The sequence below is a fragment of the Sphingomonas brevis genome (assembly GCF_023516505.1).
GTDB lineage: Bacteria > Pseudomonadota > Alphaproteobacteria > Sphingomonadales > Sphingomonadaceae > Sphingomicrobium > Sphingomicrobium breve.
In genome coordinates this window covers 1727417-1782456 of record NZ_JAMGBB010000001.1, presented here as the reverse complement: position 1 = coordinate 1782456, position 55040 = coordinate 1727417, and the positions used below count along the sequence as shown (strand labels likewise).

Below are 55040 nucleotides of genomic sequence, written 5' to 3'. Positions count from 1 at the left end.
GTCTCCCGTGAACGACCAGGTATTTGCCGGCCCGGTGAACAGGCTTCCAAGCGACGAGCTGGCAAAGCCGAACAACCCGGTGAGGTTGATGCGGGGAAAGAAGAGGGCGCGCGCGGCGCCGATCAGCGCGTTTGAGGCGATCAGCTGCTGCTCGGCCTGGCGAATGTCCGGCCGGCGGGCCAGCAATTCCGATGGGAGTCCGGCGGGAACGGCTGGCGCGCGCAGCGCGTCCTGGCTGTTGGCACGCTCGATCGGACCCGGATTGCGGCCGACCAGAACCGACAATGCATTTTCCTGGACAGCGATCGCCTGTCTGATGAGCGGCAATTGGGCTTTTGCCGCTTCATATTCGCCGCGGACCTGCGACACTTCAAATTCGGAAACCCAGCCGCCATCCAGCCGCGTCTCGAAAATCTCGAGGGAGCGTTTGCGGCCCGCGACGGTCGATTCCGTCACCCTTAGCTGTTGGTCGAGATCAAGCAGGGTCACATAGCTGGCAACGACGGATGCGATGAGGGTGAGCGTCACACCCTGTCGCGCTTCTTCCGTGGCCAGGAGGTTGGCGCGCGCGGCTTCCGTCTCGCGGCGGATCCTTCCCCACAGGTCCACTTCCCAGCTGGCTGACAACAGGGCGCTGAAGCTGGTGCTCAGCGGGTCGACGAAGGCAGGAATTTTCTCCCTACTTGCCCGCGACCGGTTGCCGCTCAGCGCGTAACCGATCTGCGGCTGGCCCTGGGACCGCACGCCGGCGAGGATGGCGGCAAACTCGTCGACCCGGCCAGTCGCGATCATCAGGTTGCGATTGTTGGCGAGCGACTCTTGCACCAGCGCATCGAGATGGCTGTCACCGAATTGGTGCCACCAGATGGAGTCGGTTGCGGGCAAATCCTGCGAGCTTTGATTGTTGAACCGGTAGGTTTCGGGGACTGCAACCGTCGGCTTGGCGTAGTCCGGGCCCTGCACGCACGCGCCGAGGCCGAGCGACAGCAGTAAGCCGATCCGTCCCGCGCAATGCACCCAATTCGCTCCTTCCGCCGCGCGCGCACGCCAGACTGGGTCGTGACAAGGCAGTGCGCCGGCGGTTCGGATAATTGCGGAGGACAGGCGGCGGTGAACTAGGTGATTCCTCCTAGGGGGTCAGGAAAATCCACTAGGCTGCCGGTCATCGGGCGCTTTGTCGCCGCGCTACCCAGTTTCCCCAATTTGCTGGCCGTCTCCGATCGCGGAGAAGCAACTGTGCAACGTGGGACGACGCAAGTTGGCGACTAGCAACAAGATACGGCGCCCGATCCGTGAAACTCGCATGTGGCGGTCATACGATTCGTCGCGCTACGCAATCCTGTTCTCTTCGCTGCTTATAATGCTGGTTCTGCTGCCGGCCTCAAGCGCGTTCGGCTTGCCTCAGTTCTTGATTAAAATGCTCGTCGCAGCTTGCCTCGTGGCTGCGGTAATGCCGAACGCATCAAAGAGTCAGAGGTGGATCTTCCTGGCTGCCATTCTGGCGCTTGTCGTGCTCCGCTTCGTTGCCGAGCGAGACGATGTCCCGATCAACTTTGGGCCGATCCTGGCACTCTATGGGCTGACCGGCCTGATCGCGGCCGCGGGCACGCTCAGGTTCGTTGTGCAATCGCGTCAGGTTGACAGCGAGACGATATTCGCCGCGCTCAGCACCTATCTCCTGGCCGGGCTGTTCTTCGGCGTCATTTATTCGGCCATTGAATTTATGGCGCCGGGGAGTTTCACGGGACCCGACCCGTTCGACGAGGCTACTGCCGTCTATTACAGCTTTGTCACCCTCGCGACGTTGGGCTACGGCGACTTCCTGCCGCGAACCGAGCTGGCGCGTGGCGTTGCCACCTTCGAAGTCATCGGTGGCCAGCTTTATCTGGCGGTTATGGTCGCTCGCCTGATCGGTGCCTTCGGCAACAAGCCGCGAAACGGCTAGCCGATCATTCGGCGGCATTGACCGCCGGCAGCTCCTTGTCGTTTGCCGGTACAGGCACGTCGAGCCACTCCCGGAACAGCACATAGCCAACGGCCAGCAGCACCGCCCCGATGAACAGGCCAACCAGGCCGTAGGCCATGACGCCGCCGATGACTCCCAGCAGGATGATGGGCATGGGGACTTCGAGCCCGTGACCGATCATCAGCGGTTTGAGGGCTGCGTCACTGAGGCCGGCGATGATCGACCAGACGGTGAAGACGATGGCCACGGTGGTCGATTTGGCGGTGAACGCCCAGACGATTGCCGGCAGTGTGACCAGGACGACCGGAACCTGGACCACTCCCAGTGCCATGCAGATGATCGACAGCAGCCCGGCACCCGGCACTCCGATCACGAAGAATCCGATGCCGCAGAGCAGGGCTTGAACGAAGGCGACGCCAATAACGCCATTGGCTACGGAGCGGACGGTGGCGCCGATCACCGACATATAATGTTCGCCGTGATGGGTATCGCCGGTAATTCGAGAAAGGACCAACAGGGTGAATGCACGGGCCTTGTCCGAATAGGCCAAGGTGATCGCGGCAAAGACCACCGCGAGGACGAGCAGCAGTACGGCAACGAACAATCCGGCCGCGGCACCGAGCAGCCATTTGGTGAAGGACGCCAGCTGGGGCCCGAACTTCTTGGTGAATGCCGGGAGGTCGGTCGCCGCCTCGGACCATGCCGCACTGGCCTTTCCACCGACGACCGGAATGCCGGCGAGTCCCGCGGGCGGTGGCGGGATCGCCTGCTCGCCGGTCTGGATGGCGGCGACGACCTTGGGGACGCTGCTGGCCGCGCTGACCGCGGCGATTGCCGTTGGCACCAGGATCAGCGCTGCCAAGCCTGTTCCAATCACGGTGGCCGACCGCCGTGCGCTCCAGCCGCGGCCGAGCAGCCGTCGATGAAGCGGATAAAAGCAAATGGCGAGAATGAGCGTCCACAATAGCAGCCCGACAAAGGGGATCAGCAGTTGCACGTTCAAGGCGATCAGAACGGCAACCAATAGCAATGGCAAAAGCACGTCCATGATCTTGGAAACGGTTGCCTTGGCGGTGAGATTGTCAGCCATGGTTGCCTTGACGGGCTGCCCCCGGCAGCGCGCCCCCTTCTTAGATGAGTGTTGCGATCGAACTCAGTGCTCGGTCTTCGCGCCGCGGAACAGCATCAGGCAAAGTGCGGCACAAATGACGAAAGTAAGGAGGCTCGCGGTTTGACCGACTTCCGCGCCTCCGATTGAAATCGGGAACCAGAACAGCAGGCGGTAAAGCGCGACGGCCGCCACCGCCAAAAGCAAGATAGCGACGGCAGTTGTTGCTAACTTCGACATAACTTCTCCCTTCCCAGTTTAAGGCTTGATCGGCGATCGCGACTTGAGTTCGGCCAGGCCCCGAACGCTTGTGTCGGCCCAGGACCGGACAAGATCGCGGAAATCGTCACGGTTGCTGACACTGGTCCGCCACGCGTGGGAATATTCTCCGGCAAATTCTGAGTCGACCGCTCGCCCCAGGATCGCACCTGTCATCGAATCCCGTGCTTCCAGGAAAAAGGTCGCCGAGCCGGCCTCTGAAGAAAAGCTCTCGACCCGGCCGGCGCGCGGCAGGTCGGGCGCGCTCACCCTGACGTTCAATATGCCGGTTCGTATCTGCAACACGTCGGGGCCCGGCGCATCGACGATGGCATAGCCACCCTTGGTCCAGGCCTCTGTGAACAGGTCGCGGGCGGCGGTTACACCCTTGCTGATGGCCTGCTGGACGTCACGATCCGATATCCGCGACGACAGGCTTCTGGACGAGTTATTGTAGTTGCGAGCCCAGTTCTTCTCGAAGGCGACCTCGGGCTCGTCGATCATTACCTTGGTGTAACCGGTGAAGTCGGCCCCGGGCTGCAAATAGACATGGTCAAGGCGCTTGGATTTGACCTGCACCAATCCGTCCCAGGTGGTGGGCGGCTTGGCCGCGGCGGCGGGAAAGCCAACCAATATCAGGCCTGCTAGCGCAACCTTGATGAGCCGGCGTTCCACGGGAACCTCCATTGCGATTTCGGAAGGCCGTGTTCTCTCCCAACCGATGGTTAGGTCCATCGGCGGAAACCCTGACTCGAATGGCGGAAATTCTGAAAACCAAGCCCAGCAGGCTTCGTGTCGATTATTGGTTTGCGCGAAGCAATTCCGACAGTTCCTCGGTGATGCTGAAGCCGCGCCGCGCAGCGGTCAGGGCATCGGCGATCCTGGACTGGGCGTCGCCGTCGGGGCTCGAACCTTTCTCCAGCTGGTGGTCGAACATTGCAATCAGTTTGGCAAAGTCTTCCTGCAGCGAGTGAGCCAATGAAACGGCATCGACCTGTTCGAGATCTGCCGCCGCGCCCACACTACGCTTTCTGCTCATCGTCCCTCACCTGGTACGCAACGACCGCCGACCGCAGCGCTGACAGCAATCAAAGCGCTCCGACCAGTCGGTGCTAGTGGGTCAACACTGAACCTAGGTTAAACGGCACTTCACGGCGGAAGGGTGACCAACACGACAACCGCGTCCAAATTTGAAGGCCCGCCCCGGGGTCCTGGGGAGGGGGAGGCGGGCCTTCGTGCCGGCGTTGCCCCTTTTGCATTGCCTTGCGCCATCAAAACAAGCTGCTGATACTCCCTACGGACAAATCCGGCGGCGGGGCGATGATCGGGGATGCGCACCCCGCGCTCGGGAATGGTCGGTAGTGACCCCGATATTCGCGGTGCCGGCTTCGCCTAGCCTTCGGCCATGAGCAACGCCCCGTTCGACGCGGCCTATCTTCGCGAGCTGGCCGAGAAATGCCGGCAGCTGGCTTCCGGCCTGCCCGCCGAAGATGGCGTCGAGTTGCTTCGCATGGCGGCGGAATATGACGCCAGGGCCAAGCGGATCGATCGGGAACAGTCGGCGGGGACGGGCTAATCCGACCGATCTGCCAGGGCCTTGGCGCAGCCAAGGAGTAAGGCGGCTTTCGCGTACCTCCATAGTGCACCGACGGGTTCTAAGGATTATCACCGATATCTCCATTTCCACCCCAATCTTAGCAGTTCGCTGACGACGACATGCCTGGGAGGAGTTTCGAGATGGCAAAGTATAAATATGGGGTCGCGCTTCTTACGGGCGCGCTTTTGGTATCGGCAGCCGCCCTGGCCGAAGAGGTCAAGCGCGAGGCGGTCATCGTCTCCCGCGATGGCGGCAACATCAACGCCCAAACGCGCGAGGGGCCGGTGACGGTCGTGGTGTCGCCAAGTACCAAGATCACGGAAACAAGCGGCCTCGCCAAAAGGAAGGGGCGCGACATCAAGAGCCTGATTCCCGGCCTGATTTTCACCGTCGAGGGTGACCAGCAGGGCAACGCCGTGTCGGCCCAGGAAATCACCTTCAAGGAACGCGACTGGAAGACCGCGATTGCCACCAAGGCCGGCACGAAGGTCGAGCTCGCCGAACTCCGCAAGGCGATTATCGAGGGTCAGGAATATGTGATCCAGCAGGAGGTGACCGTCTATTTCGCATCTGGAAGCGCCGCCATTTCCGCTCAGGCCAAGTCGGAGCTCAAGGCGCTTGCCCAGGCGGCGCCGGGCTATGGCAACTATCGGCTATCGATCCTTGGATTTGCCGACCCAAGGGGTAATGCCGCCGCCAATGAGCGCCTCAGTCTGAAGCGCGCCGGAGCCGTCAGCAATTACCTGCGGCAGACCGGCCACATCGAGCCGGGCAGGGTATTGTCGCCGTCGGCGATGGGCGAGGGCACTACGGCGCCAGGCGAGGCAGCGCCGGCAGGGAATGACCAGGCACGCCGTGTCGTGGTTCGAGTGGTCACGCCCAAGACGCAATTGACCCAGTAAGACCGTTCAGATCGGAAGCGGGCGGGGGGTATCCTCCGCCCGCAGCTGCTTCTCTGCCGTTAGGGCCAACGACTTCGCTGGAGTTATGGTGCCCAGGGGCGGGATCGAACCACCGACACTGCGATTTTCAGTCGCATGCTCTACCAACTGAGCTACCTGGGCCCACGGACGGGACCGGTCGGTCCCTCGGGCGACGGCGTCCCTAGCGGTCGTCCCCGTCGCTGTCCAGCCCGTCTTGCTGGGCCGGCGGGCCGGCAATGCGATAGCCTTCGCCCAGCCACTTGAGCAGGTCGCGATCCTTGCAGCCGCGGCTGCAGAAAGGTGCGTGGTCGGCGGACGTGGGCTTGCCGCACAAGGGGCAGCCATTGATCTTCATTTTAGGCGGGTTCGGCATGGCCACCCGAGATGGCGAGCGACGCGTCGCTGCGCAAGGTGACGGCGCCGCCGACCTGGCACGAAAGCCGGTCGAGCCAATCGCGGTGAGTGCTGAGCACGGCAATGACGGCGGGATGCGCGGCGAGGCATGTCGCGCCGATCTCCCGGGCTGCCTGGCGAAGCAAGGCCCGCGCTTCGAACGTGGCTCGGTCGGCGGCGAGTTCGACCAATGAGGCACGGCGGCGCGGCCGAACCAGCTGCAGGAAACCGAAGCCGTTGACCGCGGTGCGTTCAAACGGCCGGGGCAATATTGCATCGAGTGCCGAAGCGGCGGCTTGACGAGCAGCCTTGCCCTTGGCCGTCGGCAGGTCGATGCCGATCGAACCCCCGATGTCGAGCCGAAGGATGGTCATCGCCGCTGCCCTGGCGCCGGCGAGCGCCAGTTCGTCGGGCGGCATGCTGCCGTCGACATCGATCAGTGTCATTGCCGGCGTCGGGGAGATGCAAAGTTCACCGCCGGGGAAGCGCACGATGCCGCTGCGGGCCTCTTCGATCAAATCTGGCCAGCCAGCCTCGTCGAATTCGCCGGTCGCCGCGTCGCGTCCGCTGAGGTCGGGCGTCGAGCCTGTTGGTTGTTCGGTCATTCGCGCCAATGGCCGCTTCCATGGCTCGGCGCCGCCAAGGTCCTCGCGCGTCACTTCAATGTTCAGGGTGGCGCCCTCGGTCACGCCCGCCGCGCCCCTGGGAAGCAGATATTCCCGGCCGTCGGCCACGGCGACCGGATTGCGTCCAACCGATTTCAGTTTCGCCTGCAAGACGGTTCCTGCGGCAATCACTCCGTCCCGAACGATCCGGGCTTCGATGATGCGTTGATTTTCCATCAGCGCCGCCCGCGTTTCCCCGATGCCGCGCTCGATCAGCCACTCAGGCAAGATCGTATCCGGCGGATTTCAGCAGCAAGCGCGTCTCGGCCAGCGGCAGGCCGACGACGTTGGAATAGCTGCCCGCAATGTGACGGACATAGACTTCGCCATAGCCCTGCAACGCATAGCCGCCGGCCTTGCCGTGCCATTCTCCATGGCCCGCGTAATAGTCGATTTCTTGCGGAGACAGGCGCTTCATGGCGATAATCGTTTCCACCAGCCGGCTGCGGGTCGGCTGGCCGGGGATGGCCAGGGCAACGCCGGTCAGCACGCGGTGCCGCCGGCCGGACAGCAGCTTCATGCAGGCCCTCAGTGTTGCCTCATCCTCGACCTTGGGCAGGATCCGGCGCCCGACGGCAACCACCGTATCGGCGGCCAGCACCAGCGCTTCGGGATGGCGCGCCGCAACCGCGTCGGCCTTCTCGATCGCAAGGCGCAGCGCATGGTCGCGTGGGCCTTCGCCAGACGGCACGCTCTCGTCGATATGGGCAGGATCGACCGCGTCCGGAACGACTCCGATGCGGGCGAGCAGGTCGAGACGGCGCGGGCTCGCCGAAGCGAGGATCAACCGCATCAGTAGCCGGGCGGGCGCTCGCGGCCAGGCATGAAGCGATAGGTGATGCGGCCCTTGGTCAGGTCGTACGGGGTCAGCTCGACCAGCACTTCGTCACCGGTCAGCACGCGGATGCGGTTCTTGCGCATCTTGCCCGCGGTGTGGCCGAGGATCTCATGGCCATTCTCCAGCTCGACGCGGAACATCGCATTGGGCAGCAGCTCCAGCACCCGTCCGCGCATCTCGAGAAGTTCTTCCTTGGCCATTCAAATCCTTCGTCTCTGAAAATTGGGTTCGCGGCTCATAGCTGCGAAGAAACGCAAAGGGAAGCGGCGCTGCCTAGACCGTCAAAACCGACGATCCGGTGGTTTGGCGGGCCTCAAGCGCGCGGTGTGCCTCGGCCGCATCCTTGAGCGGAAAGCGTTGCTTGACCTCGACCCTGATCTTGCCGGTCGCCACCATCTCGAACAGCTCGTTGGCGGCGGTATCGAGTTCGGCCCGGGTGGCGACGTAATGGAACAAGGTCGGCCGGGTCAGGAACAGCGAGCCTTTCTGCGCCAGTAGCAGCGGCGAAATCGGATCTACCGGCCCGGATGCATTGCCGAAACTGACCATCATTCCACGCGGCGCCAAGCAATCGAGCGAGCCCATGAACGTGTCGCGCCCGACGGAGTCATAAACCACCGGCAGCTTGGCTCCGCCCGTGATCCGATCGACCTCTGCGACGAAATCCTGGCGGGACGTCACGATCGGATGAGCGCAGCCATGGGCCTGCGCGATCTCCGCTTTCGCATCGGTCGACACCGTGCCGATCACCATTGCGCCAAGCGCCGCCGCCCATTGGCACATGATCAGCCCAACGCCTCCTGCGGCGGCGTGGACCAGGATCGTGTCGCCAGCCTGGACCGGGTAGACCCTCCGCAAGAGCATGTGCGCGGTCATGCCTTGCAGCAGCATCGCCGCGGCCTGTTCGTCGCTGACTTCATCGGGAAGACTGACCAGCCGGTCGGCATCGATCAGCCGTTCCTCGGCATAGGCCCCGATCGGGCCGGAATATGCGACGCGATCGCCTGTTCGCAGCCAATCGACGCCCGGGCCGACGGCCTCGACCACGCCGGCTCCCTCGACACCGGGAATGAACGGGGCCGGCTGGGGGTAAAGGCCGGTGCGGTGATAGACGTCGATGAAGTTGAGCCCGATCGCCGTCTGGCGTAGCCGCACCTGGCCTGGACCAGGCTCGCCGACCTCAATGTCATCCCAGCTAAGCACTTCTGGGCCACCAGTTTGGTGGACTTGGATCGCTTTTGTCATAGTGGGGAGATGGGCGTGGGGCCGTGTAAAGAAAAGCCCCGCCACAGCAGTGCCGGGCGGGGCCAGTTTCCTTTGCGCAATGCGCCGGTTTAGATGCCGGCGCCCCGTGCCGCCAGCGCGGCCAGCAGCAGCAGCGCGACGATGTTGGTGATCTTGATCATCGGGTTGACCGCCGGGCCGGCCGTATCCTTGTACGGGTCGCCCACCGTGTCGCCGGTGACCGCGGCCTTATGGGCTTCTGAGCCCTTGCCGCCGTAATTGCCGTCCTCGATATATTTCTTGGCATTGTCCCAGGCGCCGCCGCCCGAGGTCATCGAGATGGCGACGAACAGGCCGGAGACGATCACGCCGAGCAGCAGTGCGCCGAGCGCGGCAAAGCCCTGGGCCTGGCCCGCCACCGCGGTGATGACGAAATAGACCAGGATCGGGACCAGCACCGGCAGCAGCGACGGGATGATCATTTCCTTGATCGCCGCCTTGGTGACCAGGTCGACGGTGCGCGCATAATTGGGGCGCGACGAGCCATCCATGATGCCGGGATTGCTGCGGAACTGCTCGCGGACGTCCTTGACGACGTCGCCCGCGGCGCGGCCGACGGCGGTCATGCCCAAGGCTCCGAACAGGTAGGGCAGCAGCGCGCCGAGCAGCAGGCCGACAATGACGAACGGATTTTCCAGGCTGAAGTTGACCTCCAAGCCAGGGAAGAATTCGCGCAGGTCGGTGGTGTAGGCCGCGAACAGGACCAGGGCGGCAAGCCCCGCCGACCCGATCGCATAGCCCTTTGTCACCGCCTTGGTGGTGTTGCCGACCGCGTCCAGCGCGTCGGTGCGATTCCGAACGCTGTCGTCCAGTCCCGACATTTCCGCGATGCCGCCGGCATTGTCGGTGACCGGGCCATAGGCATCGAGCGCGACGACCATGCCGGCCAGGGCAAGCATCGAGGTGGCGGCGAAGGCGATCCCCATCAGCCCTGCAAGCGCATGGGCGGTGATGATCCCGGCGCAAATCACCAGCGTCGGCAGGGCAGTCGATTCAAGGCTGATCGCCAGGCCCTGGATGACGTTGGTGCCGTGGCCGGTTTCCGAAGCGCGGGCGATCGACTTGACCGGACGGAAATTGGTGCCGGTGTAATATTCGGTAATCCAGATGATGAGGCCGGTGATCACCAGGCCGAGCAGCATGCACCAGTAAAGGGCCATGCCGGTAAAGGTCGCATCGCTGGCGGCGATCGGCGCGTTGAGGTCGCCCAGCGCGTAGCGAGTGGCGAAGAAGATCGCGATCGCCGAGATGACAGCGGTCACCCCGAAGCCCTTGTACATCGCGCCCATGATGCTCTGGCCCTTGCCGAGGCGCACGAAATAGGTGCCGATGATCGATGCGATGACGCAAACGCCGCCGATCAGCAGCGGCAGGCTCATCAGCGCGAGCAGGCCGTCGCCGGCCGTCTTCACCAGCAGCGCGGTAAGCACCATGGTGGCGCCGACGGTGACGACGTAGGTTTCGAACAGGTCGGCGGCCATGCCGGCGCAATCGCCGACATTGTCGCCGACGTTATCGGCGATGACCGCCGGGTTGCGGGGGTCGTCCTCGGGGATACCGGCCTCGACCTTGCCGACCAGGTCGGCGCCGACGTCGGCGGCCTTGGTGAAAATGCCGCCGCCCAGCCGGGCGAAGATGGAAATCAGCGAGGCGCCGAACGCCAGCGCGATCAGGCCGTTGACGACCGTGCGGTCTTCGCCGCCGATGCCGTGGCCGGCGACGAACACGAGGTAATAGAAGAAGACTGAGATCGCGAGCAGCGCGAGACCGGCCACCAGCATGCCGGTGATGGCACCGGCCCGGAAGGCCATGGTGAGGCCCTGCTGAAGGCCCTGGCTGGCGGCCTCGGCAGTACGGACGTTGGCGCGGACCGAAATGTTCATGCCGACGAAGCCGGTCGCCCCCGACAGGATCGAGCCAAGCACGAAGCCGGCGGCCGACACCGGCCCAAGGAAGGCGAATACGATTGCCGCAACCACGACGCCGACGATCGTGATCGTCGTATATTGGCGGCGCAGATAGGCCGATGCGCCCTCCTGGATCGCGCCGGCCACTTCGACCATGCGCTGGTTACCGGGCGAGGCGCGAAGCACCTGCTGGCTGGTGAGAATGCCATAGAGCAGCGCGATGACGCCGCAGGCAATCGCGATAAGGACCAGATTCATGAAGTGAGATTCCCCTATTTGACCCTAAGCACGGCGGCCCGGGTTTCCAGGAGCCGCCAGAAATTGGAACGGAACCTGTAACGGGGAATATGGCGGAGGCAACCCGCCTGTTTCGTCAATCGGTTAAACTATTAGTTGAGCAGCAGCGCGGTCACCATGCCGGAGGCCAGCCCGACCAGGGCAATGAACCACTGGCGGGCGCCAAATTCAGCAATCCTGGGTGCGATGTTCATAACCAAGCTGCTCCGGCAACGGCACTTGTCCGGCGGCGTCGAAGAGCCTGAGTTCCTCGCCTGTCGTCAGCGTGCCGATGCGGGCAAGGATGGTCCGCGCTGGTAAAGAAAGGCTTAAGGGGTCGAAATCGGGCGGCAGGGCGGCGAGGAGCGCATAATCGTCGCCGCCGGTCGCCGCCGTCAGTTTGGCGCGGCGGTCGCTGCCTAGCTCGGCAATGAAGGCGCGCGACAGGGGCAAGGCATCGAGATCGATTTCGGCACCGCATTTGCTGGCCGCGATGAGGCGGCTCGAATCAAGCAGCAGGCCATCCGACAGGTCCATCATCGCGGTTGCGTAAGGCGCCAGCAACTTGCCTACCGCAAGCTGCGGAACCGGCCGCCGATAGGCCTCGACCAGCGGGCCTTCCGATTCGCTGTCGTCGCGCAACGTCTTCAGGCCTAGCGCGGCATCTCCCAGCGTCCCGGCAAGCCACAGCGCATCGCCCGGCGCGCCCCCCGATCGCGACGGGATAGCGTTGCCGCCGCGCCCGACGGCCGTCAGACTGAGCACGCGCGGTGCCTCGGGCGGCAGCGCGATCGTGTCGCCGCCGACCAGCGACAGCCCATAAGTCTCGCATGCCGCCGCCACTCCGGCCAGGAACCGGTCGTCCCATTCGCTGTCGCCGCTCAGCGTCATTCCCATCAGCGCGGCGAGAGGCTCGGCGCCCTTGCCGGCGAGATCGCTCAAATTGACCGCGACCAGCTTCCAGCCGACCGAGGCCGGAGGGTCCGTGGGGAGGAAGTGTACGCCTTCGGCGATCATGTCGTGCGTCAGCACCAAATCGCCAAGTACGGCGACATCGTCATCAAGCCCGCGTGCCGCGGGGTCGGTGGCAAGCAGCCGCAACCTGTCGATAAATGCGAACTCGCTGCTCATGGGTCGCTTATAGACCCGTCATGGGCGGTCGAGGAAAGCCCTAAGCGGCGGGCCGCGCCGCCTTGGCGATGGCGTCGAGCAGGCCGTTGACGAAGCCCTTCTCGCGCTGGTCGTAAAAGGCGTCCGCGACATCGACATATTCGCTGATGACGCTGGCCATCGGAACGTCAGGCCGGGCAATCAACTCATAGGCCCCCACGCGCAGGATCGCCTTCATCGGCTTGTCCAGCCGCTCGAGGCTCCAGCCCTTGGCCAGCCGCTCTGTAATCAGCTCATCGATTTCGCCGCGGCGGGCCAGCGTACCTTCGACCAGATCATCGAAGAAGCTGATCTCGGCATCGGCATAGGTTTCGCCTTCGATCGTCGCGCCGAGGCGGTGATGATGGAATTCATGGAGCAGGCGCGCGGTTGGCGTACCTTCCATTTCCTGCTGGTAGAGCGCCTGCACGGCGGCGAGCCGGGCGGCGGAACGCGAGATTGAACGAGTCATGACGGCCGCGGCCTGTAGACGCTCATCGTGCCAACAGGAAGGGCTTGAGCGCCGCCGCCACTTTCCCGGGCGCTTCCCACGGCGCGAAATGGCCGACTCCGGGCAACGGGAAAACCTCCACGTCGTCGCCGATCTCGCCGATCCCTTCGAGCTGGATCGGGAGCAGCGCCTTGTCTTCCAGTCCCCAGACGACCCGGACCGGAATCTTCAGCTTCGGCACACCCCGCTCAACCCATCCCGGCATCGCCGCATTTTCACCGACCGCCGGAACCACGACCTGGCTCGACCGGTACCAGTTGAGCATCGCGGTCAGCGCGCCCGGCCGGCTCCATTGGCCGATGTAGAGCTGCCGCTCGTCCGCCGGGATCAGGGACAGGTCGGCGTGCTTGGCGAAACTCTTGTCGAAGAATGCATCGAACCCCATCGCCTGGATACTCGCCTCCATGCCGGGATTGCGAAAGGCGCGCATATATTGCGACGCGGCACGCTGCGGGGCGTCCTCGATCAGGCTTTTCTGGAAGATCAGCGGGTGGGGCGAATTGACGATCGCCAACCGCTCGATCCTCGGATTGCCGCGTAGCGCCGCGGCCCAGGCAATCGCTCCGCCCCAATCATGTCCGACAAGCGCGAAGCGATCGACATTGAGCGCGTCCGCCAAGGCGAAAATGTCGGCGATAAGCGTTTCGGTGGCATAGTCGGCGACGTCCTGCGGCCGGTCGCTCTCACCATATCCGCGCAGGTCGGGCATGATCAGCCGCAGCCGGTCCGACATCAATGGGACCAGGTCACGCCAGGTGCGATGCGATTCCGGAAATCCATGGACCAGTATCACCGGCGGAGCGTCACGCGGGCCTGCCTGCGCCACGTTCATGGCGATGCCGGTCGACAGCTCGACCATTCCCTGCTCGATCACGGATAGGTGACCGTCAACGGCACTTCGGGCAGCGGGATGAATTCCTGATCGTCGCCAGGCACAAGCGGGAAGCGGCGCGCTTTCCAATCCTCCTTTGCCTGGTTGATCCGGTCGCGCGACGAGGAGACGAAGTTCCAGAATACGTGGCGCTGGGTCGCGAAGGCCTCGCCGCCCAGCAGCATGATCCGCGACGGCGTTTCGGCGCGCAGCGTCATCGCTTCGCCCGGCTTCAAGACATAAAGTGTGAATTGCTCCAGCCGATCGCCATCGAGGCTGGCATCGCCTTCGGCCACCATCACCGCGCGTTCGTCGGTCATGGCATCGATCGGGATGCTCGATCCGCCGCCCAGCAGAATGTCGGCATAAATTGTCTCGCTATGCTGGGTCACTCCCGCGGTCTTGCCCCACAGCGTTCCCATCAGCACCCGGGCCGAGACGCCCTTGTCCTCGACCAGCGGCAGTGCGGCGCCGTCGACATGCTCGAAGGCCGGATCAATCTCTTCCTTGCCGTCAGGGAGCGCCAGCCAGGTTTGCATGCCATATAATGACGGGCCATCGGCACGCAGGGCCGCGGGCGAGCGCTCCGAATGAACGATTCCGCTGCCCGCGGTCATCAGGTTGATCGCGCCCGGTTCGATCACCGCATGGCTGCCGATGCTGTCGCGATGCTCGATGGCGCCGTCGAACAAATAGGTGACGGTGGCAAGGTTGATGTGCGGGTGAGGGCGGACATCCATGCCATGGCCGGCGGGCAGTCGGGCAGGCCCGAACTGGTCGACGAAGATGAAGGGCCCGACCATCCGCCTTGGCTTGGACGGCAGCGTCCGGCGAACGGTGAAGTCGCCAAGGTCGTGTGTCGTGGGAGTAATCGTGTCCATCGGTGCGACTCCTCTGCTTGACCCATGCACCACAATCGACTTCCAGGCAAAAGCCTCACTTAATAGTGGAACTTAAATTCTCAATAATTCAATAGTTTACTTAGAAGTTGGAGTGAAATCGACGAACGGTGCTAGTCGAATCCCGCTTCAAGTTGCTAGGGGGCCGCCCCGGTGATTCCATTTCGCCGAGTCAACGTTCGTTAAGGTTCCCGTTTTCAGAAAGCTGCGCGGGCCATCCCGGTTCGCGTGCCTGCATTCAGAATATCCAACCCCTGCGCTCTGCCTCCCCGGGCTGATGCGCAACAGCCCTGAGGTCCCCTGATGCGCAAGCTGTTAGCCGCCACTTGTTTGACGCCCTTGTCGTTCACCCTCCTTCCGGCGAATGCCCATGCGGAAACTGTCATTAGCACGGCGATCACCACTCCCGTCCTCACCGGCACGGGTAACGACGACGTCCGAATCTCCTCGACCGGGTCGGTCAAGCCGACCAGCGGCAACGCCGTCACCATCAACAGCAACGACAGCGTCAAGAACGAGGGCGCGATCCAGATAACGGGATCGAACGGCTCGACCGGCATCCTCGCCAACACCAACCTCACCGGAAACATCACCAACACCGGCTCGATCGTCATCGATGAGAATTTCACGCCCACCGACGGCGACAGTGACGGCGATCTTGACGGACCCTTTGCCCAGGGCAGCAACCGGTTTGGCATCCATGTCCTCGGCGGCGGAACCTTCACCGGCAACATCAACAACAGCGGCACGATCACCGTCGAAGGCAACCAGTCCGCCGGCATTGCGATCGACAGCACGCTGGTCGGCAATGTTTCGCTGACCGGTGGCGTCATCAACGTTATTGGCGACAATGCGGTTGGCGTTCGCACCGCCGCGGTCAACGGCAATGTCAGCCTGACTTCCGGCTCGATTGTCACCCAGGGCCTGGGCGCGGTTGGCGTCGAGCTGGGCGGCAACATCAGCGGCGCCCTGGTCATTCAAAACACGATCACCTCGACCGGCTACCGCAGCGTCAATCCCCCGGCGGACACGTCCAAGCTGGACTCGGACGACCTTCTGCAGGGCGGGTCGGCGGTCGTTGTCGGCGGCAATGTGGCCGGCGGCGTCATCTTCGACGTTCGCCCGGCCGATAACAGCACGACCGACACGGACGAGGATGACGACGGCATTCCCGATGCCAATGAGGGCAGCGCATCGATCAGCAGCTTTGGCGCGGCCCCGGCAATCCAGATCGGCACTTCCGCGCAGGCGGTTACGATCGGTCCCGTAAGCTCGTCCAGCGCCGGTCACGGGCTCGTCGTCAAGGGCATCGTCAACGGCGTCGGCATCTACAAGGGGGTCTCCGGCACCGCCATTTCGATCGGTGGCGCAGGCCAGACGGTCAATATCGCCGGCGGCGCAACCATCGCCGGGACGATTACCGCCAGGGCGGTGGAAGCTGATTCGACCGCGATCAAGATCGGTGCGGGTGCGACGGTCCCTGAGGTGGTCATCACCGGGGCCTTGGTCTCCCAGGGCGCCGGGACGGCCTCGACCACCGCTACAGGACTGCTGATCGACGTTGGAGCAACGGTCGGAACCATTCGCAACTCCGGCTCGATTATCGCGACCAGGGCCGGCACGGCGGGCAACGCAGTAGCGATCATCGACAAGTCAGGCGGCGTCGGCCTCATTGAAAACACCGGCAGCATCGGCGTGGCCAATGCATCGGCGCTCGGTACCAACGCCACCGCCATCGATCTCAGCGCCAATGGCAGCGGCGCCACGATCCGCCAGTTGGTTGTCGCGGCAAGCGCAGCGGCCCCGTCGATCGTCGGCCAGATCAAGTTCGGCGCGGGCAGCGACACGCTCGACATTCGCGACGGCAGCCTCCTTGGCGACGTCAGCTTCGGCACCGGCACCAACTCGTTGCTGCTTTCGGGCGACGGGCAGATGGTCGGCAAGGCCGACTTCGGCGGCACCGCTGGCTCGCTCCAGCTCAGCGGGACCTCCGTGTTCACCGGCAATCTGGTCAACAGCGGCGGGGTCAACGCCACGGTCGGTACCGGATCGCAGCTTAACGCCACCAACCTTGGCAGCGTCGGGCTCGCGTCGCTGACTACCGGATCAGGCGCGACGATCGGCGTGACGATCGATTCCGCCAACGGAACCAACACGCTTTACGACGTTAGTGGCGCGGCCAACCTTGGCACCAACAATCTGATCGCGGTCAACCTGCTCGGTGTCGGCGATGTCGAGGGCACCTACAAGATCATCCAGGCCGGCTCGCTGACCGGCGGCACCGGCATGGCCAGTTCGATCGACTCGCTCCCCTTCCTGTTCGACAGCAGCATTGTCACTTCGGTGCCCAATGAGGTGTCGCTGACCATCCGCCTCAAGTCGGATGATGAGCTCGGCATCAATCGCTCGGAAGGCGACATTCTCGATGCGGTGCTGGCGGCGGCGGACTCGGATGCCGGCATCTCGGGCACGTTGCTCGACATCGCGGACAGCGACACGCTCCAGGATACGCTGCAGCAAATGTTGCCCGAACATGCCGGCGGCGCATTCGAAGCGGCGACCAAGGGCTCGCGCCTGATGGGCCGAGTCCTGCTCGACCCCAAGATTCCCGGAGAGCCGGACGGCTTCCGGGTCTGGACGGAGCAGGTGGCCTGGGCGACCAGCAAGTCGATCGGCGCGACGTCCGGCTACAAGCTGGGCGGATGGGGCGCGACTGCCGGATTCGAAGCCGGTCTCGGCAAGGCCGGCGCGGTCGGCCTGACCCTGGCCTATCTGTCGGGCCGCGATTCCAAGGGTGCCAACGAACTGGTCAGCAACCAGTATGAGGGCGGCATCTACTGGCGCGGACAGTTTGGACCGTTGACCGCCTTCGCCCGCGGCACGGCGGCAACGATCAACTTCGACAACACCCGGCGCTTTAGCGGCACGGCCAATGGCCTGCCAGTTGAGCGGCAGGCCGAGGGCGACTGGAACGGCCGCCTCTATTCCGCGTCCGCCGGAGCCGCCTATGACTGGCACATGGGCCGCTTCACGGTTCGCCCGTCGGTGGTGGTCGAACATTATAAGCTGACCGAAAAGTCCTACGACGAGGAAGGCGGCGGCTCCGCTTACGACCTGCATGTGGACAAGCGCAGCAGCGACGAAACCGCGATCTCGGGCATGCTCGCGATTGGCTATGACCTGTTGGGCGAGAAGGAAGATAATAGCTGGATGCGGGTCGAACTCGAAGGCGGCTACCGTTCGATCCTCAGCGGTTCGCTGGGCACGACGACGGCCCACTTCGACGGCGGCGAAGACTTCACCCTGACCCCTGAAAAGCGGGACAGCGGCTGGCTTGCCGGACTTCGCCTGATGGGCGGCGGCGAGAATCTGTCGCTGACCGGCGAAGTCAATGCCGAAGACCAGTTCGGGAAGGTCGGAATCGGCGGCCGCGTCAGCCTGCAGCTGGCGATCTGATCATCCAATCGGCGGCGGCCCGGGTTATTCGCCCGGCGCCGTCGCCCGGATGGTTAGCGCGTGGACGCGCTCGTCCATCAATTCGGCGAGCGCCGCATAGACGCGGCGTTGGCGCTCTACGCGGCCGAGGCCCGCGAAGGCCGGGCTCTCGATCACCAGCGCGAAATGGCTTTCGCCCCTTGGGTCGTGCCCGGCATGACCGACATGCTGTTCGCTCTGATCCTCAAGAGCCAGCCTGGTCGGTTTCAGCGCTGCGTTGAGCCGTTCGATCATTTCCCTCGCAACGGGTCCGGTGGCGGTGTTTGTCATCGCGACTATATAGGGGTGTTTGAGGCTCGAGGGACAAGTGGCGACCAACAGGCAGACCAAATGGCATGGGCGAGTAGAGGGCGCGAAGGCCCGCTGCTCGGTCCGCGGCTGCCGCCAGCCGGGGGAGTTCCGCGCGCCCCTGACCCCCTCCGACTTCGACGGCCCCGGCACCTGGCAGTGGCTGTGCCTCGACCATGTCCGGGAGCACAACGCCAAATATAATTTCTTCGAAGGGATGACGACCGAAGAGATCCAGGCGGCGCAATCGCCGATCGCCGGCTGGGACCGGGCAACTCGCGCCTTCGCCCATGTCGGAACGGACGCGGGCCCGGCGTGGCGCGATTTCGCCGATCCGCTCGATGCCATCGCCGCGCGCTTCCGTCCCGAGGCGCTGCGGCAGGCGGTCGACCGTTTCACCGCCAAGGAACGCCACGCGCTGGGCGTGATGGGCCTTCAGGACGACACCGACCTGCACAAGGTCCGCAAGCGCTATTCGGAACTGGTCCGGCGTTACCATCCGGACCGCAATGGCGGCGATCGCAGCCACGAACAGAAGCTCCGCCAGGTCATCGAGGCGTGGCAATTGCTGAAGGTCGCCAACGCCTTTACCTGAACCCGATTAGTCGCGGTCGGGGGCGCCCAGGGGGAAATAGGGGCGGTAGGGCCGCGCCCCCTCAACCGACTTGCTGACTGCGGGATGTGCCAACAGGCGTGCGCGATAGGCCTTCAGGCGAGGCCGCCCGTCGCCGATCTCGTCGACCCAGTCGGCGTAGAACAGGGCCGGCGCGGCGGCGCAATCCGCCAGCGTGAAGCGGTCGCCCGCCGCCCATTCGCTGTCGGGCAGATTTTCCTCCAGCCAGTCATAGGCAATGCGGAGCGCTTTCAGGCCCTTCTCGGCACCGTAGCTGTCGCCGCATCCTTCGGGACGCAGCGCATGGTTGACCGACGGTTGCATGTTTCCCTGGATGTGCAGATCGAAGAAGCGGTCGAGGAAGCGCACTCGCAACCCGTCCTCGCCGTCCGGAATCCAGACGTTGGGTCCCGGATGGTGGGTCTGCAGATATTCGATGATGCAACTCGTCTCGGCGATCAGCCTGCCATCGTCGACCAGCACCGGAAACTTGCCGATCGGCCAGAGCGACCGGAGCTCGTCCATAACGCCCGGATTGGACGGGTCGATGTTCTTGTAGGTGTAGGGTGTGCCGTCGGCGTCGAGCGGAATCTGCACCTTCCAGCAATAGGAACTGAACGGGTGTCCATAAAGCGTCAGGCTCACCAGGCACCGTCCCTGATCTTCTCGCGCAGCTCGAGCTCGGCCTCGCTCGGCGGCTTGGTTGCAAAGGTCCCGGTTTTGACTTCGCCGGCCGGCTCGTAGCTCGCGAATACGACTCCCGTCCCCGAAATGCTATGGTCGGTCAGCTTGAGCGTTCCGGGCGCTTGCGACCCGTCGAAGATGCGCTTCCCTTCACCCAGCACGACCGGGAATGTCATCAGGATCAGCCGATCGATCAGCCCGGCGGCGAGCAGCGGTACGTAAATGCTGCTGCTGCCCTGGATCAGCAGGTCCCGGCCGTCGCTGCGCTTGAGTTCCGCGACCGCCTCGGCCGTTTCGCCAGACAGCCGATGGCTATTATTCCACTCCAGCGGCTCGTTTGAATGGGTCAGCACATATTTGTCGATGCGCTGGAATTTCTCGCCGATCGGATTGTCTTGGTTGTCCGGCCAGTAGGCAGCGAAGATGTCGTAGGTCCGCTTGCCCAGCAGCAGGTCATACTCACCCATGATGACATCGTCGAACGGGCTGTCATCCCAGAAAGGAAACGCCCAGCCACCGAACCGGAAATTGCTGGTTGGATCCTCTTCCGGTCCCCCGGGCGCCTGCATGACGCCGTCGAGGGACTGGAAAACCGCGCCCGTCAGCTTACGCATCGGCCGGCTCGCCCTTGAGCGCGGCTTCGATCTTGGCGACATCGATTTTCTTCATCGTCATCATCGCTTCGAACGCCCGCTTGGCCGCCGCCTTGTCAGGACTGGTATTGGCTTCAAGCAGGACGCGCGGCGTGATTTGCCAGGAAAAGCCCCATTTGTCCCGGCACCAGCCGCAGGCGCTTTCCTCGCCGCCGTTTCCAGTGATCGCGTTCCAATAGCGATCGGTTTCCGCCTGGTCTTCGGTCACGACCATGAAGCTGACGGCTTCATTGGGCTTGAAGTTGGGGCCGCCATTGAGGCCGACGAAGGACTGGCCGAGAAGGGTAAATTCGACTGTCAGTTCGACGCCTTCCTCGCCGCCCGGGAAATCGCCCGGTGCCTTCATGGCAGAGCCGACGCTGCTGTCGGGGAATGTGGAGGCATAGAATTCAGCTGCCTTCCGTGCTTCGCCATGGTCGTACCACAGGCATGTGATCAGCTTGTTGCCAGCCATCATATTTTCTCCTTACAGCTTGCCGACCAGGGCGAACTCCGCGCCCTGCGGATCCTGGCCGATGATGATATGATCTCCGCCTGGCACTTCATGCGGGCCCATGCCGATCGTGCCGCCATTGCCTTTCACCGCTTCGGCCGCTTTCGAAATGGACGGAACACGGACGTAATATCGCCAGCCCGTGCTTCCGCCCGGCATCGGCTGGCAAAGGGCGCCGATCGTCGTGCCGCGATGAGCGAAGAAGCGATACTCGCCAAATTCGCCCATCGGCATGAACTCGTCGCTGGTCCACCCAAACAGCTCTCCGTAAAATTCCCGCGCGGCGGAAGGATCGGTCGTGGTCAGCTCATTCCAGCTCACGCGCTGTTCCTCGGTCGGCGAGAATACGTCGCTTTGGGCGTCCGGATTCCCCTCGGGCGGGATGGGCTTCATCACATAGAAGGGGCTGCCTTGCGGGTCCGCGACCATTGCGATCCGACCCTGGGGTATGTCGAAGGCCGGCATCAATGCCTGGCCGCCCCGGGTTTCGACCGCCGCAACGGTCGCATCGACGTCGTCGACGCCGATGTAGCCAAGCCAGATCGGCCTTGCGCCATGGCCCTGCATTTCCTCGGTTAGTTTCAATACTCCGCCGGCAAAGCCGCCATCCGAGCGCCCGATCATGCGATAATCCTGGTCGCCGCCGATCGGCTCGCCGATGGTCCAGCCGATGACCGCTCCATAGAATTTGGCGGCCGCGTCGGAGTCCGGGGTCATCAGCTCGTACCAGACATTGCTGCCCTGAAGCGGGCGCGTTTGACCTTGGGCGCGGGGCGGCGCCTCAATCGTATCGGTCATTCTCGTCTCCTCTCCCTGCGGTTCAGGCGTCCGCCGTTTCCCTGGCCTTCGCCGTGTCCAGGATCGGCTCAAATCCGCCCCAGAACATGCGCTGGCCGCTGAAGGGCATGTCGCCTTCGGGCTTCAGACTCTCGTCTTCCATGATCTTTTTCCATGCCTCGTCGCGGGTCGCCTTGTCGGGCCACTCAATGAAGGAGAAGACCACCTTCTCCCCATCCTCGGCCTTCACCGCGCGATAGAAGTCTGTGACTTCACCCTTCGGTACATCGTTGGACAATGCCTCGACGACGCGGTTGGCGCCATGCCGGCGGAAGATCTTGGCCATCTTCGCCGCAAGCTTCTGATAATCGTCCTCCTTGCCCTCGGGCACCGGTACGACGAACCCATCGGTGTAATCGCCGCGGTCGGTACCTTCCTCAACGATCGCTTCGAAGCCGCCCATGATCATGCGCTTGCCGTCGAACGGCATGTTGGCGCTCATCTCCTTCATCCGTGGGTCGCTCATCATTTTTTCGTTGGCCGCATCGCGGGTCGCCTTGTCCGGATATTCGAACCAGGAAAAGACCACCTTCTCGTCGGGCTTGGCGTCGACCGCCTTGCGGAAATCGGTGACCTTGCCTTCGGGGACGTCGCTGTCCCACGCCTCGAAATGGCGGCCGACTCCGAATTCCTTGAAGATCGGCGCGGCGTCCGCGGCGCTCTTGCGATAGGCGTCCTTGTTCGCCTCCGGCACCGGCACGATGAAGCCTTCGAAATAAGTCATGCTGCCTCTCCTTCGGGTTCATGTTGTTTGTATGCGGCCATTTGATCGGCCAGCGCTCGCTGGAACGCCGGCCGGGCTTCGCCGCGCTGCTGATAGGCGGCCAGGTTGGGAAAGCCGGAGACCAGCTCGGTGTGGCGCAGGAAGCGCAGCACCGTGACCATCAACAGGTCGCCAATCGTGAAGCGGTCACCTTCCAGCCATTGCTTGTCGCCGAGCCAGTCGGCCACGCGTTTGAGTTTCAGCTTGGTGAAGTCCTCGGCACCCGGGCGGCGCAGCCTGGCCCATTCCTCGCCGGCATAGAAGATATCGATCAACAGCAGGTTGAGGATCGCCGGCTCGACGCTGTTGAGCGCTGCGTAAGTCCACTGGATCGCTCGATATTTGCCCTGCGGATCGCGCGGAAGCAGCGCCTCGCTCTGCTCGCCGAGATATTGGACGATTGCCCCGGTTTCGAAGATCCGGACTTTGCCGTCGTTAAAGCAGGGCACCTGGTCGAACGGCTGTTCGCGCAGATATTCCGCCGGCCGGACCTGGTCGAGCAGCCGCGCGCGATAGTCGAGGCCGGCTTCCTCCAGCGCCCATCGGACGCGAAGATCGCGAACCACGCCCTGGGCGAATTCGGGCACCAGCTTGAATGCAGTGATTTCGATTTCGGCGTTAGGATCGATCGGCATCGCTCAGGCCTCCTCGAACGCGGACGCGCCCCGCTCGGCGGCGCTTGCGTCCATCCAAACCACTTCCCAATGATGGCCGTCCGGGTCTTCGAAACTGCGTTCGTACATCAGCTTGCCCATCTCCTGTCTTGGCCCAGGGTCGGCCTTGCCTCCTGCAGAAGCGGCCTTCTCGACCGTGGCATCGACGTTGGCGGTGCTGTCGGCCGACAGTGCGAGGATCACCTGGCTGGACCGGTGAGCATCGGCGATCGGCTTGCCGGTGAAGCCCTTATAGAAGTCGTGGGTCAACAGCATGACATTGATCGCATCGGACAGGACGATCATCGCCGCCTGGTCGTTGGAAAACTTCGGTTCCTTGCGGCCGCCGATCGCTTCGTAAAACGCCGTCGACCGCGCCAGGTCGGTTATCGGCAGGTTGATGAAAATCATCTTCGACATCGCCCATTGCCTCCTATCGCGACTCGATTCGCCTTGAACATTGAGCAGGGCAGTTATAAATTGCAACAATGAAGTTACAAAAACTAACTACGACACGACGAACGGACGACAAACGACGATATGACGATGCCTGTGCTGCGGCTCACGGCATGGACCTGATCGGCGAACGCTGGTCGATGCCCTTGATACGCGAGCTGCTGCTTGGACCCCGCCGCTTCTCGGACCTGAAAACGAGTCTCAACGGAATTAGTGCCAACGTCCTCACTCAAAGACTGGAAGGACTTGAAAGCGCGGGCGTGCTGGTCCGGCGCAAGCTTCCGCCGCCGGCTTCGGTCCAGGTCTATGAGCTTACGCCATGGGGTTACGAGGCCGCGCCGATCTTCCAGGCGCTGGGGCGCTGGGCGGTTCGCAGCCCCTACCATGATCCTACAAGGCCGTTCAGCCCGGTCTCGCTGATGCTTTCTCTAAGGACCATGCTCAGTCCGCTGGCAGCCGGCGATCTAAAGGCCAAGATCCAGCTCCACATGAATGGTGAGGCGTTTTTCTGGGCCCGAAACAAAAAGGGCGAAATCCGTATCGGGCGCGGCGAACTCGACGATCCCGACCTGACCGTCCATGGCACGCCCAGCGAGATCGCCAGCTATGTCTATGCCGGCGAGCCCCTCTCTTCGATCCGGGTCGAAGGCGACCTCGCACTCGCTGCCCGGCTGCCCGGCCTGTTCCCGATGCCGGAGAAGGCTCGGTTAGCCGCCGCTTGAGGCGATTTGCCGAAACGCTTAAGGCGCAAAGCCATGACGGAAATTCCCAACGTTACGCTCGACAGCCGCGCCGATACGATCCTCGCCTCGCCCGACAAGATGGTGAAGGTGCGCGAGGCGTTTGGCGTGGACAGCGATCTTGAAGTGCCGGCGTTTACCGAGGCGGACGAGCGGGTTCCCGACCTCGACCCAGCCTATGTGTTCGATCCCGATACGACGATGGCGATCTGCGCCGGCTTCGCCCGCAATCGGCGTGTGATGATCCAGGGCTATCACGGCACCGGCAAGTCGACCCACATCGAACAGGTGGCGGCGCGGCTCAACTGGCCTTGCATCCGCATCAACCTCGATGCGCATATCAGCCGCATCGACCTCATCGGCCGTGACGCGATTGTGCTCCAGGACGGGCAGCAAGTGACGGAATTCCGGGAGGGCCTGCTGCCTTGGGCACTGCAGCATCCCGTGGCGCTGGTATTCGACGAATATGACGCCGGCCGGCCCGACGTGATGTTCGTCATCCAGCGCGTGCTCGAAACCGACGGCAAGCTGACCCTGCTCGATCAAAACCGGGTCATCCGGCCAAACCCCTGGTTCCGGCTGTTCTCAACGACCAACACCATCGGCCTTGGCGATACCAGCGGTCTTTATCACGGTACTCAGGCGCTCAATCAGGGCCAGCTAGACCGTTGGAATATCGTTGCCACGCTCAACTATCTGCCGGCCGAGACCGAGGCCCAGATCGTGCTCGCCAAGTCCGGCGAATATGACCATGACGGCGGCAAGGAAGAGGTCGGCAAGATGGTTCAGGTCGCGAACCTGTCACGGCAAGGGTTCATCAACGGCGACATATCGACTGTGATGAGCCCGCGGACCGTGATCAGCTGGGCGCAGAATGCGATGATCTTCGGCGATATCGGTTTCGCCTTCCGGCTCAGCTTCCTCAACAAATGCGATGAATCCGAACGGCCGTTGATCGCCGAATATTATCAGCGGGTATTCAACAAGGATTTGCCGGAAAGCGTTGCGCACCGGGCCTGAATGAAACCTAGCGGCGGTCGCGGTCCAGTTCGCGCAGGCGCTCGGCAACCCGTTCGTCGAAGCTCAGTTGATCGTCGTAGCTGCGCCCGCGGATAGCCTGACGCTTCCCGCCCCCCGCAACACGGCCGATAAAGCGCATGAATTTTGCAGCGTTGAAGATGAGGCCCAGCAACAGCGGGACTACAAACAGCAATAGAGAGGTCGTATCCATAACAGGGGCTTTCGGCTCGACGGGTGCCATTTTGCGCCATAGACGCTAACTAAATTGCTAACGACCGATCGTTGACCCGCTGCCGACACGGCGGCAGAGCTTGAGCAATTCATGACCCTTCCCACGCCTCTTGACCGATTCCGCTCTGTCATTGCCGGGGCGGCGCGGGCTATTGCCCAGGATGCCGAAGCGGACGTCGTGTTCGCTTCCGACGCGAGCGGCCAGGCGCCCGGCAAGGTCGCGAGAGTCGTGTCGCCCGGGCCCGGACTGGAACCAAAGCTGGTCGCTGAGGCGCGCGGGGCGGCCGACGCAATGGCGGTACGCCTTCGCTATCACGACCCCAAGCTGCACGCAGCGCGGGCACCGATATCGGACGGCGATGCCCGGGCCGTGTTCGACGCGCTGGAAACGGCAAGGGTCGAGGCGCTGGGCGCAAAGGCGATGGATGGCGTGCGAGCAAACCTCGACGATCTGACGGAAGCACGAGTGCGGCTCGACGCGATCACGCGTGCGCGAACGGCCGAGGAAGTACCGCTCGCGACGGCTGTCGGGCTGCTGGCCCGGCAGCGATTGACCGGTGCCGAGCCACCTCGGCCGGCTCGGACAGGCCTGGATCTGGTTGCGCCGTGGATTGAGGAAAAGGCCGGGGCGGAGCTCGACGCATTAGCCCTGACGATCGACGACCAGGCGGCATTCGCGACCTTGTCGCGCCGCCTGCTCGAGGACCTCGAACTGGCCGCCGACGAACCGAGCGAGCATGAGCTCGAGGAGGGGGGCGACGAAGACGAGGGCGAGGATAATGGCCCTGACGACGCTGACGACGCGGATAGCCAAGGCGATTCAAGCGGCGACATGGAGATGCGTTCGGAAGAGACCGAGCGCGACGAGGGAGAGGACGAAAGCGCCGACAGCGAAGCGGATGTCGAGGAAGGCGAGGCGACCAGCGGCCAGGAAGGCGCCGATCAGGCTCGGGCGAACGCTCAGCGCCGCAATTGGCCTGAGGAGCCGATCACCGACTACAAGCCCTTTACCAATCGTTTCGACGAGATAGTCGCCGCGGCCGAGCTGTGCGACGAAGAGGAACTAACCCGGCTTAGGGCGTATCTCGACCAGCAAATGACCAGCCTTGGCGGTGTTGTCACCCGCCTCGCCAACCGGCTGCAGCGGCGGCTGATGGCGCAGCAAGCCCGTAGTTGGGACTTCGACCAGGAAGAGGGATTACTCGATGCGGCCCGGCTCGCGCGTGTCGTCGTCACGCCGGGCCACTCGCTCAGTTACAAGGTAGAGCGAGACACTGAGTTCAAGGATACGGTCGTCAGCCTGCTGATCGACAATAGCGGGTCGATGCGCGGCCGGCCGATCTCGATCGCTGCAACCTGCGCGGACGTTCTGGCGAGGACGCTGGAGCGATGCGGCGTCGCGACTGAGATCCTGGGGTTTACCACGCGCGGCTGGAAGGGTGGTCAGAGCCGCGAACTATGGTTGTCCGAAGGGCGGCCTCCCAACCCCGGCCGGCTCAATGACCTGCGTCACATTATCTACAAACGCGCTGACGAACCCTACCGCCACTCGCGGCGAAGCCTGGGCCTGATGATGCGGGAAGGTCTGCTCAAGGAGAATATCGACGGCGAAGCCCTGCTCTGGGCGCACTCGCGGCTGCTCGCGCGTCCCGAAGAGCGGCGCATTCTGCTGGTCATCAGCGACGGCGCTCCGGTCGACGATTCGACCGCCTCGGCCAATGGCGGCACCTATTTGGAAAAGCATTTACGGCAGATCATCGGGTGGATCGAGGGTCGATCCAATGTCGAACTCGCGGCGATCGGCATCGGCCACGATGTCACGCGCTATTATGCGCGCGCTGTCACGATCATGGATGCCGAACAATTGGGAGGGGCGCTGATCGAGCAGCTCGCGGCGCTGTTCGAAAAGCACTGATGCGATTGGAACGGAAAGAAATTGGGCCCGGAGCAACAACGCACTCCGGGCCCCCCTCGATACGCGACGCGAGGGATTTCGGTCTGCCGTTACCGGCATCGTGGCGAGGAAAAGGGGGAAACCCCGCCAACTCCGATCGATATGCCCGATTCGCCGTTGAACGCGGCTGAACGAACCTTGCAGCAATCATTCAGGAAAATCTTTGCTTTCAACGGCTTGCTTGTGGGGGCGGCGGCACTCATGGCCTATTGGCCAATGCGGGCACTGCCGGACTTCAAGGAGCGGCCGGCCGTACTCGTGCCGCTGCGATTTGAGGCAGTCGAAATGGCCGCGGCGGTTCCGCCTCTTCGGCTGGCTGGCGCCTGGACGATGCAGGTGCACGACCCCCGCTTCCACGGAATATCGGCGCTCGCGATCGATCAGGGACGCTTTCTCGCCGCCACTGACCTTGGCGCGGTTATTCGATTCGACATGCCGGCGGCCAGCCACCCCCGCGCAATGTTGAAAGATTTGCGCTTCGGGCCTGGAAAGTTCGGTCCGAAATGGGCCCGCGACGCCGAATCGATTGCCCGCGATCTGACCGGTCGCGGCTGGTGGATCGGTTTTGAGCAGAATCACTCGCTGTGGCTGTACGACTCAAGCTTTCGAAATGCGCGGGCCAGTGTCGACCTGAATCGGCCGGATTGGTGGTATAATCGCGGCGCCGAGGGCCTGATCCCGGAAGGGGCGGGTTTGCTGGTACTGGCAGAGAATGGCCGGGAAGCGATGCCTGTGCGGCGCAATCGCATTGGCCGTGTCAGCTTGGCGGCCGGGGCCGATGTCGCCGATGCTGCTCGCGCGCCAGATGGGAGCGCTTGGCTGCTGCTTCGCACAAAGGGCCTCAATGGCATTTCGCAAGCCATCGCCAGATTGAATCGAACGCAGGCTGGTTATCGGGCTGGCCCTGCGTGGCCGGTGCCGAAAGGATTGTTCGACAATTATGAGGGCATGGCGATTGAGCGACGGCCAGGCGGAGGCCTGCGGTTTTGGTTGGTGACCGACGATGGTCACAGGATAATGGCACGGAATCTGTTGGTGGCGCTCGACTATCTGCCGTCCGAACATGGCCAAAGCCCGGCGACTAGCGCCGGGCCTTCGAAATTGCAGCCAGTTGAGACGCCTTAGGCGGCGGCCGACTTAGCCTTTTTGGCGATTTCGCGCTTGAGCTTGGCGGCCCGCGGCGAAAGCCGGTCCTCGCTGGTCTTGGTCAGCCAATTGTCGAGGCCGCCGACGTGTTCGACCGAGCGCAAACCATGCGTCGACACGCGCAGCTTGATGCTCTTTTCCAGCGCTTCCGAGATCAGCGTCACGTTCTGCAGGTTGGGCAGGAACGTCCGCTTAGTCTTGTTATTGGCGTGGGAAACATTGTTACCCACCTGCCGGCCCTTGCCGGTCAGCTCGCAAATGCGCGACATCGGTCACATCCAAGTCTGAAGTGAGCGCCTAAGCGCCCGGAAAGCGCCGCCCGATACTCGGGGAGGGGCAATTCGTCAACCTTCACCGCAGCGATAAAGGGTCTTGAGCAACCTATATCAGCAGCGGCGCGTTGGTGGGTCGCTAATCGCTAGGAGAGGGCAATGCGGACCGTCATGCTGATTCTAATCATCGCCGTCGTGGCGCTGATTGGGGCATTTGCGACTGGATACATCGACATCAACCAGACTCGTGGCGCGAAGGCACCATCGGTCGAGGCTGCAGACGGGAAGATTCGCGCAACTGGCGGCCAATCCCCAGCCTTTGACGTGCAAACCGGTTCGGTGGAGGTGGGAACCAGGGACGCCAATGTTGCTGTCCCCAAGGTTGAGGTTAGGCGCGATGAAAAAAGCGTGAAGGTGCCGGTCGTCGCGGTCCGCCCTCCGGACGAGGCGCAGCAAAACGCTGCCCGCTGATATTCTCGTTTGCCGCCCGTCGAACATGACAGGCACGCGCGAGCGCGCTAGCGATCGGCCAGTGATGGCTTTCCCGCTTCCCTCACCCATGCGCAGGGCGCTCGATCTGGCCGCGGTCGCCGCCGATGCCGGCGAAGTGCCGGTCGGCGCAGTGGTGACATTGGGCGATGAGATCATCGCGGAGGCTCGCAATGCGATGCGTGGCAATCTTGATCCAACTGCCCATGCCGAGATGGTCGCCATCCGCCACGCGGCAATGCGCCTCGGCCGGCCGCGGCTGGATGGCTGCACTCTATGGGTCACGCTGGAACCATGCGCGATGTGCGCCGCGGCAATCGCCCTGGCCAGGTTCGAAGCCCTTCGGTTCGGCGCCGAGGATCCCAAGGGGGGAGGAGTCGTCCATGGCGCGAGAATATTCTCGCAGCCCACTTGTCACCATCGGCCGGATGTCCTCGGCGGAATTGGGGAAGACGAAGCTGCGGGCCAGCTGAAGGCTTTCTTTGAGGCGCGCCGGACCTGATCCTTGCTAGTACGCAAATTTGTCGGCAATTAGCCTATTATCGACCATGAGCGACACGCTCCTTCCCTTCCCTTGGCTTGACCTTGTCCTGATCCTTGCCCTCGTTGCGATCAACGGCTTGTTGTCGATGAGCGAACTGGCAATCGTCTCGTCTCGCGAGGCCCGGTTGAAAGCCATGATGAAGGCTGGATCACGCGGTGCCAAATCCGCCCTCGATCTCGCCGCGGAGCCGGGCCGGTTCCTGTCAACGGTGCAAATCGGGATCACGTTGATCGGCATTCTCGCCGGTGCCTATTCAGGTGCCAGCCTTGGCGAGCCAGTTGCCCAGCGCCTCGCTCGCCTGGGACTGGAGCCTGACACGGCGGAAAGCGTGGGTTTTGGTCTTGTGATCATGGTCACGACCTTTGCCTCTCTCGTCATCGGCGAACTCGTTCCCAAGCAATTCGCACTCCGTAACCCGGAGGCCATTGCAGCAATTGTCTCTCGCCCTATGGGCTGGCTCAGCAAGGCTACCGCACCCTTTGTATGGTTGCTCGATCAGACAAGCGCGCTGATCTTCCGCGCCCTCGGCCTCAACCGGGAAAACAAGAATGTCGTCACCGCCGAGGAGCTTCACCTGGTGGTCGCTGAGGCGCAAACGGCCGGCGTGCTTGAGGAAAGCGAGCGCGCCATCATCTCAGGAATTGTCCGGCTGGCCGATCGCCCGGTCCGGGAAGTCATGACCCCGCGAATGGACATTGATTGGATCGATATCGGCGGCGGCCGGGATGAGATTCGTGCCGCGTTGGCCGCGACGACCCACAGCCGATTGCCGGTCGCGGAAGGTTCGGTCGACAATATCGTCGGTGTGGTGTCCTCGCGAGATATGCTGACCGCCCTGCTCGACGGCAAAGAGCTGAATGTTAGGTCACTAACTCGTCTGGCCCCGGTTATTCCCGACCTGATGGATGCGATGGATGCGCTGGCCGTACTGCGTTCGGCCGAGGTGCCTCTGGCGCTGGTCCATGACGAATATGGCCATCTCGATGGAATCGTTACCCCTGGGTCAATTCTCAGCGCGCTCGCCGGCGCATTCGCCCATGACCTCGACGAAGGGGATGAGCCGCCGCTGATTGAACGTGAGGACGGCAGTTGGCTGGTTTCGGGCGCGGCCAGCGCCGATCTATTGGGCGACCGCATTGGCGTGAACATGCCTGGCGAACGCGATTATTCGACCGTGGCCGGATTTGCCTTGTCGGTGCTCAGAAGAATTCCGGAAACAGGCGAGACATTTAAGTTTGATGGCTACAGATTTGAGGTGGTCGACATGGACGGCCGAAAAATCGACAAGCTGTTGGTCAGCCGCCCAAAGCGCCGGCGCAGTGAGGAAGAAACCGCGGATGAAGCGCCGCGAGCTTAGGCAGGCTCAAAGGTTTCCGAACTTCGCCTGATAGCCGTCGATATCGCCTCGAGCGAGATAGTCTGCCTGCTCGACGATCCGGTCCCGCTCAAACCTTCCGCGAAACGCGCCCAAGGACTGGTCAAGGACCTCGACCTGGTCCGGCGACAGTTTGGCGATTTGATCAAAGCGTCGGATGCCACGTTCCACCAGGATGGCAGCCAGCTTGGGACCGACGCCTTTCAATTTGATCAAGTCATCGGGCGGACCGCTGGCCGCCGGCAACTCGGCGTGAACTTCCGCGCCGATGATCGATCCGGCGAGGTCGCTTGCGGCGGCCGCAGTTTCATCGGCAACTCCCCGGCCCTCGTGCGACGATTGCAGGTTCATGTGTGGACGAAGCGGGACGCTGTCGCTTAGCCGGACGTTCTGCTTTGGCCGGAAATACAGGTAGCTGGCGATCAATCCAGCGAGCAGCCCGACGATCAACACGGGCCAATAGATTTCGAAGAATTCCAACGCTTATATCCTTTTCTTCCACCGGTTGGCGCGGCGCCTGAGTTCGAAAATATAGCCGATCACCATTCCCGCCGCGAACCCTGCCAGACCCAGAAGTTGCGCCTCGATTGCGAGCGGGATCATCGGACCAGCCTTCTTTCCTGGGGTAGTGAATTGGGGTCCCACCGCACCTCCAGCACGCCAGGAGTTTCATCCAATATTCGAACAAGCTCGTGCCGCTGAAAGTCGTCGGCCGGCCCGCTAAGTACCAGTCGCCTTGCGAGCGGGCCGCGCTGCATATGAGCCTGGATCATTGGCAGCTCATAATAGTCGAGCGTACGGCGAGCGATGGTTTCCGACTGCGCGGCCAGCTTCTCCCCGGCGCCGAGCGGGCCATGCCACAGCGCGGCGAACCCAACCGTTGCGCCAATTCCAAGCCAGATAATCGTCCGGCGGTTCATGATGCCCGCTCCAGTTCGCGCCAACCAATGTCCCGGCGATGGAATCCGTCGGCAAAATCGATCGCGTCAACCGCGCGGTAGGCGAGTTCACGCGCTTCGCCGAGCGACCTGCCGGAGGCGGTGACAGCAAGCACTCGACCGCCCGATGCGACAAGCTGGTCTCCCTCCAGTACCGTGCCCGCTTGAAAAACGGCGACACCCGGCATTGCCTCGGCTCGGTCCAATCCGCCGATCGCGCCGCCCCTCGCGGGCGTTTCCGGATAGCCTCTTGCCGCCACGATTACTGTCATGGTCGAAACGTTTGAAAGCGAAGGCGCCTCGAACTCGCCGCCTACCGCAACCGAATGAAGAAGAGCGGCGAAATCGCCTTCGATCCGGGGCATGATCGCCTCGCACTCCGGGTCGCCGAAGCGGACATTATATTCGATCAGCTTGGGTCCGTCGGCGGTCAGCATCAGGCCGGCGTAAAGCACTCCGCTGAACGCGGTTCCTGCCTCGGCCATGGCACGTGCCGTGGGCTCGACGATCTCGCGCATGGCCCGCGCTTCCAGCTCCGCGGTCAAGACAGGGGCAGGGGAGTAAGCACCCATGCCTCCGGTGTTTGGACCGGTGTCGCCTTCGCCGACGCGCTTGTGATCCTGGGCCGATGCGAGCACGACGGATCGGGTCCCGTTGACCAGCGCGAACAGGCTGGCCTCCTCTCCCTCCAGATATTCCTCGATCACCATCGGACCGTCGCCGGCGGCGCGAATCGCTGCCTCTGCCTCGTCGCGGGACATGGCGATGGTCACGCCCTTGCCCGCGGCCAGGCCGTCGGCCTTGATTACCACCGGGATCGAGAAGCGGTCCAAAAATGACAAAGCGGATGATACGGAGTCGGCCCGAACATAATCGGCAGTAGGAATGCCAGCCCGGGCGCAGAGGTCCTTGGTGAAACCCTTCGAGCCTTCGAGCTGGGCAGCGGCGGCGCCAGGGCCGAAGGTGGCGATTCCGGCGGTTCGCAGGGAATCGGCAAGTCCGTCAACGAGTGGCGCTTCGGGCCCAACCACAACAAGATCAATTGAATTGGCCTTGCAGAATTCAATTACACGTTCGTGATCCGTCAGTTCGGTATCGAAGCAAATCCCCTGTTCGCCGACTTCGCCCGATCGATCGCGCTTCTCGTTAAAGTCCTTGAGAACGCGAGCGATGCCGGGGTTTCCGGGTGTTGCCCACAGCACGTCGCAGCTTGGCGATTGCGCCAATCGCCAGGCCAGAGCATGCTCACGTCCGCCCGAACCCAACAGCAGGATGTTCATGAATCTCCCCGGCGATCTCGATGCTTCCGGCCTCCTAGCCGAGCAGAAGAGCGGCGACAACGCGCCCGCACTGTCGGTCAGCGAACTGTCCGGCGCGCTCAAGCGGACGGTCGAGAATGCGTTCGGCCTGGTCCGGGTGCGCGGAGAAATCAGCGGCTGGAAACGCCACGCTTCGGGTCATTGCTACTTTACGCTGAAGGACGAGGGCGCCTGCATCGACGCGGTCATCTGGAAGGGACAGGCGGGCAGCCTCGCGTTCCGCCCGGAAGATGGCGCGGAAGTGATCGCATCGGGCAAGCTCACCACTTACCCGGGCCGGTCGAAATACCAGATCGTAGTCAACCGGATGGAGCTGGCTGGCGAGGGTGCGCTGATGGCGCTGCTCGACAAGCGGCGCCGCGCGCTGGCCGCCGAAGGCCTGTTCGACGAAGCCAAGAAGCGCCGGCTGCCTTATTTGCCGCGGGTGATCGGAGTGGTCACTTCGCCGACCGGCGCGGTGATCCGCGACATCCTGCACCGGCTGGAGGATCGCTGCCCGACCCATGTCATCGTCTGGCCCGTGCCAGTACAGGGGGAGGGCGCCGCAGAGAAGGTCGCCGCGGCGATCCGCGGCTTCGCCAACGTATCCCCCAGGCCCGACCTGTTGATCATCGCCCGCGGTGGCGGCTCGATCGAAGATCTGTGGGCGTTCAACGAGGAAGAGGTCGTGCGCGCCGCCGCCACCTCGCCGATTCCGCTGATCTCCGCGGTAGGCCACGAAACCGACACCACGTTGATCGACTTTGCGTCGGACCGCCGGGCGCCGACGCCCACTGCGGCGGCTGAGATGGCGGTGCCGGTCCGCGCCGAACTGGCCGCGATGCTGGCCGAATATGATCATCGCATGTCGGCCTGCGTCACTCGCACGTCTTCACGGGCAGGCGAACGGCTGGATCTGCTGGCTTCGCGCTGGCCGGAGGCGGCCAATTTGTTTGCGCCCTTTGCGCAGCGGCTCGACGATGCCGGCGAGCGATTGCCAAGGGCGCTGGTCCAACGGACGGCTCATGCCCGTGCCGATTTGGCCGAGGTCGGACCACGGTTGCAGGAGCGGCTGGTGACCGAGCGCGTCGCGCGCGCGCACGAAAAACTGACGTCTCTCTGGAGGCTGGCCGAACTGGCCCATCCGGAAAAGCCGCTGCAGCGCGGATTCGTCCGGGTCACCGACCGCGCCGGCAAGACCATCATCCATGCCGCCGACGCCCGTTCGGCGGTCGCGGTCGACCTTCACTTTGCGGATGGGCGCGTGGCTGCCCAAATCGGGGATGGCGCGGCGCCACAGCCTTTCCGGCCGATGCGGCGGGTTGAGCGAAAGCCAACCGATCCCTATTTGCCGAAACAGCCTGGATTATTCGACACCGAGGAATGACGATGCTGATGGGTACGGCCCGAGAGGCCAAGATCCACTATCTCGACGGCACTTTCCGCCTGCTGTCGGCCGGCGACCACGTCCGCTGCGCGATCACCGGCGCGGTGATTCCGCTCGACGAACTTCGTTATTGGTCGGTCGACCGGCAGGAGGCCTATGCCGATGCCGCTGCCAGCCTGGAAGCGGAGCGCCGCGCAGGCAATATCTGACCCTGCGTCAAATATGACTCAGCGCCGAGCGCGGTGTGTCCAAAATGTGACATAGCGCCGGGCAAGTGTCGTCAAGCTTTCGTTTCGTCTTGCGCCGTTTCGGCACGCTCCCATAAGACGTCCCCACTTGGCCGAGGTGCGTTCGCGCGCCTGGCTTTTGGGCAAAGCCTCGCTGAGGCGACGCGAAGGGGAAGACAAAATGAAGAGCACTTATCGTAATCGACTGCTGACGACGACGTTGTTTGTCAGTGCGTCGGTTCTGGGCACGCCTGCTTTTGCGCAGGACGTCCAGGAGCCGGTTACCGGCGAGCCCGCGCAGGCGGTTGATGAAACCGCGGCGCCGACGCCAGCCGAAGAAACTGCCGGCCGCGAGATCGTCGTTACCGGTTCGCGTATCGCCCGTCCCAACCTGACCTCGAGCAGCCCGATTGCGGTGGTCACCGGTGAAGAGACGGTCGACAAGGCGGACATCACCCTCGACACCTTCCTCAACACGCTGCCGCAGGTTAACCCGGCCGGCACGACCACGTCGAACAACCCCGGCAACGGCGGTCAATCGAACATCAACCTTCGCGGCCTCGGCTCGAACCGTAACCTGGTCCTGATCGACGGCCGTCGTCCGATGTCGTCGGGCACCGACCTGTCGGTCGACTTGAACACCATTCCGCAGGGCCTGATCGAGCGCATCGACGTGATCACCGGCGGCGCCGGCGCGACCTACGGTGCGGACGCCATCGCGGGTGTCGTCAACATCATCATGAAGGACGACTTCCAGGGCGTCGACCTGCGTGCGACCTACTCCAACGCGCTCAAGAATTTCGACGCGCGCGAGTATCAGGTGTCCGGCGTGCTCGGTGCCAATTTCGATGACGGCAAGGGTAACGTAGCGGTTGCGGCCGAATTCTCGTCGCGTGAAAATCTCGGCAAGCTCGAGCGCGATTTCGCCGCTCAGGCAACCTCGACCACGCCAACCCCGCCGATGGCCCGTTATGTTGCCAGCGGCGCCAACGCACCGAGCGCGGCTGCGCTGAACACCGTGTTCGGCAGCTACGGTTATGCGCCGGGTTCGGTTAACGACGCCAGCCGCGTCGGCTTCAACAATGACGGTACGCTGATCGGCTTCGGCGTGTTCAACACGGCCCAGGACGTCGTCAACTATCGTTTCGATCCGGAAGGCAATGACGCCGCCGCGGCGAACCAGAACTTTTTCCCGGACTTCTATTCCTACAACTTCGACCGGACCAACCTGTTGGTCCTGCCGTTGAAGCGCAAGTCGTTCTTCGTAAAGGGTAATTACGAGATCGATCCGCACGCGGACTTCTTCATCCAGGGCGGCTACACCGAGTATAATTCGGCTTCGGGCCTCGCGGCCACGCCGATCGGCACCCGCGTCGAGTGCGCCACGGGCACGAACCCGCTGCGCGCCAAGTCCAACTTCGTTAACTGCGGCTTCAGTGTCACGCAGCTGGTTATCCCGCGGAGCAATCCGTTCGTACCGGCCGACCTGAATATCCTGCTTGATTCGCGTACCGGCGACGACCCCGCCCTTGTTGGCGTCGGCGCTGCCGAGCCGATCAAGATCGCCAAGCGTCTGCTGGACACCGGTCTGCGCCTCACGGCCACCGAAAACCGCGTCCTGCAGGGCCTTGCCGGCCTGCGCGGCGACATCGTCGACAATTGGCGGTACGAAGTTTCGTACAGCTGGGGTCGGACCACGATCGAAACGGCTGCCAGCGGCAACGTCAACGTCCAGAACGCCGAGCGTCTGCTCGAGGCTGCGGACGGTGGCGACAGCCTGTGCGAGGGCGGCTTCAATCCGTTCGGCATCAACCCGATCTCGGCGGAGTGCGTCGAATTCCTCAACGAGACGGGCTTCACGCAGACCGACTTCACCCTCAAGGTCCTCCAGGGCTTCGTCACGGGTGACGTGGTTGAGCTTCCGGCCGGCCCGCTCAGCGTCGTGCTCGGTGGCGAGCAGCGTCGCTGGCGTTATGACTTCGATCCAGGCACGCTGTTCGGGCCGATCGCCGGCTTCAACACCGCGACTCCGGATCACGGCACGAACAAGTTCACCGACTGGTTCGCCGAAGCGCGTATTCCGATCCTCAAGGATGCGCAGTACGCCAAGGAACTGGAACTCGGCCTGTCGTTCCGTCACTCGAAGAGCGAATTCGTCGACATCCAGAATGGCGGCGAAGGCGGATCGTCCGACAATGCTTACGGTGTCACCGTCAGCTGGGCTCCGCTGGACGAGCTCCGCTTCCGCGGCAGCTACCAGCACTCGGTGCGTGCTCCGAACTTCGTCGAACTGTTCTCGGGCGGCAGCTCGTTCCCGCAGTATTTCGACCCCTGCTCGATCAACACCAATTTCCGGGCAACCGCTGGTGCAGCTGGGGCGGCGATCTGTCAGGCAACGGGCCTGAGCCTTGCTCAGACCGCGACCTACGTTCAGACGCCGGGTTCGCAGGCGTTCATCGGCATCACCGGCAACGCCGATCTTGGACCTGAAACCGGCGATACCTTCACCGTCGGCGCCGTGTTCCAGAAGTGGGGCTTCACCGGCTCGATCGACTATTACAACATCAAGATCAAAGACACGATCTTTGCTCCTGATACGAACATGTTGATCGCGGCCTGCTACGGCTTCCACGGCGTCAATCCCGACCTGGATGGCACCAGCCCGTATTGCACCGGCATCAATCGTACTCCGGACATCTCCTCGATCAGCATTCCTGAGGCGATCGGCGGCGACGGTTCCTACTTCCAGGCGGTCAACCAGGGCGTCGTGAAGACCTCGGGTGTCGACGTCCAGCTCGGCTACAACCTGCCGACGGATTGGCTGACCCCGGGATCGAAGCTGTCGGCCAACCTGATGGTCAACTACCTGATCAACTACAAGGTAGAGGAACTTCCGGGCGTCACTCTCGACTATGCCGGCACGGTTTCCTATTTCGGCGCGGGGCTGGGCACCAGCTTCCCCGAGTGGAAGGGCAACCTGAACCTGGCGTGGAACGTCAAGCCGTTCACCTTCGAATCGCGCATCCGCTACATCGATGGCATGGACAACCGCTTGAGCGTCCAGTTCCCGGGTGAAGAGGATCTGTTCACCGGCACCGATGGCGTGATCTACGTCGACCTGGCCGTCGAAGCGGACTTCAAGCCGCTGACGCTGCGGGTCGGCCTGAACAACGCGTTCGACAAGGGTCCGGAGACCTATGCTCCGAACGTCCAGTCGGGCACCGATCCGTCGCTGTACGACGTGATTGGCCGCCGCGCCTACGTTTCGGCCCGGCTGCGGTTCTAATCCGAAACAGTTTGAGGGGTGGGGCTATCGGTTCCTCCCCTCAACAACTGAAGGGCGAGACTTCGGTCTCGCCCTTCTTTTTTTGCCTTCGCTCCAGAGACGAATCCGGCAGGCCGTTCAGCGGAGCTGTGATACGCGATTTTGTCGTGTAGTGAGGTTGGATGGATCTGCACTGCTTCGTTACGCCGGAATGGGAGCCGCGCATCCGCCCCGCTTCCCCGAAGCGGGACTGGATGGACGCAACGCCTGAAGCTTATGCTTACCGTTGCCTTCCCTTGGACATCGGCAATGCACATGGGTGGGAAATCCTCAGCCCGTGCAGTTTTGCCGCGGTGTGGGACGGCGGCCCGGCAGCCTCGTCGGTTCACATCGACCTGTCCCAGGCCACGCAGGCCCCGTTCGTCCCGGTTTCGCTATTCGGAGCCGGCATCCTGACTTTTCATATCGAAGCGATATTCCGGACGCCGCCGGACTGGAACCTTTGGGCCAGCGGACCCCCCAACAGCCCGAAGGATGGCATCGCCCCGCTTGCCGGGATCATCGAGACGGATTGGTCACCCTATACCTTCACCATGAACTGGAAATTCACGCGGCCGGACCAGGTCGTGCGGTTCGAAGAAGGCGAGCCCTTTTGCTTTTTCTTTCCGGTTCCGCGCGGCGCCATCCAGCAATTCGAGCCGCGTATCTTGCCCATATCGAGCGATCCCGAGCTTGCCGCGCAGTATCAGGCCTGGAGTGAGTCCCGCCTCGAATTCCATCGCGAGATGGAACGGAATCCGCCGACCGATCCCAGCGACCGCTGGCAGAAGCTTTATTATCGCGGGGTTTGCCCGGATGGGCGAAGCGGTTCCGAAACGCATGAGGTGAAGCTGCGCATCAAGCCCTTCGTTAAGAGCGATTGACCCTTGTACAACGAACTTGATATCAACAGCCGGGGATTCGTTCTCTGCTACGAGCCAATCGTTCCGGCTTCAGCCATGGCGCAAATTGGGCGAAGCGATGAAGAGTTTAGGAGGCGCGTATGAATCTGCGACTGGGGCTGATCGCAGCCTTCACCGTTACGACCCTGGCCTATCCGATCGCGGCAATGGCCCAGCAATCGGACCCGATTACCGTTACGGCCCGCGATGACGCCGCGGAAGACCAGGTGATCGTCTGCAAATATGAGATGAAGACCGGCAGCCGGTTCAAGGAAAAAACCTGCAAGACCAAGCTGCAATGGGAGCAGATGCGCATCCAGCACCAGAAGGATGCCGAGGAAATGTTTAACCGGCCGACGATTGAAACCCGTCGCGGCGGCTAGAGTCTTTCCAAATGTCCGGCTAGGGCAAGCCCATGAATTTGCCCAATATGCTTTCCGAAGCCGCACAATTGCATGCGCGTGGTGATTTGCTCGGTGCGCGTCGGCGCGCCGAGGAAGCTTTGGCCGCCGACCCCAAGAGCGTTGTCGCGCTGCAGTTCGTCGGGGTGCTCTATTGCCAGACCGGCGAACCCGGCCTCGGCGCGGATTTCCTGACCAGCGCGCTGAAACAATCTCCGTCCGACTTGCCAACGCGGCTCAACGCGATGCAGGCCCTGATGGATTCCGGCCGGGTCGAGGAAGCGGACAAGCTGGGCAGGGATGCGCCGCCCAGCACGTCAGCCGCCGAGTTTCTGCGCCTCAGGGCGTCGATCGCCAAGCGGCTCGGTAATATAGACGAGGCGCTGGGCTTCCTGAAACGGGCCGTTGAGGCGGCGCCGAATGACCATGCGGCGTGGAACAACCTTGGTAATGCACTGCACGAAGCGGACGATACCGAAGGCGCAGTCGAGGCGCTGCGGCGTGCGGTTGAATTGCGGCCGGATGCCGCCTTCGTCCACGTCAATCTCGGCCGGGCCCTCGCCACCGCCGACCGGCATCAGGAAAGCCTCAGCCAGTTTGAGGAAGCCAGCCGGCTGGATCCGAACGACGGCATCGCACTGTTTGAGATCGGCAAGGCATTGGTTCGTATGGGCCATCCGACCCGGGCGCTGCCATTTCTCGGCAAAGCCGCAAGCTTGCGGCGCGATGACTCCAACATATTCCTGGTCATGGGCCTGGCCTTTGCCAGGCTCGACGACCTGGAAAAGGCCGAACAGGCCTATCGCCTGGCTATTCAGACCGACCCGAACTCCGCGGCCGCCTACCTCAATGTCGCGATCCTGATGGAACGCGGCAATCGGACCGAAGAGTTGGTCGAACTGCAGGAGAAAGCGCTGGCGCACGGCGTGAAGGGCCAGGAAGCTGACTTCGTACAGGCGCTGGTTTATCGGCGGGAAGGTAAGCTGGAGGACGCGTTGCGGCTCGCCCAGCAGTCGCATGCGGATAGTCTCGATTCAGCGATCCGGTCCAATTTCATCGGCGAAGTCGCCGACCGGCTGGGCGACGCCGAAACTGCCTTTGCCGCTTTTGCGGAGATGAACCGGATCACCGCCCGGCGTCCCGACGCAGTCGTTTATGATCCGACCCAATGGGGACGTTTCATCGAAGGACTCACCGAGAAGACCACAGCGGAATGGTTCGCGAAATGGCAGCCCGTGGTCCCCAAGAACGACCCGCCCGCGCCGGCATTCCTGGTCGGATTTTTCCGCTCCGGAACGACATTGCTGGACACGATCCTGATGGGCCACCCGGCTGCCCAGGTGATCGAGGAGCAGCCGATGATCGTCCGGCTGGAAGAAAGCCTGGGCGGACTCGACCGCTTGCCGGATCTGGACGGCGCTGCGGTCGATGCGCTGCGCGACCGATATTTCGCCGAGCTTCCAGAGCCGCTCGTGCCGGGCAAGCTGCTGATCGACAAGAACCCCCTGGCGACACGTCGCGCTCCGCTGATCCACCGCATCTTTCCCGATGCGCGCTTCATCTTTGCGTTGCGGCACCCATGCGACGTAGTGCTGAGCTGCTTCATGCAGAATTTCCAGGTGAGCGAGGCGATGGTCAGCTTCCTCGACTTGACCAACGCCGCGCTGCTCTACGACCGGGCGATGACCTTCTGGCAAAAGTGCCAGGAGATCTTCCCACTCAACGTTCATGCCATCCGCTATGAGGAAATGGTCGCGGACACGGAGGGCGAACTAAGGAAGCTGCTCGCATTCCTTGGCCTCCCATGGGACGACAAGGTGCTCGACCACCAGAAGACCGCGCTCGACCGCGGCTATATCCGCACGCCGAGCTATGCCCAGGTGACGGAGGGCATCTACGTGCGCGCCAAGGGCCGCTGGGAGAAATACCGCAAGCAGATGGAGCCCGTGCTGCCGATCCTCGCACCGTGGGTCGAGCGGTTCGGTTACGAGCCGCTCGAGCTGTAGCTAGCGGTCGCGCGCCCAGCCGGTAATCGCATAGCGCGCGGTCGGAGCGAATTGCGGCACGTAGGACACCGCGTGCCAGCGCGGCACGGCGAACAGGTTGAGACTGTTGAAGCGCGGCTTGTAGCCGGCCTCGATATCCCCGTCTTCGTCGAAGAACATGAGGTAGCCGCCCCAATCGGGTCGCCATTCGGTCGTCGTGAAATTGAGCACATAGGCGACCCGCCAACCTTCTTCCTTGTGGCTGTCGCTGTGCAGGCTGAGGAACTGGCCGGGACGGTAAAGCGTCGCTTGGGCGTCGGCCTTGACCAGCTCGGCGATGCCCGTGACATCGCGCAGCAGCGCCAGGAACGGGTCGTCGTTAATATGCTCGAGCAGCAGTTCGAGCGGGCTGCCAGGGTGCCATTTCTCGAGGTAAGCGTCGAGAATCGGGTAGGCTGTGTAGGCGAAGGCATATTCCGTGCCCTGGATCGCCTTGCCGATCGCCTGGGCCATTGCGGGCCCGTCGCCCGGGCCGAGCTTGGCCATGTCGCCGGCGCGCAAATGGTGAGGGCCGTTAGCGCCTGCCTGCCACGACAAGCCCCACGGCGTTTCGGTCGAGAGGATGCGCGCGATTTCGAGCGCAGTCCGCTGGGTCAGCACATCTCGGACCTGGATCCTGCCATCCCGGGCGAACTGCGCCGCCAGCGACTGGCGGTCCAGATTGGGATTGATCTCGAACAGGGGGGTAGGCTCGTCGCCGGTTTGAGAGGCCAACTCATTCTCCGTTAGTTTAGACCCGCTCTACACCGTGGGGCGGGCGGCCTCAATTCGCGCGATCAGCGGCTGCGTAGCCAGCCGGTAACGGAGATGCGCGGGCGCGGCGCATAGCTTGCCACCTGGGTCACGCAATGCTGCTGGCCGACTTCAAACAGGTTGAGCAGGTTGAAGTCGGGGACCATCGCGTCGATGCGCGCGGTTTCATCTTCCGGGAAGAGCAAGAGCCCGCCCCATTCGGCGCGCCAATCCCTGGTCAAGTTGAGGACATAGGCGAACGAGCGTTGCTTGCCCTCGACCGCATCGTCATGACGGGTCAGGAACGCGCCGTTGCGGTATCGCGTCGCCTGGCAGTCGGCGAACTCAATTGTGTCGCATCGAGTGATTGCGCGAAACCAGTCGACCGTCGCCGATGAACTCAGGAAGGACGCGAAGTCGGCAACCAGCCTGCCCATTGCCCGCCGGTCCGCCTCCTCGTCCGGCACTCGGATCGTGTCGAAACGAAACTGGAAGCCTTCGACCGCCTCCCGGTCGATCTTGCGGTCCAGCAAGGCGCGCTGCTCAGGGTCCATTGCCGCCAGCTCGTCGCAGCCGATCTCATAAACATTGTCGCCGGCATTCATGACGTGCCGCCAGTCGGTTGATTCAGTCAAATGCCGGAGAAGGTCCTCGGCCCCGGGCGCAACCAGGAATGCCGGAACCTGGATGCGCTTGTGGCGGCCAAGCTCGTCCGCAAGCCGGCTCGCGTCGTGGGCAGGATTCAGCGCAAAGGTCATGCCGCCTCGATCATCAGCCCGCCGTCGCCTTCGTCAACCTTGACCGTTGACCCGTCCGACACCCTACCGGCCAGAATCTCGTCGGCCAGCGGATCCTGCAGATATTTCTGAACCGCGCGCTTCAACGGTCGAGCGCCATAGACCGGATCATAGCCGACCCGGCCCAGCCAGGCGCGAGCCGCATCGGTCAGGTCGAGGTGGATCTTGCGGTCGTCGAGCAGCTTCTGAAGCCGCTGGATCTGGATATCGACGATCGGACCCATGTGGCTGGCCGACAGGCGATGGAACAGGATGATTTCGTCCAGCCGATTCAGAAACTCCGGCCGGAAATGGCCACGAACCACTTCCATCACCTGCGCCTCGACATTGGTTGGATTTTCATCCTCGCCCAATGAGGCGAGATATTGCGACCCGAGGTTCGAAGTCAGGATGATGATGGTGTTGGTGAAATCGACCGTGCGGCCCTGGCCGTCAGTCAGGCGGCCGTCGTCGAGCACCTGCAGCAGGATGTTAAAGACATCGCCATGGGCTTTCTCGACCTCGTCGAACAGCACGACCTGATAGGGCCGGCGGCGAACGGCTTCGGTCAGTACGCCGCCTTCCTCATAGCCGACATAGCCTGGAGGGGCGCCGATCAGCCGGGCAACGGCATGCTTTTCCATGAACTCGCTCATGTCGATGCGGACCATTGCCGAAGCGTCGTCGAACAGGAATTCGGCCAGCGCCTTGGTCAGCTCGGTCTTGCCGACGCCGGTCGGCCCGAGGAACAGGAAGGAACCGAGCGGGCGATTGGGGTCCTGAAGCCCGGCGCGGGCTCGGCGGACGGCCGCGGAAACGGCTTTTACCGCATCGGCCTGGCCGATTACGCGCGCGCCGATCGCCTCTTCCATGTTGAGCAATTTTTCGCGCTCGCCCTCCATCATCCGTTCGACCGGAATTCCGGTCCAACGGCTGACCACGGCGGCGATATCCTGGTCGGTGACTTCCTCGCGCAGCATGGCGCCCTTCGAGGCCTGTGAAGCCTCACCGAGCTTTTTCTCAAGCTCGGGAATGCGGCCGTACTGCAGCTCGCCGGCCTTGGCGAGGTCGCCGGCCCGCTGGGCCTGCTCAAGCTCGATCCGGGCCGCGTCGAGCTGCTCCTTGATCTTGGCTTCGCCCGCGATCTTGTCTTTTTCCGCCTGCCAGCGGGTGGTGAGCTCGGCCGACTGCTGCTCCAGGTTGGCGAGTTCCTGCTCAAGCGTTTTCAGGCGGTCCTTGGAGGCGGAATCGCTCTCTTTCTTCAACGCCTCGCGCTCGATCTTCAGCTGGATGATCCGGCGGTCGAGATTTTCAATTTCCTCGGGCTTGGATTCGACCTCCATGCGGATCCGGCTTGCGGCTTCGTCCATCAGGTCGATTGCCTTGTCGGGCAGGAAGCGGTCGGTGATGTAGCGGTTGCTTAGCATAGCGGCGGCGACGATCGCCGCGTCGGTGATGCGCACGCCGTGGTGCAGCTCATACTTCTCCTTGAGTCCACGAAGGATGGAGATGGTGTCAGGCACGGTCGGCTCGCCGACGAACACCGGCTGGAAGCGCCGCTCCAACGCCGCGTCCTTTTCGACATGCTTGCGATATTCGTCGAGCGTCGTTGCGCCGATGCAGTGCAGCTCGCCTCGGGCGAGGGCGGGCTTCAACAGGTTGGAGGCGTCCATCGCGCCTTCGGACTTTCCCGCCCCCACAAGGGTATGCATTTCGTCGATGAACAGGATGATGTCGCCTGCCGCCTGCTTGACCTCGTCGAGCACCCCTTTCAGCCGCTCTTCGAATTCGCCGCGATATTTGGCGCCGGCGATCAGCGCGCCCAAGTCGAGCGACAACAGCCTCCGGTCCTTGAGCCCGTCGGGGACGTCACCGTTGGCTATGCGCAGCGCCAGCCCCTCGGCGATGGCGGTCTTGCCGACGCCGGGCTCGCCGATCAGCACCGGGTTATTCTTGGTGCGGCGGGCCAGCACCTGAATGGTGCGGCGGATTTCCTCGTCGCGACCGATGACCGGATCAAGCTTTCCCTCGCGAGCTGCCTCGGTGAGGTCCCGTGAATATTTCTTGAGCGCATCGTAACGGTCCTCGGACGCCTGAGTGTCGGCGGTGCGGCCGCCGCGCAGCTTGTCGATGGCGGCATTTAGGTTCTGCGGAGTGAGCCCGGCCTTGGCGAGGGCGGCCCCGACATCGCTATTTTTGGCCAGCGCCATGGCGAGCAGGATGCGCTCGACGGTGACATAGCTGTCATTGGCCTTGGTCGCGATTTCCTGAGCCTGATCGAGCAAACGGATAAGGTCGCCGTCAACGCCGGGCGCAGACGTGGCTCCGGAGCCGGTGACGGCCGGCTGCTTGGCGACCAGTGCATCGACCTCCCGCCGCGCCGCGGCGCCGTCACCGCCTGCGGCATTGATCAGGCCGACGGCCATGCCCTGCTCATCATCGAGTAACGCCTTGGCATAATGGGCCGGCGTGATCCGCTGATGATGTTCTCGAACCGCGATGGTCTGGGCCGCCTGCAGGAAGCCGCGAGCGCGGTCGGTCAGTTTCTCAAAATCCATGGGTACCCCTCAAGTTGGAGGCCATGTGGTGTGTTATCGGCGTAGCACAACCCTAGGGTTTTGGCGCCTTGGCCGCGTTGGGCGCAAACTTTTCGCCGAAGAAGTCCCCGGAATACCAGCGAGGGGCCTGCGGCGCGTCGGCCAGATCGCGCGCGATCAGATAATTGATCCGCGCGAATTTGGCCCCAGCCTCCCAATTGATTGGCTGCGACAGGTCGTCGCTGGGATCGTGGTAATGCTTGTCCTCATATTCCTTCCATGCCGCCTCGCCGCCATTGGCGTAGCCGGTAGACAGGATGACGGCCGGGGTTCCTTCCTTGACGAAGCTATAATGGTCTGACCGGACGAAACTATTCTGATCCGGGGCCGGATCGGGTGACAATTTGAGCCCCATCCGTGATGCCGCACGGCCGACCGTCGCGCCAATGGTCGAATGCTCCGCGCCAAAGGCGATCACGTCGGAGAAGTCATAGGTCAGCAACGGCTCGTCCAGGTTGACGTCGGCGACCAGCTTCTTGCCCGCGGGCTCGGGATATTTGGCGAGATATTCCGAGCCGTAGAGGCCCTTCTCCTCGCCGGTCAGGGCGACAAACAGGATCGAACGCTTCGGCCGCTGCCCGCTGTCGACGAAAGCGCGCGCCGCCTCCAGCATGGTGGCGACGCCGGCGGCATTGTCCATCGCCCCGTTGGCGATCCTGTCAGCCTGGTCGACCGGCATGATGCCAAGGTGGTCGAGGTGCGCGCTCAGCATCACTACCTCATTCTTTAGCTGTGGGTCGGTGCCTTCGAGCAGTCCGAGAACATTGGCGCCCTGAACCTTGTCGATCACGCTGTAACGCTCCACCCGGACCTGGGCGGGCAGGGCAAATCCCTTCGGCCGAGCCTTCCTGTCGGCCAGGACGGCGGCGAGATTCTTCTCAAACGGGCTTCCTTTGAACAATGCCTCGGCCGCGGTGCTATCGATCAAGGCGCTCAGCCGGAGCGCGGCGGTCGGGTCTTCAACATGGCCATCGGGATGGACCCAGCGCATCCGCGGCAGGGCGCTGTTCTTGACGATCCTGTCCCAGGGAAAAATCTGCAACAGGGATTGCGAAGCGATGCTGATCGCTCCGACGGCGCCCTTTGATACGGCCAGCTCGCTCTTCTTGTCGTTGAGCGTCGCCGCAATTTCGCTTGGAAGGCCCTCCGGCGTTCCCCACAGGTAGACGACTATTTTTCCGCGAACGTCGAGCCCGCCATAATCGTCGAGGCCGAGCGATTCATTCTCAAGGCCGTATCCGACGAACACCAGGGGTGCGGCCTGGTCGATCACCGCCGCGGCCACAGTCGGGCCGATGATGATATGCTCGTTGTTGGCGAAGCGGGTTCCGTTAATGGTCAGGGATGATGGTTTGGCGGGATCGGCCGAGGCGGTGACGAACGGTACTTGCTGGTACCAGCCGTTCTTGCCGCCGGGTTTCAGACCCAGCGCGTCGAATCGCGACGCGACATAATGGGCAGCGATGTCATAGCCGCGACTTCCCGTGGCACGGCCCTCGAGCAGATCATCGGCGAGGAAGGCGACATCGGCGTGGACCCGCTCGGCGGAAAAAGTCTGTGCGCTGGCGGCGCCCGATAGCAACAAGGCAGCAAAAGCAACTGGACGCAGCATCGGAAACTCTCGCTCCCCGGAAAATCGCCGGCGGACGATGAAGCCCAATTGCCTCCTCCGCAACCCTCAGTTGCGGGGCGCCGAAGGATCGGGAGAGACGGGAACACCGGCGAAGTCCGGCGGAGCGATGGGGAAGGGCATTGGTCCCTCGGCCAGCACCGCCGTGCAGCCGAAATGCCCCTGGGCGCCCGCCATGCCCCATTCGCGAAACTTCTTGGCGTCGACGTGAAACCGGATGCCCTTGTAGAGCCCGAGGCCGACGTAGAATTGCGCGCCGCTAGCCAGGTGGATCTGGCACAAGCGGGTCATTAGCGCTTCGCGGGTAATCGGCCTCAGCGGCACCATGTCGACCGCTCCAAGCAGCTTGTGGGTGCTCTCCGGCGCTCCGCCGGCGCAAGAGTTGAGGCGCTCGTTGCGGTAAACCGACACGACCTCGACCGGGCCGATCCGGGGAATCACATAGGCGCCGACGTAGCGCAGCGCGGCGACGATGTTTGGCCACGCGCCAGGCGGTGGAATCTCATAGGGCTCGGCGCCGCATTTCTCCCAGTCGGTGGCAGTGCGCAGCAGCTGCCAGGTCGGCACGACTCCGCCGACGCCATAGGTCGTCAGATAATCGTTGAAGGCCTTCACATAGACCGGGCGCCACGACACTCTGCCTACCCAGGCGCGGTAGCCGGGCTCATCCTGCCCGGCTGTGACATAGGGCGCCGCCGGATTCCACTGCGGCATCGCCTGGGGGCTTTGGGCAAGCGCCGGGGCCGACAACAGCATCAACATCGCGATTAGCCAGCGGGTCATTGCCCATAAGAACTCTCCGGCGATTGAAAAGCAACGCCGCGCACCGCATGTTTCGGCCATGCAGCGCCCGATCGACGTCGATATTCCGCACAAGCTTGGCCGTGACGAGGCCCACCGCCGGATCGCCACCAACATCCACAAGCTCAAGGATCAGATTCCGGGTGGGGCCAGTCATATCGACGCCAATTGGTCTGGCGAGCGACTCGACCTCACCGTTCATGCCATGGGCCAGGCGGTCGAGGCGCGGATCGACGTCGAGGAGACCAAGGTCCATTGCCATATCCAGCTGCCCGGGATGCTCGCATTGTTCGCCGGACCGATCGAGCAGATGATGAAGCTCAAGGGCAGCGACTTGCTGCTTGAGGACAAGCGCGACTAGGCTCTTCCCTGAGGCAACAGGGGAGTCGGCATGCGGCATTTCGCGATCGTGGGTTCCGGGCCGGCCGGCTTCTATACCGCCGAGGCGCTGGCCAAGGCCTATGGCGATCAGGCCCGGATCGATATCGTCGACCGCTATCCCGTGCCTTATGGCCTGATCCGCTTCGGCGTTGCGCCCGACCACCAGTCGCTGAAGGCGGTGTCCAAACGCTACGACCAGGTTGCCGAAGGCGACACGGTCGAATTCGTCGGCAATGTCGCGGTCGGCAGGGATGTGTCCGCCGATGAACTCCGCACTCTGTACGACGCCGTGATCCTGGCGATTGGGGCGCCGCACGATCGCAAGCTCGGCATCCCCGGCGAGGATTTGCCGGGCGTGGTCGGATCGGCCGAGTTCGTCGGCTGGTACAACGGCCATCCCGATTTCGCCGACCTGGATCCACCGCTCAGAAGCGCCAATGCGGCGGTCATCGGCAACGGCAATGTCGCGCTCGATTGCGCGCGTATCCTGTCCAAGAACCGTCATGAGTTCGAAGGGTCGGACATCGTCGCCCATGCGCTGGATGCGCTCGACCATTCGGCGATCCAGACGGTGACGATTCTCGGTCGCCGCGGACCGCACCAGATTTCGATGACTCCCAAGGAATTGGGCGAGCTCGGCCATTTGGAAGTGGCGACGCCGGTCGTCGAGGCCGCCGACTTCCCGCCGGTCGAAGCCGACGAGACGCTAGAGCCGGGACATCGCAAGTCGATCACCATCTTGCGGGAGTTCGCGAGCTCGGGGCCGGACGCATCGAAGGCCAAGCGGATCGTCTTCGACTTCTTCGCCAAGCCGCTCAGGATCGAAGGCGACGGCAAGGCTGAGCGGTTGATTGTCGAGCGGACCGTGCTCGACGACAGCGGCGCGGCCCAGGGTACGGGCGAGATCTATGAGGTGCCGGCGAGCCTGATCGTCACCTCGATCGGCTACCAGACCCCAAGGATCGACGGCGTTCCTTACGACGAACGGGGTGGCAAGTTCGCCAACGACCAGGGCAGGATCGCCGACGGGCTCTACGCTGTGGGCTGGGCGAGGCGCGGACCGACCGGCACGATCGGCACCAATCGTCCCGACGGCTATGAAGTGGCCGATCGGATCGCGGCCGCGATGCCGCCCGGATCGGGTGGCGGAAAGCCGGGGGCGGAGGGATTGCGGGCGCTGCTCGGCGAGCGCGGGCTCAAGGCAACCAGCTTTGCCGATTGGCGCACTATCGAAGCGGCCGAAGTGGCCGCTGCGCGCCCGGGTTGCCCACGCGAAAAGATGGTCCGGCACGAGGACTGGCTAAAAACGTTGGGCCGCTGACCCGCACCTCCTTCGACTTCGCTCAGGACATGGCTTGCGCGATCCGGACTCGCCAGCTAGGAGGCCGCTCGCCCTGCACCGGACCGTCTGGTCCGGGAGCCCGGTCGGGGAGTAGCTCAGCCTGGTAGAGCACTGTCTTCGGGAGGCAGGGGCCGGAGGTTCGAATCCTCTCTCCCCGACCATCATCATTTTCAGGGCCATGCGGGGCATGGTCCGAAATGGTGATTCATTTTGACCATCCGCGGGATGGTCAAGGTGCCGCGATGGGTCCGGCCCACGCGCATTGCCCTGACCGGTCTCGCGGCCTAATCTTGCACGCCATGACCAGCCAGTCGGATGAAGTGCATATCGCGCACCGTTTCCGCGGGCCGCCCGCCTCCGGCAATGGCGGTTATGTGGTCGGGCTGGTGGCCGAGTGGATCGACGGTCCGGCCGAGGTTACGCTGCTGGCGCCGCCGCCGCTCGACGTGCCGCTTCATCGCCGCCGCGACGATGCCGAAGTAATGCTGTTCGATGCGGAGCGAAATTATGCCCGCGGACGGCCTTATGACGAACCATTCGATTTCGACCTGCCGGGTCCCCCGACGGAAGACGAACTGGAAGCTGCGGCGATGAGTTTTCCGGGTCCTTCCGGCCATCCGATCCCCGGATGCTTCGTGTGCGGCACCGAGCGCGGGCCGGGCGACGGACTCTGCATCTATCCCGGCGAGAGCCCGCACCGCGACGTCGCGGTAGCGGAATGGTCCGCGCCCGCGGAATTCGCTGACGACCATGGCCATATCGAAGAGCGATTTATCTGGGCGGCGCTCGATTGCCCGAGCTATTTCGGCCTGTGCGAGCCGCGGCCGCTGGCGTTGCTGGCCCGGCTGGCGGGCAGGGTCGACCGGAAGGTGACACCTGGCGAGCGGCTTAGCATTACCTCCTGGGAATTGAGCCGCGAAGGCCGCAAGCACCATAGCGCGACGGTAATCCACGATGAGGCGGGCGACGTCGTCGCACTCGCCAAGGCACTCTGGATCGAAATCAATCGGCTGCCGGGAGGGGGCGCTAACTAGATCTCAACTGTCGGGCGATTACGAATTTGCGATGAACGCGCACGGCGATATCGCCATTCTGTTTAAGGAAGCGCATCGCCAGGCCATCGACGACGCAAATCGTTGGCGTGGCCGGTGCGTCAACCAGATTGCGCGCGGGGAACTTATTATAGGACAGGCGCTCCTCAAGAAGCTTGGCGGCAAATCAATGCCCTTGCTCTTCGGCCAGCGCATTGCGCGCCTCGCGGAGCTCGTCAAAAGCCAACCGAAGCAAGCGAAAGCGCTTGAGGATTTCAAGCTTCAGGCCAGCGACCGCAATTTCATCGTCCACGGTGCGGGCAAAATCTATGTCGATAGCCACGGCCAATGGCTGTTGACGCTGGAAGCCCTGGATCGTGACGGCGTGAGCCGCAGTCATGTTTCGCAGGGCGAGGCGGAGCAGAGCGTGCGCGAACTGAAATCCGCGGTCGATCGCCTCTCCGCAGTATTTCCCGCCTAGCTCGTAGAGCGAGCCAAGCGGCGCAAAGATCAGGCCAATATCCCGGGACGAACCTCTTCGATCCTGGTGCAGCCGGTCAGCGCCATCGCGACGCGCATTTCCGCCTCGATCAGTTTCAGGAGATGGGCGACGCCCGCTTCGCCGTCGGCCGCCAGGGCATAGGCCCAGGCGCGGCCGAGCAGGACGAAATCGGCGCCGAGCGCCAGCATCCGGACGACGTCGAGGCCGGACCGGACTCCGCCATCGACAAGCAGCGGGACGCGGCCGGCGACGGCGTCGGCGATGCCCGGCAAGGCCTGCGCGGTCGACATGGCCCCGTCGAGCTGCCTCCCGCCATGGTTGGAAACGACAATGCCGTCAGCGCCGTGATCGAGCGCGGCCCGGGCATCGCCGGGATCGAGCACGCCCTTGATGACGATCGGTCCGGGCCACTGGCCGCGCACCCAGGCAAGGTCGGCCCAGCTAATGGACGGATCGAAATTGGCGCCGATCCAGCCGAAATAATCCTCCAGGCCCGTATTGGCCCCAAGTACCGGCTCGAGATTGCCGAGGCTGTGCGGCCTGCCATGAAGGCCGACGTTCCAGGCCCAGCGGGGCTTTGCGACCGATTGGCAGAAACGGCGAAAGGATGCGCGGGCGCCGGCAGGCACGGACAGGCCCGAACGGGCGTCGCGATAGCGGCTGCCCGACACCGGCAGGTCGACGGTCAGAAGCAGGACCGAACAGCCTGCGTCGCGGCCGACAGCGAGAAGATCGGTAAGGAACGCTCGGTCCTTGATCATGTAGAGCTGCAGCCAGAACGGCGCCTTCAACTCGGCGGCAATCTCGCGCACCGGGCAGACGCTGAGCGAGGACAGGGAGAAGGGTAGGCCGGCGGCCTTGGCTGCCCGCGCGGCCTGAACTTCGCCGCGCCGGGCATACATGCCCGACATTCCAACCGGGCCAAGACCAACCGGCAGTGTGTAATCCGTGCCGAACAGGTTGGTCGCCAGGTCGATCGCCGATACGTCGCGCATCACGCGCTGCTTCAGCGTAACCGACTGCAAATTCTCGATATTTCGCCTGAGCGTTACCTCGTCGTAGGAGCCGCCGTCGATATATTCGAACAGAAAATGGGGCAGTCGCGCCTTGGCGAGCGCACGAAAGTCGCCAACGCTTGCCGCGATCCTCGCCAACTCAGCTCGCGAAACCCGGATCGAGCCGATAGGCCTTCCGCTTCAGGGCGGGCCAGGCGAGCATATTGGCCGCAATCGAGAGTCCCGCGGCACCCTGCTGGCCGGCAATCTCGGCGGCGCCCTGCGGGGGATTGTTGACCTTGTCGCCGGCGGAGAGCGCCATGATCTGCGCCTGGCAAGCGCGCTCGAGGAAGTAGAGCTTCACGAAGCATTCGCCGACGTTTCGGCCAACCGCCATGGTCCCGTGATTGCGGAGCAGCATGGCATCCTTGTCCCCAAGGTCGGCAACAATCCGCTCGCGCTCGTCAAGGTCGACCGCAATCCCCTCATAATCATGGAAGGCCAGATCGCCGCGGATGATCATCGCAGTCTGGGTCAACGGCAGCAGGCCTTCTTCATGGGCGCTGACCGCCTGTCCGGCCGGGGTATGGAGGTGCATCACCGCATGGGCGTCCTCGCGCGCCATGTGCACCGCCGAATGGATGGTGAAACCGGCCGGGTTTGTGATGAAGGGAGTCGGCTCGACCGGGTTGCCGTGAATGTCGACCTTGACCAGCGAGCTGGCGGTCACTTCCTCGAACATCAGCTGATAGGGATTGAGCAGGAAGTGATGCTCGGGACCCGGAATGCGCGCAGACAGGTGGGTGAAGATGAGATCGTCCCAGCCATAATGCGCGACCAGCCGGTAGGCCGCGGCGAGATCGACCCGGATTTCCCATTCCTCGTCGCTGACCTTGCCCTTCATGCTGGGAATTTCGACCTCGGCGAGCGCCTTCAGGTCGTCCATTCCGCGGCTGATATTATCAACCCTGTTCATTTCACTGCTCCTGTCGGTCAGGGTGGGCGGCAGCAAAGGCCGCATGAGCGCTGGCGGTTTCGTCGGCGCGACGCAAGGTGGGATAGGCCGTAAGCGGCACCGAGAAGCGCCGTGCATTGTAGAGCTGCGGAACCAGGCAGATATCGGCGATGGTCGGCGCATCGCCGAACAGGAAGGCTCCCGCGTGCGGCTTCGCCATTTCCTCAAGTGCCGCAAGACCCTCGGCCACCCAATGGCGATACCATTCGTCCTTGGCTTCCTCGCTGACCCCCAGCTCGCCGCGCAGATATTTGAGGACGCGAAGGTTGTTGAGCGGATGGATGTCGCAGGCGACCGTCAGCGCCATCGCGCGAACATGGGCGCCGTCGGCCGCATCGGCCGGCATCAGCCGAGGCTCCGGAAACTTCTGGTCGAGATATACCATGATCGACAGGCTTTGCGTCAGCCGATGGCCGTCGATCTCCAGCATCGGCACCAGCCCCTGGGGATTGAGGGCGCGATAGGAGGCTTCCTTCTGACCGCCTTTGGCCAGGTTTACTTGCCGCTGGTCATAATCGATGCCCTTGAGGTTGAGCGCGATGCGCACGCGATATGCCGCTGAAGAGCGGAAATAGTCATAGAGCAGCGCGCGAGCCATCGGCGGATGCTGCGCCTGCTTGGCCTCATTCGTCAATAAAGGGCGCGATGACTTCGGGTGGGACTCGGATCGGCCGGCCGCTGGCCTTGTCGATGATCGCCCATTGCGTGACTGCGCGGACCCGGACCTTGCCGTCCTCGCCGACGAATTCCATGTGCCGGTCGAACCGGGCTCCCCTGGGCGCCTCGCCGACCCAGGTCCGGCCGGTCAGCACATCGCCTTCGAAGGCGGCGCGGAGATAATCAATCTCGTGCCGGACCACGACCCAGATGTAGTCGTCCTGATGGTCAGGCGCCGCGACGCTGTACCAATGTGCTAGCGCTACTTCCTGAATCCACTGGACCCAGACCGCATTGTTGACATGGCCAAGCTCGTCGATGGCGTCGGCTGGCGCGATGATGCGATGCTCGAACATGGGGCGGTTCATGGCTGCGAGATCAGCACCGTGTTGGGGTATGGCCAGTGCCCCGCACCGGCCTAACACCAGCTCCGCTTCGAGCCGATGTAACGGTGGGCCAGGCCCTCGTCCATCAACTGGCCGCCGATCGACTTGCCGTCGCGGCGGATGACCATCAGGTCGCGGCCGCGCCGATCCTGCCGTTGCAGGCGATGCGCGACCATGACGAACGGTCCCTCGTTGAGCAGCACAAGCAAGCGGTCGGCGGCGCGGCGGGCCAGCGCCGCCTCGGCCGGACAGCGCGGTTCGGCAAGTTCCGGTGCGTCGATCCCGGTGATGCGGATCTTGCGGTCGCCAAGCTTGAACGTGTCCCCGTCGATGACGCAGGCG

Annotated in this window: 60 protein-coding genes and 2 tRNA genes (2 of these 62 running past the window's edge); 23 read left to right on the top strand and 39 right to left on the bottom strand. The window is 63.3% G+C overall.

Going from position 1 to position 55040, the window contains the following annotated elements; genetic code table 11:
- On the bottom strand, positions 1 to 1017 hold the 5' portion of the coding sequence (locus LZ518_RS09195; RefSeq protein WP_249915697.1) for an efflux transporter outer membrane subunit. It extends 420 nt beyond the left edge of the window; 1017 of the gene's 1437 nt are visible here — the first part of the coding sequence; its start codon is at positions 1015 to 1017; the stop codon falls past the left edge of the window.
- A 433-nt stretch (positions 1018 to 1450) separates the two neighbouring features.
- On the opposite strand from LZ518_RS09195, the gene LZ518_RS09190 reads away from it, so the two are divergent.
- Positions 1451 to 1945: a potassium channel family protein gene (locus tag LZ518_RS09190; RefSeq protein WP_249915696.1), complete on the top strand. Its 495-nt coding sequence runs from the start codon at positions 1451 to 1453 to the stop codon at positions 1943 to 1945.
- 4 nt (positions 1946 to 1949) lie between these two features.
- On the opposite strand, the gene LZ518_RS09185 is transcribed toward LZ518_RS09190, so the two are convergent.
- From LZ518_RS09185 to LZ518_RS09170, 4 genes are all read right to left on the bottom strand, one after another.
- Positions 1950 to 3056, bottom strand: a complete 1107-nt coding sequence (locus tag LZ518_RS09185) for an AI-2E family transporter (RefSeq protein ID WP_249915695.1) — start codon at positions 3054 to 3056, stop codon at positions 1950 to 1952.
- A gap of 63 nt (positions 3057 to 3119) precedes the next feature.
- Positions 3120 to 3314 carry a hypothetical protein gene (locus LZ518_RS09180; protein ID WP_249915694.1) on the bottom strand — a complete coding sequence of 65 codons (195 nt, stop codon included), beginning with the start codon at positions 3312 to 3314 and terminating at the stop codon, positions 3120 to 3122.
- Between the two features lie 18 nt (positions 3315 to 3332).
- Positions 3333 to 4007: a DUF3313 family protein gene (locus LZ518_RS09175; RefSeq protein ID WP_249915693.1), complete on the bottom strand. Its 675-nt coding sequence runs from the start codon at positions 4005 to 4007 to the stop codon at positions 3333 to 3335.
- A 124-nt stretch (positions 4008 to 4131) separates the two neighbouring features.
- Positions 4132 to 4371: a hypothetical protein gene (locus LZ518_RS09170; protein ID WP_249915692.1), complete on the bottom strand. Its 240-nt coding sequence runs from the start codon at positions 4369 to 4371 to the stop codon at positions 4132 to 4134.
- A 366-nt stretch (positions 4372 to 4737) separates the two neighbouring features.
- Here LZ518_RS09170 and LZ518_RS09165 point away from each other — a divergent pair, with 366 nt between their 5' ends.
- On the top strand, positions 4738 to 4908 hold the full coding sequence (locus LZ518_RS09165) for a hypothetical protein (RefSeq protein ID WP_249915691.1): 171 nt from the start codon (positions 4738 to 4740) through the stop codon (positions 4906 to 4908).
- A gap of 161 nt (positions 4909 to 5069) precedes the next feature.
- Positions 5070 to 5831 carry an OmpA family protein gene (locus LZ518_RS09160; RefSeq protein ID WP_249915690.1) on the top strand — a complete coding sequence of 254 codons (762 nt, stop codon included), beginning with the start codon at positions 5070 to 5072 and terminating at the stop codon, positions 5829 to 5831.
- 86 nt (positions 5832 to 5917) lie between these two features.
- Here LZ518_RS09160 and LZ518_RS09155 read toward each other — a convergent pair.
- The 11 genes from LZ518_RS09155 to LZ518_RS09105 form a co-directional block, all read right to left on the bottom strand.
- Positions 5918 to 5993 (bottom strand) — tRNA-Phe (locus LZ518_RS09155).
- A gap of 40 nt (positions 5994 to 6033) precedes the next feature.
- Entirely contained in the window at positions 6034 to 6207 is a 174-nt protein-coding gene (locus LZ518_RS09150; protein ID WP_249915689.1) for a DNA gyrase inhibitor YacG, read from the bottom strand.
- 1 nt (position 6208) lies between these two features.
- Complete coding sequence (locus LZ518_RS09145) at positions 6209 to 7138, bottom strand: Rne/Rng family ribonuclease (protein ID WP_249915688.1); 930 nt, start codon at positions 7136 to 7138, stop codon at positions 6209 to 6211.
- On the bottom strand, positions 7131 to 7703 hold the full coding sequence (locus LZ518_RS09140) for a Maf family protein (protein ID WP_249915687.1): 573 nt from the start codon (positions 7701 to 7703) through the stop codon (positions 7131 to 7133). The genes LZ518_RS09145 and LZ518_RS09140 overlap by 8 nt, the downstream gene beginning before the upstream one ends.
- Entirely contained in the window at positions 7703 to 7948 is a 246-nt protein-coding gene (gene infA, locus LZ518_RS09135; protein WP_249915686.1) for a translation initiation factor IF-1, read from the bottom strand. Before infA ends, LZ518_RS09140 begins: the two co-directional genes overlap by 1 nt.
- A gap of 73 nt (positions 7949 to 8021) precedes the next feature.
- Entirely contained in the window at positions 8022 to 8993 is a 972-nt protein-coding gene (locus tag LZ518_RS09130) for a quinone oxidoreductase family protein (RefSeq protein WP_249915685.1), read from the bottom strand.
- A gap of 89 nt (positions 8994 to 9082) precedes the next feature.
- On the bottom strand, positions 9083 to 11197 hold the full coding sequence (locus LZ518_RS09125; protein WP_249915684.1) for a sodium-translocating pyrophosphatase: 2115 nt from the start codon (positions 11195 to 11197) through the stop codon (positions 9083 to 9085).
- Between the two features lie 207 nt (positions 11198 to 11404).
- On the bottom strand, positions 11405 to 12346 hold the full coding sequence (gene thiL / locus LZ518_RS09120) for a thiamine-phosphate kinase (protein WP_249915683.1): 942 nt from the start codon (positions 12344 to 12346) through the stop codon (positions 11405 to 11407).
- A 40-nt stretch (positions 12347 to 12386) separates the two neighbouring features.
- Complete coding sequence (gene nusB / locus LZ518_RS09115; RefSeq protein ID WP_249915682.1) at positions 12387 to 12836, bottom strand: transcription antitermination factor NusB; 450 nt, start codon at positions 12834 to 12836, stop codon at positions 12387 to 12389.
- A gap of 22 nt (positions 12837 to 12858) precedes the next feature.
- On the bottom strand, positions 12859 to 13749 hold the full coding sequence (locus tag LZ518_RS09110) for an alpha/beta fold hydrolase (RefSeq protein ID WP_249915681.1): 891 nt from the start codon (positions 13747 to 13749) through the stop codon (positions 12859 to 12861).
- Positions 13746 to 14627, bottom strand: coding sequence for a pirin family protein (locus tag LZ518_RS09105; protein ID WP_249915680.1), 882 nt, complete (start codon positions 14625 to 14627; stop codon positions 13746 to 13748). The genes LZ518_RS09110 and LZ518_RS09105 overlap by 4 nt, the downstream gene beginning before the upstream one ends.
- Before the next feature lie 321 nt (positions 14628 to 14948).
- Here LZ518_RS09105 and LZ518_RS09100 point away from each other — a divergent pair, with 321 nt between their 5' ends.
- Positions 14949 to 18101 carry an autotransporter outer membrane beta-barrel domain-containing protein gene (locus LZ518_RS09100; RefSeq protein WP_249915679.1) on the top strand — a complete coding sequence of 1051 codons (3153 nt, stop codon included), beginning with the start codon at positions 14949 to 14951 and terminating at the stop codon, positions 18099 to 18101.
- Positions 18102 to 18125: 24 nt separating this feature from the next.
- Here LZ518_RS09100 and LZ518_RS09095 read toward each other — a convergent pair whose 3' ends face one another.
- Positions 18126 to 18410, bottom strand: coding sequence for a BolA family protein (locus tag LZ518_RS09095; protein ID WP_249915678.1), 285 nt, complete (start codon positions 18408 to 18410; stop codon positions 18126 to 18128).
- A 37-nt stretch (positions 18411 to 18447) separates the two neighbouring features.
- Here LZ518_RS09095 and LZ518_RS09090 point away from each other — a divergent pair, with 37 nt between their 5' ends.
- Positions 18448 to 19023 (top strand): J domain-containing protein, encoded by a 576-nt coding sequence (locus LZ518_RS09090; protein WP_249915677.1) that lies wholly within the window; start codon positions 18448 to 18450, stop codon positions 19021 to 19023.
- Positions 19024 to 19029: 6 nt separating this feature from the next.
- On the opposite strand, the gene LZ518_RS09085 is transcribed toward LZ518_RS09090, so the two are convergent.
- From LZ518_RS09085 to LZ518_RS09050, 7 genes are read right to left on the bottom strand one after another with little or no spacing between them, the layout of a single operon-like run.
- On the bottom strand, positions 19030 to 19686 hold the full coding sequence (locus tag LZ518_RS09085; RefSeq protein WP_249915676.1) for a glutathione S-transferase family protein: 657 nt from the start codon (positions 19684 to 19686) through the stop codon (positions 19030 to 19032).
- Complete coding sequence (locus LZ518_RS09080) at positions 19683 to 20339, bottom strand: dihydrofolate reductase family protein (protein WP_249915675.1); 657 nt, start codon at positions 20337 to 20339, stop codon at positions 19683 to 19685. Before LZ518_RS09080 ends, LZ518_RS09085 begins: the two co-directional genes overlap by 4 nt.
- Positions 20332 to 20835, bottom strand: a complete 504-nt coding sequence (locus LZ518_RS09075) for a VOC family protein (RefSeq protein WP_249915674.1) — start codon at positions 20833 to 20835, stop codon at positions 20332 to 20334. Before LZ518_RS09075 ends, LZ518_RS09080 begins: the two co-directional genes overlap by 8 nt.
- Before the next feature lie 9 nt (positions 20836 to 20844).
- Complete coding sequence (locus LZ518_RS09070) at positions 20845 to 21669, bottom strand: VOC family protein (RefSeq protein WP_249915673.1); 825 nt, start codon at positions 21667 to 21669, stop codon at positions 20845 to 20847.
- Between the two features lie 22 nt (positions 21670 to 21691).
- A complete protein-coding gene (locus tag LZ518_RS13565) occupies positions 21692 to 22432 on the bottom strand; it encodes a DUF1428 domain-containing protein (protein WP_348538674.1) in 741 nt (246 codons plus the stop codon).
- Positions 22429 to 23106 carry a glutathione S-transferase family protein gene (locus LZ518_RS09055; RefSeq protein ID WP_249915672.1) on the bottom strand — a complete coding sequence of 226 codons (678 nt, stop codon included), beginning with the start codon at positions 23104 to 23106 and terminating at the stop codon, positions 22429 to 22431. Before LZ518_RS09055 ends, LZ518_RS13565 begins: the two co-directional genes overlap by 4 nt.
- A gap of 3 nt (positions 23107 to 23109) precedes the next feature.
- Positions 23110 to 23544, bottom strand: a complete 435-nt coding sequence (locus LZ518_RS09050) for a VOC family protein (protein WP_249915671.1) — start codon at positions 23542 to 23544, stop codon at positions 23110 to 23112.
- Positions 23545 to 23693: 149 nt separating this feature from the next.
- On the opposite strand from LZ518_RS09050, the gene LZ518_RS09045 reads away from it, so the two are divergent.
- Together LZ518_RS09045 and cobS are read left to right on the top strand one after the other, a co-directional pair.
- Positions 23694 to 24302 (top strand): winged helix-turn-helix transcriptional regulator, encoded by a 609-nt coding sequence (locus LZ518_RS09045; RefSeq protein ID WP_249915670.1) that lies wholly within the window; start codon positions 23694 to 23696, stop codon positions 24300 to 24302.
- A gap of 33 nt (positions 24303 to 24335) precedes the next feature.
- On the top strand, positions 24336 to 25340 hold the full coding sequence (cobS, locus tag LZ518_RS09040; protein ID WP_249915669.1) for a cobaltochelatase subunit CobS: 1005 nt from the start codon (positions 24336 to 24338) through the stop codon (positions 25338 to 25340).
- Between the two features lie 7 nt (positions 25341 to 25347).
- Here cobS and LZ518_RS09035 read toward each other — a convergent pair whose 3' ends face one another.
- A complete protein-coding gene (locus LZ518_RS09035) occupies positions 25348 to 25581 on the bottom strand; it encodes a hypothetical protein (protein WP_249915668.1) in 234 nt (77 codons plus the stop codon).
- An 81-nt stretch (positions 25582 to 25662) separates the two neighbouring features.
- Here LZ518_RS09035 and cobT point away from each other — a divergent pair, with 81 nt between their 5' ends.
- Together cobT and LZ518_RS09025 are read left to right on the top strand one after the other, a co-directional pair.
- Positions 25663 to 27486 (top strand): cobaltochelatase subunit CobT, encoded by a 1824-nt coding sequence (cobT, locus tag LZ518_RS09030; protein ID WP_249915667.1) that lies wholly within the window; start codon positions 25663 to 25665, stop codon positions 27484 to 27486.
- A 240-nt stretch (positions 27487 to 27726) separates the two neighbouring features.
- Positions 27727 to 28650 (top strand): esterase-like activity of phytase family protein, encoded by a 924-nt coding sequence (locus LZ518_RS09025; RefSeq protein ID WP_249915666.1) that lies wholly within the window; start codon positions 27727 to 27729, stop codon positions 28648 to 28650.
- Here LZ518_RS09025 and rpmB read toward each other — a convergent pair.
- Positions 28647 to 28940 (bottom strand): 50S ribosomal protein L28, encoded by a 294-nt coding sequence (gene rpmB, locus LZ518_RS09020; RefSeq protein WP_249915665.1) that lies wholly within the window; start codon positions 28938 to 28940, stop codon positions 28647 to 28649. The two genes, LZ518_RS09025 and rpmB, sit on opposite strands and share 4 nt — an antisense overlap.
- Before the next feature lie 174 nt (positions 28941 to 29114).
- On the opposite strand from rpmB, the gene LZ518_RS09015 reads away from it, so the two are divergent.
- From LZ518_RS09015 to LZ518_RS09005, 3 genes are all read left to right on the top strand, one after another.
- Positions 29115 to 29414, top strand: coding sequence for a hypothetical protein (locus LZ518_RS09015; RefSeq protein WP_249915664.1), 300 nt, complete (start codon positions 29115 to 29117; stop codon positions 29412 to 29414).
- Between the two features lie 88 nt (positions 29415 to 29502).
- Complete coding sequence (locus LZ518_RS09010; RefSeq protein ID WP_249915663.1) at positions 29503 to 29934, top strand: nucleoside deaminase; 432 nt, start codon at positions 29503 to 29505, stop codon at positions 29932 to 29934.
- Between the two features lie 46 nt (positions 29935 to 29980).
- Complete coding sequence (locus LZ518_RS09005) at positions 29981 to 31333, top strand: hemolysin family protein (RefSeq protein ID WP_249915662.1); 1353 nt, start codon at positions 29981 to 29983, stop codon at positions 31331 to 31333.
- 6 nt (positions 31334 to 31339) lie between these two features.
- On the opposite strand, the gene LZ518_RS09000 is transcribed toward LZ518_RS09005, so the two are convergent.
- The 3 genes from LZ518_RS09000 to purD form a co-directional block, all read right to left on the bottom strand.
- Positions 31340 to 31831 carry a helix-hairpin-helix domain-containing protein gene (locus LZ518_RS09000; RefSeq protein ID WP_249915661.1) on the bottom strand — a complete coding sequence of 164 codons (492 nt, stop codon included), beginning with the start codon at positions 31829 to 31831 and terminating at the stop codon, positions 31340 to 31342.
- A 119-nt stretch (positions 31832 to 31950) separates the two neighbouring features.
- Positions 31951 to 32271, bottom strand: a complete 321-nt coding sequence (locus tag LZ518_RS08995) for a hypothetical protein (RefSeq protein WP_249915660.1) — start codon at positions 32269 to 32271, stop codon at positions 31951 to 31953.
- A complete protein-coding gene (purD, locus tag LZ518_RS08990; RefSeq protein ID WP_249915659.1) occupies positions 32268 to 33569 on the bottom strand; it encodes a phosphoribosylamine--glycine ligase in 1302 nt (433 codons plus the stop codon). Before purD ends, LZ518_RS08995 begins: the two co-directional genes overlap by 4 nt.
- Here purD and xseA point away from each other — a divergent pair.
- From xseA to LZ518_RS08960, 6 genes are all read left to right on the top strand, one after another.
- A complete protein-coding gene (gene xseA, locus LZ518_RS08985) occupies positions 33562 to 34974 on the top strand; it encodes an exodeoxyribonuclease VII large subunit (protein WP_249915658.1) in 1413 nt (470 codons plus the stop codon). The genes purD and xseA overlap by 8 nt on opposite strands.
- A 2-nt stretch (positions 34975 to 34976) precedes the next feature.
- Positions 34977 to 35183 (top strand): DUF2093 domain-containing protein, encoded by a 207-nt coding sequence (locus tag LZ518_RS08980; RefSeq protein ID WP_249916535.1) that lies wholly within the window; start codon positions 34977 to 34979, stop codon positions 35181 to 35183.
- 199 nt (positions 35184 to 35382) lie between these two features.
- A complete protein-coding gene (locus tag LZ518_RS08975; RefSeq protein ID WP_249915657.1) occupies positions 35383 to 38487 on the top strand; it encodes a TonB-dependent receptor domain-containing protein in 3105 nt (1034 codons plus the stop codon).
- 161 nt (positions 38488 to 38648) lie between these two features.
- Entirely contained in the window at positions 38649 to 39389 is a 741-nt protein-coding gene (locus tag LZ518_RS08970) for a DUF6065 family protein (RefSeq protein WP_249915656.1), read from the top strand.
- Positions 39390 to 39508: 119 nt separating this feature from the next.
- Positions 39509 to 39790 (top strand): hypothetical protein, encoded by a 282-nt coding sequence (locus tag LZ518_RS08965; RefSeq protein ID WP_249915655.1) that lies wholly within the window; start codon positions 39509 to 39511, stop codon positions 39788 to 39790.
- 32 nt (positions 39791 to 39822) lie between these two features.
- Positions 39823 to 41814: a tetratricopeptide repeat-containing sulfotransferase family protein gene (locus LZ518_RS08960; protein WP_249915654.1), complete on the top strand. Its 1992-nt coding sequence runs from the start codon at positions 39823 to 39825 to the stop codon at positions 41812 to 41814.
- On the opposite strand, the gene LZ518_RS08955 is transcribed toward LZ518_RS08960, so the two are convergent.
- The 5 genes from LZ518_RS08955 to LZ518_RS08935 all read right to left on the bottom strand — a co-directional run bounded on the left by LZ518_RS08955 (position 41815) and on the right by LZ518_RS08935 (position 48371).
- Positions 41815 to 42567 (bottom strand): 2OG-Fe(II) oxygenase, encoded by a 753-nt coding sequence (locus tag LZ518_RS08955; RefSeq protein WP_249915653.1) that lies wholly within the window; start codon positions 42565 to 42567, stop codon positions 41815 to 41817.
- A 62-nt stretch (positions 42568 to 42629) separates the two neighbouring features.
- Complete coding sequence (locus LZ518_RS08950; RefSeq protein WP_249915652.1) at positions 42630 to 43343, bottom strand: 2OG-Fe(II) oxygenase; 714 nt, start codon at positions 43341 to 43343, stop codon at positions 42630 to 42632.
- Positions 43340 to 45919, bottom strand: a complete 2580-nt coding sequence (gene clpB / locus LZ518_RS08945) for an ATP-dependent chaperone ClpB (protein ID WP_249915651.1) — start codon at positions 45917 to 45919, stop codon at positions 43340 to 43342. The genes LZ518_RS08950 and clpB overlap by 4 nt, the downstream gene beginning before the upstream one ends.
- A 52-nt stretch (positions 45920 to 45971) precedes the next feature.
- Complete coding sequence (locus LZ518_RS08940; RefSeq protein WP_249915650.1) at positions 45972 to 47570, bottom strand: M28 family metallopeptidase; 1599 nt, start codon at positions 47568 to 47570, stop codon at positions 45972 to 45974.
- A gap of 66 nt (positions 47571 to 47636) precedes the next feature.
- Positions 47637 to 48371, bottom strand: a complete 735-nt coding sequence (locus tag LZ518_RS08935; protein WP_249915649.1) for a D-Ala-D-Ala carboxypeptidase family metallohydrolase — start codon at positions 48369 to 48371, stop codon at positions 47637 to 47639.
- A 58-nt stretch (positions 48372 to 48429) separates the two neighbouring features.
- Between LZ518_RS08935 and LZ518_RS08930 the strand changes: the two genes are divergently transcribed.
- The 5 genes from LZ518_RS08930 to LZ518_RS08910 all read left to right on the top strand — a co-directional run bounded on the left by LZ518_RS08930 (position 48430) and on the right by LZ518_RS08910 (position 51624).
- Complete coding sequence (locus LZ518_RS08930) at positions 48430 to 48750, top strand: polyhydroxyalkanoic acid system family protein (RefSeq protein ID WP_249915648.1); 321 nt, start codon at positions 48430 to 48432, stop codon at positions 48748 to 48750.
- Positions 48751 to 48780: 30 nt separating this feature from the next.
- Complete coding sequence (locus tag LZ518_RS08925) at positions 48781 to 50091, top strand: FAD-dependent oxidoreductase (RefSeq protein WP_249915647.1); 1311 nt, start codon at positions 48781 to 48783, stop codon at positions 50089 to 50091.
- A gap of 105 nt (positions 50092 to 50196) precedes the next feature.
- Positions 50197 to 50273 (top strand) — tRNA-Pro (locus LZ518_RS08920).
- 138 nt (positions 50274 to 50411) lie between these two features.
- Positions 50412 to 51146: a hypothetical protein gene (locus tag LZ518_RS08915; RefSeq protein ID WP_249915646.1), complete on the top strand. Its 735-nt coding sequence runs from the start codon at positions 50412 to 50414 to the stop codon at positions 51144 to 51146.
- Positions 51067 to 51624: a hypothetical protein gene (locus tag LZ518_RS08910; RefSeq protein WP_249915645.1), complete on the top strand. Its 558-nt coding sequence runs from the start codon at positions 51067 to 51069 to the stop codon at positions 51622 to 51624. Before LZ518_RS08915 ends, LZ518_RS08910 begins: the two co-directional genes overlap by 80 nt.
- 29 nt (positions 51625 to 51653) lie before the next feature.
- Here LZ518_RS08910 and lldD read toward each other — a convergent pair whose 3' ends face one another.
- The 5 genes in view from lldD to LZ518_RS08885 are tightly spaced (at most 50 nt apart) and all read right to left on the bottom strand, a layout consistent with a single transcriptional unit that may run on beyond the window.
- Positions 51654 to 52799: an FMN-dependent L-lactate dehydrogenase LldD gene (lldD, locus tag LZ518_RS08905; protein WP_283938180.1), complete on the bottom strand. Its 1146-nt coding sequence runs from the start codon at positions 52797 to 52799 to the stop codon at positions 51654 to 51656.
- A 1-nt stretch (position 52800) separates the two neighbouring features.
- Positions 52801 to 53586: a class II aldolase/adducin family protein gene (locus LZ518_RS08900; RefSeq protein ID WP_431358234.1), complete on the bottom strand. Its 786-nt coding sequence runs from the start codon at positions 53584 to 53586 to the stop codon at positions 52801 to 52803.
- A 31-nt stretch (positions 53587 to 53617) separates the two neighbouring features.
- Positions 53618 to 54253, bottom strand: coding sequence for a maleylacetoacetate isomerase (gene maiA / locus LZ518_RS08895; protein WP_249915644.1), 636 nt, complete (start codon positions 54251 to 54253; stop codon positions 53618 to 53620).
- 25 nt (positions 54254 to 54278) lie between these two features.
- Positions 54279 to 54680, bottom strand: a complete 402-nt coding sequence (locus LZ518_RS08890; RefSeq protein ID WP_249915643.1) for an acyl-CoA thioesterase — start codon at positions 54678 to 54680, stop codon at positions 54279 to 54281.
- Positions 54681 to 54730: 50 nt separating this feature from the next.
- Positions 54731 to 55040 carry the 3' portion of a thermonuclease family protein gene (locus LZ518_RS08885; protein ID WP_249915642.1) on the bottom strand. The gene runs 209 nt beyond the window's last position, so the window shows 310 of its 519 coding nt (coding positions 210-519); its start codon lies off the right edge, out of view; the stop codon is at positions 54731 to 54733.

Bases quoted from the DNA above. Each gene is read 5' to 3' on its own strand.
- LZ518_RS09190 (WP_249915696.1), top strand. From the start codon at position 1,451: ATGCCGAACGCATCAAAGAGTCAGAGGTGGATCTTCCTGGCTGCCATT.
- LZ518_RS09185 (WP_249915695.1), bottom strand. From the start codon at position 3,056: ATGGCTGACAATCTCACCGCCAAGGCAACCGTTTCCAAGATCATGGAC.
- LZ518_RS09180 (WP_249915694.1), bottom strand. From the start codon at position 3,314: ATGTCGAAGTTAGCAACAACTGCCGTCGCTATCTTGCTTTTGGCGGTG.
- LZ518_RS09170 (WP_249915692.1), bottom strand. From the start codon at position 4,371: ATGAGCAGAAAGCGTAGTGTGGGCGCGGCGGCAGATCTCGAACAGGTC.
- LZ518_RS09165 (WP_249915691.1), top strand. From the start codon at position 4,738: ATGAGCAACGCCCCGTTCGACGCGGCCTATCTTCGCGAGCTGGCCGAG.
- LZ518_RS09160 (WP_249915690.1), top strand. From the start codon at position 5,070: ATGGCAAAGTATAAATATGGGGTCGCGCTTCTTACGGGCGCGCTTTTG.
- LZ518_RS09150 (WP_249915689.1), bottom strand. From the start codon at position 6,207: ATGAAGATCAATGGCTGCCCCTTGTGCGGCAAGCCCACGTCCGCCGAC.
- LZ518_RS09140 (WP_249915687.1), bottom strand. From the start codon at position 7,703: ATGCGGTTGATCCTCGCTTCGGCGAGCCCGCGCCGTCTCGACCTGCTC.
- infA (WP_249915686.1), bottom strand. From the start codon at position 7,948: ATGGCCAAGGAAGAACTTCTCGAGATGCGCGGACGGGTGCTGGAGCTG.
- LZ518_RS09130 (WP_249915685.1), bottom strand. From the start codon at position 8,993: ATGACAAAAGCGATCCAAGTCCACCAAACTGGTGGCCCAGAAGTGCTT.
- LZ518_RS09125 (WP_249915684.1), bottom strand. From the start codon at position 11,197: ATGAATCTGGTCCTTATCGCGATTGCCTGCGGCGTCATCGCGCTGCTC.
- thiL (WP_249915683.1), bottom strand. From the start codon at position 12,346: ATGAGCAGCGAGTTCGCATTTATCGACAGGTTGCGGCTGCTTGCCACC.
- nusB (WP_249915682.1), bottom strand. From the start codon at position 12,836: ATGACTCGTTCAATCTCGCGTTCCGCCGCCCGGCTCGCCGCCGTGCAG.
- LZ518_RS09105 (WP_249915680.1), bottom strand. From the start codon at position 14,627: ATGGACACGATTACTCCCACGACACACGACCTTGGCGACTTCACCGTT.
- LZ518_RS09100 (WP_249915679.1), top strand. From the start codon at position 14,949: ATGCGCAAGCTGTTAGCCGCCACTTGTTTGACGCCCTTGTCGTTCACC.
- LZ518_RS09095 (WP_249915678.1), bottom strand. From the start codon at position 18,410: ATGACAAACACCGCCACCGGACCCGTTGCGAGGGAAATGATCGAACGG.
- LZ518_RS09080 (WP_249915675.1), bottom strand. From the start codon at position 20,339: ATGCGTAAGCTGACGGGCGCGGTTTTCCAGTCCCTCGACGGCGTCATG.
- LZ518_RS09075 (WP_249915674.1), bottom strand. From the start codon at position 20,835: ATGATGGCTGGCAACAAGCTGATCACATGCCTGTGGTACGACCATGGC.
- LZ518_RS09070 (WP_249915673.1), bottom strand. From the start codon at position 21,669: ATGACCGATACGATTGAGGCGCCGCCCCGCGCCCAAGGTCAAACGCGC.
- LZ518_RS13565 (WP_348538674.1), bottom strand. From the start codon at position 22,432: ATGACTTATTTCGAAGGCTTCATCGTGCCGGTGCCGGAGGCGAACAAG.
- LZ518_RS09055 (WP_249915672.1), bottom strand. From the start codon at position 23,106: ATGCCGATCGATCCTAACGCCGAAATCGAAATCACTGCATTCAAGCTG.
- LZ518_RS09050 (WP_249915671.1), bottom strand. From the start codon at position 23,544: ATGTCGAAGATGATTTTCATCAACCTGCCGATAACCGACCTGGCGCGG.
- LZ518_RS09045 (WP_249915670.1), top strand. From the start codon at position 23,694: ATGGACCTGATCGGCGAACGCTGGTCGATGCCCTTGATACGCGAGCTG.
- cobS (WP_249915669.1), top strand. From the start codon at position 24,336: ATGACGGAAATTCCCAACGTTACGCTCGACAGCCGCGCCGATACGATC.
- LZ518_RS09035 (WP_249915668.1), bottom strand. From the start codon at position 25,581: ATGGCACCCGTCGAGCCGAAAGCCCCTGTTATGGATACGACCTCTCTA.
- cobT (WP_249915667.1), top strand. From the start codon at position 25,663: ATGACCCTTCCCACGCCTCTTGACCGATTCCGCTCTGTCATTGCCGGG.
- LZ518_RS09025 (WP_249915666.1), top strand. From the start codon at position 27,727: ATGGCCTATTGGCCAATGCGGGCACTGCCGGACTTCAAGGAGCGGCCG.
- rpmB (WP_249915665.1), bottom strand. From the start codon at position 28,940: ATGTCGCGCATTTGCGAGCTGACCGGCAAGGGCCGGCAGGTGGGTAAC.
- LZ518_RS09015 (WP_249915664.1), top strand. From the start codon at position 29,115: ATGCTGATTCTAATCATCGCCGTCGTGGCGCTGATTGGGGCATTTGCG.
- LZ518_RS09010 (WP_249915663.1), top strand. From the start codon at position 29,503: ATGCGCAGGGCGCTCGATCTGGCCGCGGTCGCCGCCGATGCCGGCGAA.
- LZ518_RS09005 (WP_249915662.1), top strand. From the start codon at position 29,981: ATGAGCGACACGCTCCTTCCCTTCCCTTGGCTTGACCTTGTCCTGATC.
- LZ518_RS08995 (WP_249915660.1), bottom strand. From the start codon at position 32,271: ATGAACCGCCGGACGATTATCTGGCTTGGAATTGGCGCAACGGTTGGG.
- xseA (WP_249915658.1), top strand. From the start codon at position 33,562: ATGTTCATGAATCTCCCCGGCGATCTCGATGCTTCCGGCCTCCTAGCC.
- purD (WP_249915659.1), bottom strand. From the start codon at position 33,569: ATGAACATCCTGCTGTTGGGTTCGGGCGGACGTGAGCATGCTCTGGCC.
- LZ518_RS08980 (WP_249916535.1), top strand. From the start codon at position 34,977: ATGCTGATGGGTACGGCCCGAGAGGCCAAGATCCACTATCTCGACGGC.
- LZ518_RS08975 (WP_249915657.1), top strand. From the start codon at position 35,383: ATGAAGAGCACTTATCGTAATCGACTGCTGACGACGACGTTGTTTGTC.
- LZ518_RS08970 (WP_249915656.1), top strand. From the start codon at position 38,649: ATGGATCTGCACTGCTTCGTTACGCCGGAATGGGAGCCGCGCATCCGC.
- LZ518_RS08965 (WP_249915655.1), top strand. From the start codon at position 39,509: ATGAATCTGCGACTGGGGCTGATCGCAGCCTTCACCGTTACGACCCTG.
- LZ518_RS08960 (WP_249915654.1), top strand. From the start codon at position 39,823: ATGAATTTGCCCAATATGCTTTCCGAAGCCGCACAATTGCATGCGCGT.
- LZ518_RS08950 (WP_249915652.1), bottom strand. From the start codon at position 43,343: ATGACCTTTGCGCTGAATCCTGCCCACGACGCGAGCCGGCTTGCGGAC.
- clpB (WP_249915651.1), bottom strand. From the start codon at position 45,919: ATGGATTTTGAGAAACTGACCGACCGCGCTCGCGGCTTCCTGCAGGCG.
- LZ518_RS08940 (WP_249915650.1), bottom strand. From the start codon at position 47,570: ATGCTGCGTCCAGTTGCTTTTGCTGCCTTGTTGCTATCGGGCGCCGCC.
- LZ518_RS08935 (WP_249915649.1), bottom strand. From the start codon at position 48,371: ATGACCCGCTGGCTAATCGCGATGTTGATGCTGTTGTCGGCCCCGGCG.
- LZ518_RS08930 (WP_249915648.1), top strand. From the start codon at position 48,430: ATGCAGCGCCCGATCGACGTCGATATTCCGCACAAGCTTGGCCGTGAC.
- LZ518_RS08925 (WP_249915647.1), top strand. From the start codon at position 48,781: ATGCGGCATTTCGCGATCGTGGGTTCCGGGCCGGCCGGCTTCTATACC.
- LZ518_RS08915 (WP_249915646.1), top strand. From the start codon at position 50,412: ATGACCAGCCAGTCGGATGAAGTGCATATCGCGCACCGTTTCCGCGGG.
- LZ518_RS08910 (WP_249915645.1), top strand. From the start codon at position 51,067: ATGAGGCGGGCGACGTCGTCGCACTCGCCAAGGCACTCTGGATCGAAA.
- LZ518_RS08900 (WP_431358234.1), bottom strand. From the start codon at position 53,586: ATGGACGACCTGAAGGCGCTCGCCGAGGTCGAAATTCCCAGCATGAAG.
- maiA (WP_249915644.1), bottom strand. From the start codon at position 54,253: ATGGCTCGCGCGCTGCTCTATGACTATTTCCGCTCTTCAGCGGCATAT.
- LZ518_RS08890 (WP_249915643.1), bottom strand. From the start codon at position 54,680: ATGAACCGCCCCATGTTCGAGCATCGCATCATCGCGCCAGCCGACGCC.